The following is a 55897-nucleotide window of genomic DNA, read 5'->3' on the forward strand; positions in this document are numbered from 1 at the left end:
CGCCAAAATCTCCATGCCTTGCGACATCGATGGCGTGAACCACCACGAAAGCGCAAATTTCAGTCCATGCCGAAGCTCTTAGCGCATATGCCTCAAGGGGGAGATTGGCAGTTACACTGGCAGCGCCTTCCTTATCAGCGTTGGCGATTGGCGAAAGCAAAGGGACAGCCAATTTCCCCCAAGTGGGGGAGATGTCCGGCAGGACAGAGGCGGCGCTGTCCGGGGCGCTGTCCCGCCGACATCTCGAAAATGACGCTTCGATTTGACCACCCCCGCCCTCGCCTGTAGCAGTCGAGACGATCCGACAACGGCGAGGAATCGAGTCCCAAAATGTCGAGCGGTTTTTCCGACTTCTTCTACGCCTCGCCGGACGGGCTTGAACTCCACGCCCGCATCTATGGCGAAGCGAATTCCGGCCACTGGCCGGTCGTCTGCCTGCCTGGCCTGACCCGCAATTGCCGCGATTTTCATGAGCTGGCGCTGCATCTGTCGCGGCGGGCGCAAACGCCGCGAAAAATCGTCGCTTTCGACTATCGCGGCCGCGGGCAATCCGCCTACGACCCCGATATCGGCCACTACAATATCGGCGTCGAAGCCGGTGACATCCTCGCCGGGTTGGCGGCGCTGGGCATCGACGAGGCTGGTTTCATCGGCACGTCACGCGGCGGGCTGATCATCCATGTGCTCGGCGTGATGCGGCCGGCAGTCCTGCGGGCTATCGTGCTCAACGATATCGGCCCGGTGCTCGAGGCCGGCGGTCTCGCCCATATCCGCTCATATCTCGAGCGCGCGCCGAAGCCGAAAACCTACGCCGAGGCCGTCGGCGCCCAGCGCGGCGCGCACGGCAGCGACTTTCCTGCCCTGACCGAGGCGGATTGGGAGCGGATGGTAGCGGCGCTCTACCGAGATACGGGTGGAGGATTATTGCCGGATTTCGACCCGAAGCTGGTCGAGACGCTGGCCGGACTGGACCTGACCCAGAAGCTGCCAGACATGTGGCCGCAGTTCGAGGCGCTGGCGGCAATACCCTTGCTCGCCATCCGCGGCGACAATTCGAAGCTGCTGTCCGCCGACACCTTCGAACAGATGCGAAACCGTCATCCTTGTGTCGAGACGATCACGGTCGAAGGCCAGGGCCATGCGCCTTTCCTCGAGACCGGCGGCCTGCCCGGCGCCATCGCCGCTTTTCTGGACAGGACCGAGCAACGCTTCGCCGGGAGCCGGTTTTTTCAACGATAATGGGTCAGGCTTGTTGATTGTGCCGGCGCTTTTCTTTATCCACCAGCGCAACGGAGAGGTGGCCGAGTGGTCGAAGGCGCTCCCCTGCTAAGGGAGTAGAGGTCAAAAGCTTCTCGTGGGTTCGAATCCCATCCTCTCCGCCATACGCCTTTGTTTTTCTTGGATAATCTGTCTTTTTACTAGTTCTGCGTACAATACTGCGCACAGCTCGGGGAGGGGTAAATTGATCGATTGGGATAACATCCGGAAATTTCGCTATACGGAAGATGCCCCACCGCCAGAATGGCCTGAAGGTGTCCAGGCCATAAGCTTGCAAGGCACCACGCTCTTAGGCATCAACCCCAAGACCAACAAACTCTATTGGGACGGCCAAGAGCTTGCGACAGAGAAGCGCCTCGCCAATTTCGAGCGAGGCATGGCGCTGATGGTGACGATCGCCACCGTTGTTCTCGCCTGTATTGAGGTCGGACGCGCAGCCGAGTGGATCGCCCACTGAAAAGCCCCGCCACCAGAGGCAGCGGGCTGGACGAGGAACATTCCGGCTTAACATTTGCTATACGGGCTATGGCAAAGCTGCCCCCGCTCCCGTCACCCTCGTTTCGCATCCTGATTCTCGCGCTGTGCCTTGAGCTTGCCTTGCGCAAGCAGCAACAGGCCATCAAGCTAACGAGCCCGCCACCGTGAGGCAGCGGGCTTGCTGGTGTGCGGATTAGTGCTTGTCACTTCCGTCGCGATCATTCCAAAGACGTTCTGCTTCAGCCCATGTGTCGGCAGGCGGCCCCTGTGCGCCGCAGCGCTTGCACTTGACGTGATAGTCGTCGCCGTTGAAATGAAGCCGTGATCGTGGATGATCTGGAGGCCAAGGGCTTCCTGCCGAAAGGCGCGGCAGAGTGTCCGTTTCACCCCCATTGCGGTTATTTGGTACCGACGCCCAAACCGTAGACAATGAATGCCTCGGCCTACTGAAGTTCAACTGACCGCAGGACGGTTAGCACCCGCCTTCTTCCGCATCGAACAAAAACCGGGACTGACACTTGGTGCCCTCGTTCGACGGCGGCGATGACGGTCGGGCGATTATATATTTGACAAACCCGGCTCATGAAACAAGTCGGTAAGCCCGAGCGGTTATTGTCGCTTATCGCGGTCCTTCTTGTCTCTTTTGGCCCGCTCTTCGTGGACGCGGCGCTTTCCGTCGATAGCCAACGTGCGGTAGAAGGGCTTGTCCTTCTCGGCCTGCTCCCGTTTGGCTTCCGTGCGGGTTTGGCTTTTCTGCCCGAACGTCGCCTTGAACCACGCCACGATGTCATTCAGCATTGCAACCTCCACAAGCGGCCCAGCATACTAGTGGTTGAAGTCTAACGCTCGGCACCGGCTGGCCGCGCGTGTCCTTGAACTTATGTGGACGTCAGGCCTTCTTTAGCAGGACTTGGCTCCGGTCTGGGAAGGGCGGTATAGACCAGAGTAATGAAGCGGTGGAATTGCATCATGTAGTCGCGCAGGAACTCCTCAGTCGAGGGGTCGGTGACCTCGCCGTCGTCGGTGATCAGGCCGGGTTTGAACTGGATGTAGGCCTCGATCGCGTTCATCAGCGGGGAGTTGCAGAAGGCAAGAACGCCGCGAAGGCTTTGTTGCGCCAGCGCAGTCCCGAGCATACCCGGCGAGGCGCCGATGATCGCCGACGGTTTTCGGGTGAACGAATTCTGGCCGTAGGGTCGGCTCGCCCAGTCGATCGCGTTTTTGAGCCCGCCTGGGATCGAGCGGTTGTACTCCGGCGTGACGAACAACACGGCTTCGACTGCGGCGAGCGCATTCTTGAAGGCCCTTGCCTGCGGAGGGAAATCCGCGTCGTAGTCGTAGCTGTAGAGCGGCAGGTCCTTGAACGGGATTTCGGCCATCGAGAGCTCGGCTGGCGCTAGGTTCACGAGCGCCTTGGCCAGCTTCCGGTTGAGTGAGCCCTTGGCGAGGCTGCCAATGAGATAACCGACTTTGTACGCGGTCATGGGAATACCTCCTCGGGAGAACGCCAGTGTGCGGCTGGCGGCGCAGTCGCGAAGGGTACACCCATAGGCAGATTAGTGCACGTGTCTCTGCGGGCCGTCCGGCCGGCTGCAGTTTCTGCCGACCCGCCCTTGGACACGGACTTCCACAAAGAGGTCAAAATTTGCACAAGCGATTACAGCTCGGGAAAGTCTGCAACGGGTCGGCAGCGGTATTCCGTTTCGGGTACCAAGCGTCAGATTTTGACCACTAACTCTCATCCCAGAAATCCTGCAGTGAGGCGTGCCTTAGGTCTTCCTCGCCTCTCAGGTGCTTCACGCGGGCCATGATGCCCGGCTTGACCCACTTTGTTGCCGGCCGCTTTGGCATGTCCTTGGGCGTCTCGCCGGCATGTTCCTGGACGCGCTTACACAGCCGCTCCCGCATCTCGCGGTTGACGCTGGCGCACCTTCAAATCCAGCCATGCCTTTTCGGGGCGAAGCTTGCGCGCAGCTACCTGTTAAAGGTGACTATCTGGGATAGCTCGGCGATGTCGCCATAGACCATCGAACCTTTGACGAGAAAACACTTGTCACCGAGGACTTCGAAGAGTGAGCTTGACGCGGTGCAAACCGGCAGGTTCTTCGAATTGGCGTACGTACCGAGCGTCGCGGTTTCGACCTTACGGTCCGCAGCTTCGGCATAGCTGACGCTGATCGCGAGCATAGCGATAGCAAGGTGGCTCGGGGGCAAGTAAGGTTGCGACATACATCCAAATAGCACCGGCCATTGATGGGCTTCGTCCATCGTTTAGATGAAGCGGCCACCTATATTAGCAATCTCTTGACTAAGACGCCGCCCGCTCCAGACTCATGGAATGGCGCGGGGAATTGGGATTGGAGATCTGGTGGCGATCACGGCCACCGTCCGGAGGCGGGTCACTGAGGACCGCGTCAGCGTCTCCATCCCGAGCTATGGCTTCCCGCATTCGATCATTGATCATACCAAGGTGAAGCAGGGGCAGCAGATCGAGCTCACCGGAGAGATCACGCGCATAAACGAGGAAGGCGGCAGGGTGACCATCGACCTGGGACCGCTGGCTGACGGTCGAAATTGACAAGGTCAGACTGGTCGAGAAATACCGACCGCCGAAGCGCCACTGCGTGACATGGTGGATTAACCACGATTAGAACTTCCGTGATCGCGTATCTCCGCCCGCCCCCAACCTCTGTTAGCTTATTCGTGCGGCGGACCCCAATCCGCCAGGCCGGCGTCCTACGCGCAATTCTACCCCAACACCCCGCTCAAGCGGCGCCGGCCACTTTCAGCCCTCTCGTTCGAATGTTGGCTTCCAGTCTCGATTGCGTGCCCGCTGCTGGCCTTCGTAGTCAGGAATGCATGTGAAGAACACCGACCGTCGGTCACGGCCGGCAGCCTTGCAATTTGAGCAGACAAAGAGCCCGACCAGGTCGTCATGCATCGAGCCGTGGTCACGGACGAGCCTGTCAATCAGCGCCTGGATGTCGAGTTTCGTCGATTTGCAGCACATCGGGTGTCCGCAATTGACATAGATGGTTTCGCGGGCGGCCAGGGTGTCGGCGAGGGTCTTTTGGGGCATGGCGATCTCCGTGAAAGGGGTTCGCCGCAACGGAGAGGATTATATTCCTGAGGTCTATGGGAAACGCAATTGGGCCTCCCGATCAGAGTGTTGACGCAACCGCCTCATCTAATAGCCCGGAACCTGCCACGCCCAGGAGCAACAGCACGGAAAGCGCCAAAACAGCCAATAGCATGATGGGTGTTGCGTCTGGGAAGATGACGGTGATCGCGCGCGTCGACAGAGCCCCCAAAATCTCACCGCCGCCCTCGATCGACGCTTCTTTCCGCTGGCTTCTCCTCATCCCACGGGACGGGACCCCAACATTGTTCATGTTCAAAATTCTGGCCGAGATGTCTCTGGCAATTACCGGATCATCGGACAGATGGCCTGTAATCCATTCAGGGAGGTATTCCTCACCGCGCTCGCTCATGGCACCTAGTAACCCGCGTCACATTTACTCAACTTTTAGACTTAATCATATCAGTTACTACCATCGGTTGCGACAGGCAAGTCTTAAAGCGCGTCGCGTCTGACCGACCTCATGCGACGCGCTTTATCCTGGCGCGCGGCCGGTATGTAGTAGACCCGCCGCTTCATTTGCGAAGCGACGGGCCTCCAACCCGTTCCCCATCCTTGACCATGCAATTGCGGTGCCAGACGTATTGACTCATTGCGGGGCACCTTATGGCTTTACACAGCGGACTACCGCCAGTCAGCTTTGACGACACGACGCCGTACAGCGAAAAGCCCGCTGGCGGGAGGGGCCGGCAGCGGGCTTTCACTTGGGGAGTGTCTTAGCGGCTACATCCTGAAGGAATCGACCGCTGCAGTTGTAATGCGTGATTTCTGCAACGGTTCCGAAGTTTTTTGAGGCAGGGACCACGACCAACCAATCAAGCCCGAGGCGGAGCATTTCGAACATTGTCCAGTGTGCGGGCAGCATTTCGACATGCGCGATCTCGGCCAGGTGCTTCACCATGCGAAGCCGGAGCATCAACCCCTGCAGCCTGTGAATTGAAAAGCCCGCGCTCCACAGAGGAGAATGAACCCTACGGCGGGGTGGCGCCTGCCTTGTCGGCTAGACGCTCTAGCTGCTCCGGGTGAAGCTGCGGAACCACTGGCGAAGGTGCGCGTTAGGCACGACCCTGGTGAGGATGCAGCATGACAGCTCGCCCAATCGACAGCCGCGGCGATCCTGTTCGCCGCCACAAGCATGGCTTACGCCCGGCCGGATGCGGGCACCATGACTTGCGAACAGACGCAGCAGCTGATCCAGAGCCGGCGCGCGGTCGTCCTGACCACGGGCCGCAACACCTATGATCGATATGTCCGCCAATTTGGCAATGAGTGCGACCGCCCCGCCGTGCCCGTCGCCTCCTATGTCCAGACGCTTGACGGTCAATGTCGGGTCCATCGATGCGTGGAATGGCAGCATTTCGATTTCCCGTGAGCCGGATTTTGATCCAATGTCTGTTCGCGCGACGTCTCTGCCCCGCTGAGAAAAGCGAGAGAAGCCCGCGCCTCTGGCGGAGAGCGCGGGCTCGATCGGGTTTGTTGCCGACCCGATCTACAGCGGGCAGCGGAGGTGCGTGCCCGCTGGTCACAGACAATTTTTAGAAATCGCTAAAGTTCCATCCTGTCTTGCCGTGTGTTCGCTCGACAGCGATCACCCTGCCAGCTTGCGGAAGATGGCAGCGACAGGACCGGCATTGAGGGTATCGAACCATGTCCAGAAGTCGTCCGCTTCGTCCTCGCTCATGTTGGCTGTCATGCGTGCCGCACGGCTGCGCAGCATCGCCACCCGCTCGGCCGCGACGCTTCCCCATTCCTCCATCAGCGTGCGACCGGCCGGCGTGGATGCGAAGAGCTTCACCTCTGCCGAACTCGCCGGAGCCACATAGAGCCCCCTGCCTGCCGCGATCTCGTCATAGACGGCGTAGCGCGCCGGCTCCGGTATATCTCTGTCGAATTTCGCCATGAACACGCGCTGTTCGCGCACGCTGCCGAGCGATCGGACGATTTCGCCGACATCGTTCTGGACATGGGTCAAATGCACCTTGAAGCCGCCGGCCTGCTCCCAATCCTTGACGAGGCGGCGGCCGGTTTCCGAACTGCACATCTCGTTGCGCGACACATCGGCCGCGAGCGGACGTGTCGCCGGCATCGAATCCGGGTCAAGTTCGAACTGTTCCGCCTCGAGCAGGGCGAGATATTCCTTGTTCAGGCCGGATCGCTCGTAGAGGTCGAAATCCTCGTTCATGATCCGCTCGATTTTTGCCTTGCGGGTGGGGTTGACAGACAAGGAGGCAAAACCCGCCTGCCCACCGTCACCCGCAAGGCCATCTGTCGCAGGGCCAGTCGCAGCGGCCGCGCCAGAATTCTCGGAAACAGTAATTTCATTGCTCATCAGCTTGCCCTCGCCGGGTAAAGCTGGACCAGAAGCCGCGTCGCGAGTTCGGGGTTCGCCGTGGCCTGGGTCATCGCGTGGCCATCGGACTTGCGTTCCACCACGTAGCCGAAGCCGTTCCATGCCACTCGATAGAGCTCATCCTGAAACAAGGCGTCATAGCGCGCCGGCATGGTCGTCACGCGGGGCTTTGCCAGCACTGCGCCCTTGGAATCGGCACTGGCGACGATCGCCTCCGCAACCCAGGATTCATCGTAACTGACCACGAAAACACGGTCGAATTTCTTCAGCGCATTCCGGGACGCCTGCACCTTGCGCCATGCCGAAGGGCTCTTGAGGTCGTCGGCGACCAAATCAGCCGGGACGCGGGCCATGTACTCCCGCCAAATCTGACCGGAGTGCTGCGGCGTCACGCGGGCCGGGTCGATTTCCGGAACGGCCCGTTCCGATGATGCGGGAATGTCGAGTGCAGCGGTCTTTGCCATCAGAATGATCCTTTCAAGGCGCGGGAAATGTCGGGGGTGGCGAGTGCCTGCTCTTCGGCCCGCCATGGCTTGTCGTAGGGGCTACGGCCCTCGGGGAACGTGATCTGCCCGAACCGCCGGCCAAGGCCGACCAGGGGCTTGATTGCTGCCGCCAAACGCAAGCTCATGCGGAACTCGGATTCGTAAGTGTCCAGCAGCACGGCAGGATGAACACCAAGGGCGCGCAAGAGCCGGGTGGCGTCGGCGCTGCGGGCGCGGACTTCCTTCAGGGCATCGCAGAGGTCGCGGGCTGCCTTCTCGGCACGGTCGACGGCCTCAAGGCGGTTTTCTTCCACGATGGCCAGGGTCTCGCGAAGATTTGCGAGGCGTTGCAGCTCGGCTGCCGCTGCCTGCTCACGCTGCCGGCGGACTGCCTCGCCTTCAGCAGCATCAAGGGCGGCAAGTTCTTTCTCTACCTCGTTCAACGGGCTGTGGTCGAAGTCCTGATCGTCCAGCAGGGCAACGCCCTGCATCTGCCGGAGCGTGGCCAGCCGCGTCTCTGCCTCTGTGCGGCGGGTCGAAATGTCAGTCATTTAGTTGGTCCTTTCATCGCGCCAGGGCGGCGGGCCGTAGCCAGGCCTTGAGCTGTTTGACGTGGGCCGCGCGGGCTGGTCACGCCGGGCTTTCATGTTGGCGTGCCCCAGATGGACGACAGGGGTGCGGAAACTCTGAGAAACGGCATCGGCGCGTCGTGTGGATGGGACGTGAACCAGTGCCCCGAGCGCGGCGTTAGCAACGTCATCCGAGGCACCGGACATATGGTCGACCTGATCCCGGCCCGAGCGTGTGGTGCGGCGTTCAAGCTGCGCAACTTGCCCGACCAGGCGCGTGCTATCGAGCAGCGCCGCCGAGCCCGACATCAGCAGCGGCAGCGCGTCGAGGTAAATTTCGCTGCGGGAACGCTCCGAAGCGATGTAGCGGATGCCCTCCTTACGGAACGCGTCGGAAACCCAGGCGCCCGCATACCGATCGCCGGTGACGCTCGTAATCCGATAGACATCGAGGACACGGCGGAATTCACTGACGACAGATCCGGGGTCAAAGGGCGCGCGAACCTCGCGAATGCAGTCAAGCACCGCAATATCGCCCTCACGGTGCGAGACGCCGAGCGTCATGCTGTCATGGGCGCCGCCGGATGGGTCGCAAAAGGCGGTATATTTCCATTTCCGGTCATAAGGCCGCTCATGAATGCCGACATCGACAAGGCGCTCCACAATGCCACGATCGATGAAGGTGGAGAGATCGGACCTGAAATGCCCATCCCACTCCGCCAGGGCCGCCTCGGGGTCTTCCTCGTGAGCCTTGGCGATGATCGCGGCGTCAATTGTCGGGTTGAAGGTCGCTGTCCCGGCCTGCACGACCAGCACCGAGCCATCATCTCGGCCAAATGAAGCCGCGTGCTTGTTGTAGAGCAATCCTTTTTGGCCGTATGGCGAGCTGATGCCGACCAGCATCCCGTTCGTGGTGGCCAGGGAAGGCAACACAGCCCGATAAACCTCGACATCCGGACTGCTCGATTCCTCTGAACGCCAGAATGCGCTTTCATCGAAAATGGCGGCAATGACGGTGCGTCCGCGGATGGTGCGGTGGTTGGCGGTGTGAATGCAGATTGCCGTCCGATTGGATAGCCTGATCTCATCAGCCGTTATGCTGTCGATCATTCCCGCCAGGATCGGAGAGGCTTCGAGGAACCCGCGCACATAGTTGAACACGTTCTGGGCCTGCGTCTTCGAGGCAGCCAGCACAAGCACGTTTCCAACCTCGCCCGCAGCGAGCCTCGACATATCAGCAGTGACGGCTTCGTAGACGGCCACAGCGCCCGCCATACGGCTTTTGCCGCTGCGTCGGCCTACGATGGCCCAGGTCTCACGAACGCGATTCAGCGGTGGTTCCCTGCCACCAGAAACGGAGGCAAAGACGGCGCGCTCGGCATCGGTCAACGGCAGCGCACGGGCAGCCTTCAAGATGGAGATCCAAACGCCCCAAGTCTCCGCAGGCCCAAGGCCAGCACCGAGCAAGTTCGGGTCGCGCAGAGCCCGATCGATGGTGACGTTGGCAAGAGCAACGGTCATGCGGCCGGCTCGCTGTAATTGTCAGCGAGGTATTGCGACAAGGTCGGGGTGATGTCTCTCGCCTCAGGACTGCCGAGCGTTTCGCCTTCACGACGGCGTGCATTGGCAATGGTCGTGAACTCCGACCAGTCCACACAGCCGCCGTTGAGCCACTGCACTTGCATTCCGCGAAGCTGCGTCGTCAGCACTGCCCAGGTCTCGGCACTGGCAGCCCGAACCACGTCAACCTGATCCCTGCCGCCGCGCTCGCCAATCACCCGGTCAATCAAATCCATGGCGTCCCGATAGGCGGCCGTGCGCCGGTCAAGGTTGTCCAGGCTTGGGAGACGCAGCTTGCCGTTACGCGTCACGCCACGTTCCCTGCGGGTTGCCTGCTTCGTCTCTGCTGCGTCTAGGGCCAATTCTGGGTCTCCAAATCAGTGCTGAATGTACGCGCATTTGTACGTAGCGCAAGAACAAAACGCGAAACGCCTTGTAAATCAACAGGTATAGGCGGAAATACCCTCCGCCGGAGTGGACCAAGTGGCAACTTTGGAGCGTCTTGGAGCGCCTGTCGCCTTCAGAGAAAAACATGCCCGGAACACTGGCTCTGGTCCGTTCGTTCTCTTCCTCCCAAGCCATGCGAACGTTGACGATGCTTTTGCCTTCCGCGATTTTCGCCGGTCTCAGGTCTGGGTATAGGTATAGGTCTTGGTCTTGGTGTGTGGACAGGCTGTCAGAGAGACACCACAGGCTCACCACAGGGTGTGGACAGGCTGTCAGCCATTGCCCTGCATCAATCGAGTGCTCATGAGCCTGGAGGTATTGCCGATGGTTTCCGAGATGGATTTGGCCGTTCCTGATGCTCGGGCTGCTTTCGCGGCTCTGGCGGCGGCCTCTCGCTGGATGCGCACCTCGTTCTCCTCTTCGAAGGAAGCCATGGCTTTCTCCCGCAGGTGGTCGCTGCTGATGGCTTCGATCCTGCGGCGCGTACCAAGGGCATGGTCATCGTTCGTCGGCGGATTGTGGCGGAACCAGCGTTCTATCAGGATGACCTCGGTGTCCGGGTCGTGATCGATCAATCCGGCCTCCAAAAGCTCCTTCAGCACACTGTCGTATCCAGCCTCAGCCCAGCCGAGATCAGAACATGCGTACCCGCGCGGGAGTTCGTAGATCCCCGCGCTGGTGACATGGGCATTGGTGAGGAGATAGAGGTATCCGACCTTGGCTTCTTCAGGCAGTTTGATGAAGCGCGTGGATCTCCACACCATAGGCGATACCTTGGTAAAGGTGCGGGCGCTCATCCTGACACCTCGCATTTCAGCCGGCGATGTTCCTGCTTGTGATGCCGCCGGCAAAACCAGCGAACATCCATCGGGCGATCGTAGTCAGGGTGGTGCGCCTCGGCCACAAGGGCGCCGCAAACCTCGCACGGCTCCTGGATGACCAGACCACGGTTCAGAGCGCTGCGGAGGGCTTGGTGAGCCCATACGGCCTGGGGATTGGCTTCCTTCCACCGAGCTTGCGACGTCATGCCATTGCGGTGCCGCTTCGGTTCCGGTAGGGTTGTCGGGCTGCTGTACTTTGAATTGCCGCTCTCGGATGCCAGTCCGGGGGCGGTTTCAATTTCAAGGCTTGTCATTGGCAAGCCCTCTCATCCGAGCGCTTTCACGCATGGCCTCAACGGCTTCATGGGGGGAAAGGCCAAACCGCTTGCGCAGGAATGGCACCAACGGACGCTCGGCTTTCCACCAATTGGCAGCGAGCCAGACGGCAGCCTCGTCGGACTTATCAGACAGTTCGTGATCGACGCCGGAGTTGGTCATGCGGCAACTCCGTCGCGGGCGTCGATGCGGGTCTTCTGCCAAGCCGCAATATCGCTCTCCAGCCAGCCGACGGCGCGGGCGGAAAGTTGAATTGGCTTGGGAAAGTTGCCGGCGGCAATCTTGGCGTAGATGGTGGAGCGAGGAAGGCCGGTAGCGCGCTCTACCTCGTCGCGGCGAAGGATTGTCTGGACCATGTTTTTTGCTCTCCTAAATAGAGCCAGCGGGAACTTGCTGGCCCACGTAAGAAAGCAGGGGTGCGGGAGTAACTCATTATGAGGGTTACTCCATTTTCAGGCGTCGGCTTTGAACCCTCTCGTCGCGAACATGTGGTTGACAAAATCCTTGGCCGGAATGCCACGACGCTGCAGTTCATCCATCCAATAGCGGTAGGCTGCCACAGCTTCCTCGGACGCCTTGGGTGGTCCCTTTTTAGTTTTCGGTGCCCTGAGGTTCTTTCGTATCTGGCGGAGCGTTTCCTTTTTGTAGCCAAGAGCCCTGGCAACCGTGGTCAACGCTTCGTCCGCCTTACAATGCGTGTTGAGGATATCGACGGCTGCCGCTGCCATGCCGTCGTCGGCGCGGTCCATCACCAATTTGTTCGGCGTCCCCGGAGGCATTGGGACGGGTTTGGTAATTGGATTGAATCGCCCGTACTTCGCGTCGTCCAGGGCAGCCGAAAGCTGTAGAAGGGGCTCGCGCCAAGCCGGCTCGGTGCCTACGTCGCGCAAAAAGGAGATCACCGCATTGAGAGCGGCGGAGGCCTTTTCGCGCCCGAGTTCTTCCTTGTGGCCGGGGACCGCGCACAATCCCTGGAGCCCTATCAGATCGTTGCATAGCTCCACGACGCGCTCATGCATCTGCCTTAAGAGCGACTCATCCATTTGCGCCAGCCCTGATCGGGGTGACGTTCGATGCGGTGGCAGATTTTGCCGTTGCACAGAAATCGGCCCAATCCTGCATCAGCCTACGGCGCTTTTCCATAAGGTCGCCGCGGCGATAGGCGGCTTCCGTCTTGTCGCTGACAGTGTGTGCCAGCGCCATTTCAAGCATTTCGTTCGGGTATGCCGTCTGCTCTGCCGCCCAATCGCGGAACGTACTGCGGAAGCCATGAACCACGGGCTGGCGCCCCGGCGTGTCAGATGGCAGGTCGAAGCCCTTTAGCAGTTCCGCCATTGCGGCGGTGCTCAGTCCGTTGCCGGGCTTGCCGCCAGTGAACAGGTGCGGGTTGTCCTTCTCGCGTGGTGTCGTGCGCAATATCTCAATCGCCCGGTCGCAGAGCGGAACGCGATGCTCGCGATTGTCGTCGTTGAGCTTCGTTCCTTGGCGTGAGCCGGGAACGGTCCAGAGCTTTGCCTCAAAGTCGATCTCCTCCAGCGTCGCGCCAGTGATGGCTTGAGTGCGAGCGGCGGTCAGGATCGTGAACTCCAAAGCCCTGGCCGATATGCTGCTCATGCCGCGAAGCTTCTCCATGAACCCGGGAAGCGCGGTGTAGGGCAACGCGGGCTGGGGCCTGACCTTCTTCACCTTTGACGGCTTCGGCAGCAGCTTGTCTAGATGGCCCTTCCACCGCGCGGGATTGTCGCTGTGCTTCGGGCGGAAGCCCTTCACGCGCGCCCAATCGAGAATGCTTTCGATCCTACCCCGGAGACGGCTGGCGGTCTCGTTTTTCGTGGCCCAGATAGGGTCAAGTATCTGGCTTATGTGGGCGTCCTCAACTTTCGCAACATGCAGCGCGCCGATGACAGGCCACGCGTAGGTTTCGAGTGTGCTCTTCCACTGGTCGCCGTGCTTGGCATTCTTCCAGCCGGCGGCATGGGCCTTGATGTAGCGCTCCGAGGCTTCCTTGAAGGTCAGGACGGTTGAGGATGCCGCCAGCTTCTCCAGCCGTTCGGCCTTGCGTAGGTCGATCGGGTCGTCTGCATCGAGGAGCTTTAGGCGCTGTTCCGCCGCGCGTTCCCGTGCCAGCTTCAGCGGCATTGTATGCACCGAACCCAAGCCCATCTTGCGCGGCTTGCCGGCAAGCATGTAGCGGAAGATCCAGGATTTCGAACCGCCCTTGGCAACCTGGAGATAAAGTCCGAGCCCATCGGCATACAGTCCCGGCTTGTTCTGGGCATTGACGCCGGCCACAGTCAGGCGGTTGATTTGCATTCGAACTCTCCCCTTGCTTGCGAACCCATTGCGAACAAGTCTACGTACAACTTGCGCCGGGACTTGGCAAGACCCCCTTGGACGCTATCGGAACTCAATTCCTTATGATGCAAGGGTTTCAGCCGATATTCTAGACGCTCTCGGAACCCCTTGGATTAGGCGGAGACGGACATCCTCTCCGCCATCCCGCTTCGCGCTTCGCGCTTCGCGCTCGCCGCTTTTCGCCATGCGGCGATTCTGCGGCAATGCCTTGGCCGGCGACGTACAGACATCGCCGCAATTGCGGCAGGCAATTGCCGGAATCGGCCGGATTGCAAGGGCTGGCCCAATGGGTCTCCAACCTGTCTCCGGCAGCCCAATGGTTAACGGGAGCTTTCCGAGTGAGGCCAAATCGTGTCATTTGTGCAACAAGGCAGGGTGATAGCGCCTGCACAGACCTTTCGCCGATGCGATGGTTGTTGAACGCCGCCGCCTCATGGGTAATGTCGGGTTCGAAGGAGCGGCGCGGTGCGCATCTTTTTCGGTAGTGGGGATGGGGCAGGGAACGCTGTCCTTCAGCAAAGAATACCCAGACCCGTTTTTTAACTTTTGACTGGAGGTCAGAAAATGAACATCAAGAGCCTTCTTCTTGGCTCCGCTGCGGCTCTGGTCGCAGTTTCCGGTGCGCGCGCCGCCGACGCCGTCGTCGTCGCCGAGCCGGAACCCGCTGAATACGTCCGCATCTGCGACGTCTACGGCGCTGGCTACTTCTACATCCCCGGCACCGAGACCTGCCTGCGCATCGGCGGCTATGTCCGCTACGACATCGGCGTCGGCGACGTCGGCTCGTTCGACGGTGCTGAGAACTTCGACGTCGAGGACGGCGACATTCAGGACACCTACTACAAGCAGGCCCGCTTTAACCTGAAGACCTGGACCGGCCAGGAAACCGAGCTCGGCACCTTGAAGACCTACACCGAGACCCGCTTCAACTTCGGCAACCGGAACCGGCACGTCAGCAGCACATACGTCCCCGGTCCCGATCCGGACGGCGACGGTCCGCTGGAGCCGCTGCCAGGTGAGACTATCATTGTCGCTAACCCTGCCGAGAACAAAGGCATTTCGCTGAACTTCGCCTGGATCCAGCTCGGTGGCCTGCGCGTCGGTAAAGACGAATCGGCCTACGATACGTTCATCGGCTACGCCGGCAACGTCATCCAGGATACGCTTGTTCCTTACGGCGGTTTCGACACCAACGTCGTCCAGTACTATTTCGACGCCGGCAACGGCTTCTCGGCCGTGGTCTCGCTCGAACAAGGTTATGGCGACTTCACGATCGACAGCTATGTTCCGCATGTCGTCGGCGGCCTGAAGTGGACGCAGGGCTGGGGCGCCATCACCGGCGTCATTGCCTACGACGCCAACTACGAAGAAGTGGCCGGCAAGGTTCGCCTCGACATCACCCCGATGGAGAACCTGTCGCTGTTCATCATGGCCGGCTACGGCACTGACGACAACTACGAGGATCCCGGCTTCGCAACACCCGTCGCCGGCGGCCGCGGCATGTACAAGCTGTGGAGCGGCAACTGGGCGGTCTGGGGCGGTGGCACCTACACCATCAACGAGAAGACCTCGTTCAACACCCAGATCTCGTATGACGAAGGCGAAAACCTCGGCATCGCTGCCAACATCGCCTATGACATCGTTCCGGGCCTGACGATCACGGCCGAAGTCGATTACCTGCACGCCGGCGACTTCGGCGAGGACGACTTCTCCAACTGGACCGCTGCGGACGACGAAGACAGCCTCGGCGGCATGCTCCGCTTCCAGCGCTCGTTCTAATCAGCAGCGTCTGACTGAACTCGAACCCGGCGGGCAACCGCCGGGTTTTTTGTATCGGCGTGGCTGTCAAGGGCGGAATGTTTTCAGCCGAATAATGCAGCTGCACAGAATGAAAGCAGCGGCGATCCTTCTCGTCCCCCTCTGTCCTGCCGGACAGGGCTCTTCTTTCTCCCTCTGTGGGAGAAGGTGGATTGGCGCGCAGCGCCAAGACGGTTGAGGGGTGTTGGACGGAGTGCGGTTGGTGCCAAGCTGGAACACCCTCATCCGACCGAGCTTCGCTCGGCCACCTTCTCCCACAAGGGGAGAAGGAGAGAGCCCCGGTCAAATCTCTGCGAGATCGCCCAGCGACTGTATCAGTGGCTGAATTTCGTTTTCATAATTCTTCCAGCGCTTGACCGACGATTTGTATATCGGTTGGCGAACCTGCCAGCGGCTGGGCGTGTTGACCGAACCATCCCTGTCGAAAAAGCGCAGGCAGGCGTCATCCCAAGGCAGCCCGAGATAATCTATCAGGCGGCGTGACTGCGCTTCCTGGTCGTCGACCAGCGTTTCGTAGCGATTTTCGAAGATAAGGCCTGGAAAGACCTCGTTCCAGTGCCGCATCAGGCGGTCATACTCGCGATAATACAGGCCTAGTGTATTCAGGTCGGTGTTGTAGCTGTGTGCCTCGCTGAATTTGAGGACGAAGCAGGAGACGCAATTGTCGATGGCATCACGGCGGCAATGAATGATGCGCGCGTTGGGGAAGAGAAGCCCGATAAGGCCGATCAGTTCAAAATTGTGCGGTGTCTTATCCACGACGCGAAGTGCGGCAGGCGCCCGCGCCCGCAAATAGGACAGATGCTCTTCGGCCAGCGTTCTGGACAGGTCTTCCGTGATCGAGGTGATCGGCTGGTTCAAATCACCAGCCGATGATGTCTTGAGGCCGATCGCATTAGCAACCCGACTCAGTTTGCTAAGCTCCCCTGCGCCATGAATGTCGGGATGGCTGGCGCAGATCTGCTCGGTGAGCGTCGTCCCCGAGCGGGGCATGCCAACCACGAACACAGGCGCTTCGGAAGGATTTCCATAGCCGGCCCTGGCAGCCAGAAAGTCCGGCGTGAAGGTTTCAATCATCGAATCGACCCACCGACGATACAGATCGATATCGAACCTTTGGCCGGAGGCCTGTTTCGCCTTGTTGAAATGGTCGAATGCCTCGTCATAGCGCTTGAGGTCGTTCAGCACCTTGCCGGCGGCGTGATGGAGTTGCTGCGCGCCTTCCGAACCAAGTTTCGGATTACCGAGCTCACGAAGGATGGATTGGAGCTCCTCGGGCTCCTCGGTGAAGTTTCGCGTCTGTACAAGGTCGTTGTAGGCAGCCGGCACGCCAATACGACGTGCGATCGCTTGCTTCAGATAGGCGGCGGCTTCATCCATACGCCCCAGGCCGCTGAGCGCGCTGGCCAGCCCGGCTCGCACCTTGGGATGATCGCGGTTGATTTTCAGCGCCTTCTCGTAAAGCGGCAGAGCCATGTCGGGCTTGTCAAACGCCGTGTAAGTGCGCCCCAATGCACAAAGTGCTTCGATAAGGCCGGGCTGCAGTTCCAGGGCGTACTGCATATGCTTGATTGCTGGCGCATACTCGCTGACCTTCACATAGGCCTCGCCCAGGCTGAGGTGGTAGTAGGGGTTTTTAGGTTCCTCGCCGACCGCCCGTGCAAAATATCGCAAGGCCCGCTCATCGTCGTAACCCAGATATATGGTCCCCAGGATGTACAAGGCGAGCGGATGGTTTGGCGTGCGCTCCAGAACCCGAAGGCATAGGTCCTGAGCCTCGTCGAGCCGCTTGGCCTGCTGAAAGGCATATGCCTGCTTCAGCAATGCGTCGTCGGCCTGTGCACGCGATTGGGCGCTTGCTTTCTGCGGGCTCACCAAAGGCTTCACTATCGGCGCCTTCGCTTTTGGCGCGGGTCCGGGCTTGATGTGCTTTGACCAGGCAGGCGGGAGTCGATTGTTCATGATATCTCGCTAGCAAAAAGAAATATCTCGCTAGCAAAAAGTGCGGGGGGAATCCAGCATGCTGGCTGCAGCCAAGGCGGGAGCTTGCGCGGCCAACTGTGCCGCGCTAGCAAGAAGGCCCTTTTCGAGCGAGCCCCTTTTTTAGCGAGACTTGCCATGCGCCAGCGCCCTCCCCTCACGCCGATCGTCAGCGTGCTTGCTTCGACGGTGCCGTTTGTCGGCCCGGAGGCGCAGGAGCGGGATCGCGGCCGCGCCTTTCGCGCCCGCATCGGCGCCAATGAGAGCAGTTTTGGCCCCTCGCCGCGCGTCATTGCCCGCATGGCCGGCATCGCCCGCGACATGTGGATGTATTGTGATCCAGACAATCACGATTTGAAGGTGACTGTTGCCGCGCATCTTGGCATTGGCGTCGAAAACGTGGTGGTCGGCGAAGGCATAGACGGGTTGCTCAGCCTGGTGGCGCGCATGTATGTGGCATCAGGCGACGCGGTGGTCACCTCGCTCGGCGCCTATCCGACCTTCAATTTCCATATTGCCGGCGTCGGCGGCCGGCTGGTCGCGGTCCCCTACGAGAACGACCGGGAAAGCCTGGACGGCCTGTTGGCTGCGGTCACCAGGGACAAAGCGCCGCTGGTCTACCTGTCCAACCCGGACAATCCGATGGGAAGCTGGTGGGAGGCGGCGGAGCTCATCCGCTTCATCGAAGCCCTGCCGGAGACCACCATGCTGGTGCTCGACGAGGCCTATGGCGAATTGGGCCCTGCCTCGGCGCTGCCGCCGATCGACGTGTCGCGGCCGAACGTCATCCGCTTGCGCACCTTCTCGAAGGCCTACGGGCTGGCCGGCATACGCTGCGGCTATGCGGTAGCCGACGCTCAGGTGATCCGCGATTTCGAGAAGATCCGCAACCACTACGGCGTCAGCCGCATGGCGCAGATCGCCGGCGTCGAGGCGCTGGCCGATCAGGACTATCTGCAAAGTGTGGTGGCGCGGGTCGCTTCCGGCCGCCGGCGCATCGCGGAGATCGCCGAGGCCCATGGGCTGAAGCCGCTGCCCTCGGCTACCAATTTCGTCACCATGGACTGCGGCGGCGACGGCGCCTTCGCGCTGAAGGTGCTGCAGGCGCTTTTGTCGCGCGATGTGTTCATCCGCAAGCCGATGGTGCCGGTGCTCGGCCGCTGCATCAGGGTCAGCGTCGGCCTCGACCACGAGCTCGACATTTTTGCCGAGGAATTGCCGGGTGCGCTGGCGGCGGCACGGGGAAGCTGAGAGGCCGAACAGGCGCCGCACTTCCTTCTCCCCTTGTTGTGGGAGAAGGTGGCCTCGCGAAGCGAGGTCGGATGAGGGGTGTTCTAGCTTGGCACCGACGGCGCTCCGTCCAACACCCCTCATCCGGCTCGGCGCTACGCGCCGATCCACCTTCTCCCACAAGGGGAGAAGGGAAGGCCGCGCTCTTGAATTAATTGAACGTTCGTTTTATTCTTGCTCTCTCAACGAGGCTTGCATGGCGCGCACGACCGGTTCCGACGGCGAAAAGACCGAAGCAGCGGTCCGCGAGGCGGCGGTCGGCCTGATCGCGCGTCTCGGCTATGAGGCGATGTCGATGCGCCAGCTGGCCGCCGAGGTCGGCGTCCAGGCGGCGGCGCTCTACCGTTATTTTCCGACCAAGCAAGACCTGTTGTTCACGCTGATGCGCGAGCACATGCAAGGGCTGATCGAGGCGTGGGACGCGGCCCGCCCGGCCGCGGCCGATCCGGCGACCCGGCTCGCCGCCTATGTCGAAAACCACATCGCCTTCCAAGTCGAGCGCCGCCATTCCACCCATGTCTCGAACATGGAATTGCGCAGCCTGTCGCATGATCGCCTGACGCGGATCCTGCGTATGCGCACCGCCTATGAGAAGGAGCTGCGCGTTATCTTGCGCGACGGCGCGGAAGCCGGCGTCTTCAGCGTCGAAGACACAGGGCTGACAGCCATGGCGCTGATCCAGATGATGACCGGCGTCATCGTCTGGTTCCGGCCGGGCGAGCGGCTATCGATCTCGGAGGTGACCGCCACATATCTTTCAATGACGATGCGCCTGGTTGGAGCAAAGGCCATGGCGCGACAACGACCTGCAGCGCCGGCGGCCGGCGAGCAAAGGACGCTGTAGCACTTTGATTTTGCGCCCTTCCCGAAATCGAATTCGGGGCCGTGCGCCGGGAGGAACGGCATGTACACGCACACACTCAACTTCGGGCTTGACGAAGACATCGAGGCGCTGCGCGACCTGGTGCGGCGCTTCGCCCAGGACAAGATCGGCCCGATCGCCGCCGAGATCGACCGCTCGAATGAATTTCCGGCGCATCTGTGGGCCGAGCTCGGTGGGCTCGGCCTGCTCGGCATCACCGCCGATCCGGAATTCGGCGGCACCGGCATGGGTTATCTCGCCCATGTCGTGGCGATGGAGGAGATTTCGCGCGCCTCGGCCTCGGTCGGCCTCTCCTACGGCGCCCATTCCAACCTCTGCGTCAACCAGATCAATCGCTGGGCGACACCGGCGCAGAAGGAAAAATATCTGCCTGCGCTGTGCAGCGGCGAAAAGGTCGGCGCGCTGGCAATGTCGGAATCCGGCGCCGGCTCCGACGTCGTGTCGCTCAAACTGCGCGCGGAAAAGCGCAATGATTGCTATGTGCTGAACGGCACCAAGATGTGGATCACCAACGGCCCGGATGCCGAGACGCTGGTCGTCTACGCCAAGACCGATCCGGAACTCCAGTCGCGCGGCATCACCGCCTTTATCGTCGAAAAGGATTTCGCCGGATTTTCCGTCGCGCAAAAGCTCGACAAGCTCGGCATGCGCGGCTCCAACACCGGCGAGCTGGTTTTTTCGGATGTCGAAGTGCCGTTCGACAACGTGCTGCATGAGGAAGGGCGCGGCGTCGAGGTGCTGATGTCGGGTCTCGACTACGAGCGCACGGTGCTCGCCGGCGGTCCGCTCGGGCTGATGGCGGCGGGCCTCGATGTGGCGGTCCCCTATGTGCACGAACGCAAGCAGTTCGGTCAGCCGATCGGCGAGTTCCAGCTGGTGCAGGGCAAGCTCGCAGACATGTATACGACGATGAACGCCGCGCGCGCCTATGTCTATGCCGTCGCCGCTGCCTGCGACCGCGGCCAGACGAGCCGCAAGGACGCCGCCGCTTGCGTGCTGTTCGCTGCCGAGAAGGCGACGCAGATGGCGCTCGACGCCATCCAGCTGCTGGGCGGCAATGGCTACATCAACGACTATCCGACCGGCCGGCTTTTGCGCGACGCCAAGCTCTACGAGATCGGCGCCGGCACCAGCGAGATCCGCCGCTGGCTGATCGGGCGGGAAATCATGGCGGAAGGAGTCTGATGGCACTATTTCCTGAATTGCCATGCTGGACAATTTGCCCCATATTTCTGCTGAGATGTCATATTTCCGGACCGAGGCAGAACATGGCGAACGGAACCGAAAAGGTTGGGTTTGACGAGAACCCGCCGACACAATTCGACGCAGGAGCTCAAAAAACTCCGCTCCGGATGCCAGCGAAACGCGAGCGCGTCAGGCTTGGCGAGGGCGGACGCTTCGTGATCCCGGCTGCGATGCGCGAGGAAATGGGCGTGAAGCCTGGTGAAGACTTGATCCTTCATGTCGAGAACGGCGAGTTGCGGGTAAGGTCGTGGCTTCGGAACCTGCGGCGCGTCCAGGCCGAATTGTCGGCGTTGAAAAAGCCCGGCGAAAGTGTCGTCGACGAATTCCTGAAGGAGCGGCGGGAAGAACAGCGTCGAAGCGATAGACGTTTGGACCGGCTTCATGCCGAAGGAACGGCGGGGAAGGGAGCGAAGTGAAAGCTTACGTCATGGACAGCTCGGCGGCGCTTGCGATCCTGCTTAACGAGAAAGGCACCGATGTTGCCTTGGGTTTCGCGCCGGATGCGCAATTCAGCTCCGTCAATGCGGCCGAAATTATCGCCAAGCTGATCGACAAGGGACGCAGCATGGAAGAGGCCGCGGACGACCTCGCCAGTCTCGGATTGCGGGTCGGTGTTTTCGACTATATTATGGGATTCGCGGCGGGTCAGCTTCGCGTGCTGACGCGGCAGCGCGGCTTGTCGTTGGGCGATCGGGCCTGCCTCGCCCTGGCAATTCGCGAGAACGCCATTGCCGTCACCGCCGACCGCGACTGGGGCGACCTGGATATCGGCTGCAAGATCGAACTGATCCGGTAACGCCAATGGCCCCCCTCACCTCGCAGATCTCGCCAGCTTCCGACACATTCCGCGCCAACGCCGAGCGCATGCGGGCGCTGGTCGCCGACATTACGCAAAAGGCGGCAACCGTCGAGCGTGGCGGCTCGGAGGAAGCGCGTGAGCGCCACCAGAGCCGCGGCAAGCTTTTGCCGCGCGAGCGCCTCGCGCAATTGCTCGACACCGGCTCGCCATTCCTCGAGATCGGCCAGTTCGCCGCGTGGTCGATGTATGGCGAGGACATCGCATCGGCCGGCATCATTACCGGCATCGGCCGCGTCGAAGGTAGCGAAGTGATGGTCGTCGTCAACGACGCCACGGTGAAGGGCGGCACCTATTATCCGCTGACGGTGAAGAAGCATCTGCGCGCCCAGGAGATCGCGCTGCAGAACCGACTGCCTTGCGTCTATCTGGTCGACAGCGGCGGCGCCAACCTGCCCAACCAGGACGAGGTGTTTCCCGACCGCGACCATTTCGGCCGCATCTTCTACAATCAGGCCAACATGTCGGCTGCTGGCATTCCGCAAATCGCCTGCGTCATGGGTTCGTGCACGGCGGGCGGCGCCTATGTGCCGGCGATGTCGGACGAGACGATCATGGTGCGCAACCAGGCGACCATCTTCCTCGGCGGTCCGCCGCTGGTGAAGGCCGCCACCGGCGAGGACGTCAGCGCCGAGGAACTGGGCGGCGCCGAGGTCCACACGCGGCTTTCCGGCGTTGCCGATCATTTTGCGCTGGACGACGAGCATGCGCTGGCGATCGCGCGCCGCATCGTCAAGAACCTCAATCGAAAGAAGCAGATCGGGCTGGCGCTGCGAGATCCGATTGCGCCGCTTCATGCGGCCGAAGAACTCTACGGCATCGTGCCGACCGATCTGCGCCAGCCCTATGACGTGCGTGAAGTGATCGCCCGCATCGTCGACGGCTCCGAATTCGACGAGTTCAAGCAGAATTATGGCACCACGCTGGTCACCGGCTTTGCCCATCTCAACGGCATGCCGGTCGGCATCATCGCCAACAACGGCGTGCTGTTTTCCGAAAGCGCGCTGAAGGGCGCGCATTTCATCGAGCTGTGCTGCCAGCGCAAGATCCCGCTGATCTTCCTGCAGAACATCACCGGCTTCATGGTCGGGCGAAAATACGAGGCCGGCGGCATCGCCAAGGACGGCGCCAAGCTGGTGATGGCGGTCGCCACGGCCCGCGTGCCGAAGGTCACCATGATCATCGGCGGCTCGTTCGGCGCCGGCAATTACGGCATGTGCGGACGCGCCTATTCGCCACGTTTCCTGTGGATGTGGCCGAATGCCCGCATTTCGGTGATGGGCGGCGAGCAGGCGGCCACCGTGCTGGCCGTCGTCAAGCGCGAGGGGATCGAGCGCAAGGGCGGGGAATGGAGCGCAGAGGAGGAGGCAAAATTCAAGAAGCCGATCCTGATGAAATACGAGCATGAAGGCCACCCGCTGTATTCCTCCGCCCGGCTCTGGGACGACGGCATCATCGATCCGGCCAAGACGCGCGAGGTGCTGGCGCTCAGCCTGTCCGCCGCGCTGAACGCCGGGATCGAGGAGACGAGCTTCGGCGTGTTCAGGATGTGACGATGAGCGAGCCCAGGATTCGCGTTCATGTCGGCGACATCACCAGGCTGGCGGTCGATGCCATCGTCAACGCCGCCAACACCTCACTTCTGGGTGGCGGTGGCGTCGACGGCGCCGTCCACCGGGCGGCCGGCCCCGAGCTTCTGGCCGAATGCCGGACGCTGAATGGCTGCAAGGTCGGCGACGCAAAACTCACCAAGGGCTACAGGCTGCCGGCACGCTATGTCGTCCACACGGTCGGACCGGTCTGGCAAGGCGGCGGCAAGGGCGAAGCCGAGTTGTTGACCTCCTGCTACCGCCGGTCGCTCGAACTCGCCACCGACAAGGATTGCCGGACCGTGGCATTTCCGGCGATCTCGACCGGTGTATACCGGTATCCAAAGGACCAGGCGACGCAGATCGCCGTTGGCACCGTGAGCGCCTTCATCAGCCACAACGCGGGTCCGGAAACCGTCATCTTCTGCTGCTTCGACCAACAGACGGCGGACCTGTACCAACAGGCGTTGCTGCGCATGGCGGAGCGCGACCGGCTCAGGTAAGAAAATCCATCCATAGTTTTCAGACTTATTTTCATTCCCCGATCTGGTCAGACGAAAGAATCGAGGCTATTGCTCACTGCAAATACCAATGGGGATTGGGCGAAGATGAGACAGCAGCTTTTTCAGAAAACAACTGTATCTGTACTTGCGGGATTGCTTATATTAGCGGCACCCGGCATCGGAGCGGCGGAATCGATGGCGGGAAGCAAGGGCGACAGACGTTTCGCCGTCCATTTTCCGGCAGGTTCGACCGGAGACTGCCCGAAGGCCTACAAGGCCTATGTCGCGGCGAGCGGCCATTCGGCCTATGCGACGACGTTCCAATCGCGCGTGACCGACCTCTACATCATCTGCGGCTCCAAACTCAATGCACCCTCGCAACAGGCCGCGGAAGAGAGTGCGTTGCGCAATTGCCAGGCCGGCTTGACGAGATGGAAGGTCAAGACCGCGGCCGGCGGCTGCGGGATCGCCGCGTCCAAATAGGTCACGACCGGAGGAGCTTGCGAGATCGCCGCCTCCGAGTAGGCAGGCTGGCTTACCGATCCTTTTGACAATGGCCGGACTGCAAAGCAGGGTGTTGCCACAGCTCGCGTGAAGGAGCATTCGCGCCGTTGGCGGCAAGCTCTGGCTTTGGAGGTCCCATGTTCGCGAAAATCCTGATCGCCAACCGCGGCGAGATCGCTTGCCGGGTGATCCGCACCGCGCGCAGGATGGGCGTGCGCACGGTCGCTGTCTATTCCGACGCCGACGCCGGTGCCTTGCATGTCGGGATGGCCGACGAGGCGGTGCATATCGGACCCTCGCCGGTCGGCGAAAGTTATCTGCGCGGCGACAAGATCGTCGCGGCGGCTTTGGCCACCGGCGCCGAAGCCATCCATCCCGGCTACGGTTTTCTGTCGGAAAACCCTGATTTCGTCGATCAGGTGACAGCCGCCGGGCTTGTCTTCATCGGCCCGTCGGCCGCCTCGATCCGCGCCATGGGGCTGAAGGACGCGGCCAAGCGGCTGATGGAGAAGGCCGGCGTGCCGGTTGTGCCGGGCTATCACGGCGAGGCGCAGGAGATCGTGCTGCTCGCCTCCAAGGCACGCGAGATCGGCTATCCCGTGCTGATCAAGGCGCGCGCCGGCGGCGGCGGCAAGGGCATGCGGCGCGTCGAACATCCCGACGACTTTTCCGAGGCGCTGTCGGGTGCGCGGCGCGAGGCCAAGGCCGCTTTCGGCGACGACCGCGTGCTGGTCGAGAAATATGTCGACAAGCCGCGCCACATCGAGGTTCAGGTTTTCGGCGATAGCTTCGGCAATGTCGTGCATCTCTACGAGCGCGACTGCTCGGCGCAGCGGCGCCACCAGAAGGTGATCGAGGAGGCCCCCGCCCCCGGGATGACGCCGGCATTGCGCAAGGCGATGACGGAGGCGGCGGTGAAGGCCGCCAAGGCAATCGACTATTCCGGCGCCGGCACGATCGAGTTCATCGTCGACGCCTCGCAAGGGCTGAAGGCCGACCGCTTCTGGTTCATGGAAATGAACACCCGTCTGCAGGTCGAGCACCCCGTCACCGAAATGGTCACCGGCACCGACCTGGTCGAGTGGCAGTTGCGGGTGGCGTCGGGCGAAAAGCTGCCGAAGGCGCAGAGCGAGATTGCGCTCTCCGGACACGCCTTCGAGGCGCGCATCTATGCCGAGGACGCGGCAAAGGGCTTTTTGCCGGCGACGGGCACGCTGCATCACCTGAAATTTCCGGATACAGTGCCGGAGGGCGCCAGCATGCGGATCGAGACCGGCGTGCGGACCGGCGATGCCATCTCGCCGTTCTACGACCCGATGATCGCCAAGCTCGTCGTCCACGGCAAGAACAGGCAGGCGGCGCTCGAGGCACTGGGCATTTCCCTTTCGCAAACCGAGATTGCCGGCTCGACCGTCAACACCGCCTTTCTCGCGGCTCTCGCCGCTGACGCGGATTTTTCGGCAGGTGACGTCGACACCGGGCTGATCGGCAGGCACCAGCAAGCGCTGACCGCAGTGCCGCCGCCGAGCAGCGAGATCGTCGCCGCGGCCGCACTTGCGGCGTCCGGCGCCGGGGCTCAGGCGCCGACCCGCGACCCGTGGTCGTCGCTTGCCGGCTATGCGCATTTCCACGCGATGGCGCGGCGCACGCGGCTTCGCTACGGCGAGGACGATATCCTGGCGCTTGTATCGATGCGGCCGGACGGGCGCTGCCAGGTGGCACTGGACGCACCTTATGACAGCGCGCTTGATCTTCGCGCTGCCCCTCGCCTCGCCCGCTGGCCAGGCCATGTCACTGTCTTTTCAGGCGCCGTCGGCTACAGCTTCGCGGTGCCAGACCCGTTGGCAAGGGCCGACGAAATCGCCGCCGGTGCCGACAGCCTGCGCGCGCCGATGCCGGGGCTGGTCAAGCTGGTGCGCGCGGCAAAAGGCGAAGCCGTCATCAAGGGCCAGCCGCTGTTGATCCTGGAAGCGATGAAGATGGAGCACACGATTTCCGCCACGCATGACGGGACGATCGCCGAGATCGCAACAGAGGGCGCGCAGGTCACCGATGGAACGGTGCTGGTCCGTTTTGCCGAGGAAGCCCACGGCTGACGCTGTTCATCCAAGGAGAGGCGACGACGGAAGACGCGCGCCACAAACGCATCACCATATGAAAATGGCCGGATCTGCCCCGGCCATCTCCGATTGTCGCCAGGCGCTAAAGCGCGTCGCACGCGACGCGCTTTAATTCTTGTTTTTGTGCATGTCGTTTTCGCAAAACCGCTGCGCACTTTTGCGCGACATGCAAACGGCGATCAAGGCTGGATCGGCGCGTATTTGCCGTCGTGCCACTGGTTGATGTCGTAGCTGACGTTCTTGAGGTCGCCCTTTTCATCGAAAGTGACAGGGCCGACGACGGTGCTGATCGACTCACCGTTCTTCAGCGCTTCGGCAACCTTGGCAGGGTCGTCGCTGCCGGCGCGCTTGATGCCCTCGGCAAAGGCCTGGATCACGGCATAGGAGAACAGCGTAAAGCCCTCGGGCACGAAGCCGCCCGCCTTGATCTTTTCGATGGCCTGCTTGGCTTCGGGCTTCGCCTGCGGATCCGACGGGAAGACGAACATGGTGCCTTCGCCGGCCGGGCCGGCAACCTGCCAGAATTCCGGCGTGGCAATCGAGTCCGGCATGATCAGCTGGAACTTGAAGTCCTGTTCCGCCGACTGGCGCAGGATGAGGCCGGCCTCTGGGTGGTAGCCGCCGAAATAGACCACATCAGCCTTCAGCTCCTTGAGCTTGGTGACAAGCGCCGAATAGTCCTTTTCGCCGGCGTTGATGCCCTCGTAGAGGATCTCGTTGAGGCCGTTCTGGTTCATCGTCGCCTTGACGGCATCGGCCACGCCCTGCCCATAGGCGCTCTTGTCATGCATGATGACGACCTTCTTGCCGGCGTATTTCTTGGCGATCCATGGACCGATGAAGGCGCCCTGCGCATCGTCGCGCGTATAAAGGCGCATGATCGTCGGCCAGCCGGATTTCGCCGCCGCGTCCGTCAGCTCCGGGTTCGACGAAGCCGGACTCATCATCATCGCACCGGCTTCGGCATAGACGGCCGAGGCCGGGATGCTCGAGCCCGAGCAGGCATGGCCATCGATGAACTTGACGCCGTTGGCGACGATGCGGTTGGCGACCGAAACCGCCTGCTTCGGATCGCACTGGTCATCCTGGACGTCGAGCTTGATCTGGCGGCCGTCGACGCCGCCGGCGGCGTTGATCGCGTCGGCCGCGGCTTGCGCGCCCTGCTTGAACTGGTCGCCGATGGTGGCAAGCTGTCCGGTCATCGGTCCGACCACCGAAAAGGTGATGTCTTCGGCGAAGGCAACCGGCGCACTCATCACCAGGCCGACAATGGCCGCGCTCAAAATACCCAACTTTTTCATGGCGATACAACTCCTCCGCTCGCGCGCGGCCGCTCCGGCCGCGCCTCTTCCAGAATAGGTGGGAGAATTTCACCCTTCGCCAAGCCTGTCTTGGCGCATCGGCAGCACTCGATTGGGCCTGCCGCCTTTCTGTTGACCATGATCTTTTTGTAAAAACCGGCTTCCACTTTTTGGGATCATGGTCCGAAAACGCGAAAAGCCGCGCCTGCCTTGTTCCGGCCGGTCGCGGCTTTGTCGATCGAACAATCCCGAACGCTCCCACGCGCGCCCCGAAACCGCTCGCCTTCCCTGTCGTCGCGCAGCTGGGCGTTATCCGGCCTGCCACGTTCTTGTCATTTGTTGGTCCGGCCGTCTTCCCGCGGCCTTGTTCTTGCCGGTCCGGCCGTCTTCGCGCGGCCTTGAAGCATCCCTGTCGGTGATCTCAGTGTCTGATGAACTCCGGGCCTGATGAGCTCAGGCCTAGACTTAGTGCATCGTCATCCATTCGCGGGCTTCGCGCAGCGCCCTGGCGATCTCGACCTTCGACATGGCGGCCGACAGTTCCGAGCGCAGTTCCGCGGCCCGGACCGAGCCCTTGATCGCAGCGATGTTGAACCATTTGTGGGCGGCGACGACATCGGTCTCGCAATCGCGGCCGATCGCATACATCATGCCCAGTTCGAAAAGAATGTCGGCTTGGGCAGTTGCCCCCATGGCGCCGAAGCCGGCTTCAGGCATTTCAAAACGTGCCATTTCAATCCCCTGTTCTAGCCCCTGTCAGGCTCCCGAGAGCTGCCTCGTTCTGTCCCTTGGAAACCCTTGGGGCGGCTGCTCTTTCGATGCTTTCGAGAATGAACCGAAGGCTTGAATCCGTCGTTAAACGGCGTGCTTAATTTGAGGAAAACAAAGCTAAAACAAGAGGTAAACGCCGAAATTCATTAACGATGCAAAGCCAGCAATTGCGCCGGTTTGCGCCAAAATTGATGAAAATTTGCGAGGCGCAAAGCAAGACTCCGCTAACCACGGAAGACAAAGCCAGCATGCCCGGCATTTCTTTTCTCGCCGACCAGACCGCTTCGGGCGGCTGGAAAAATCCTGAAGTCTTCCGCAGCGGCACCGCTTTTGTTTCGTCGGGAGGTGGATTAGCTTACGTTTGCGTAAGAGGCAGACCGGCGGGGGCGCAACAACGCCCGGCCGGATGCCCACAGGGAGGAGAAACATGTTTCGCAAAATCAGCATGGCCCTCGCGGCCACATTGATCATGGCCGGCACGGCTTGGGCCGACCCGATCGAAGGCAACTGGAAAACGCAAGCCGGTTCGACTGCCGCCATCACGGGCGGTGGCGACGCATTTTCCATCACGCTCAAATCTGGCAAGTTTGCCGGCAAGCGCCTCGGTTCGTTCAAGGTGTCCGGCGCCAACAAATATACGGGGACGATAACCGACCCGGAGACCGACAAGACCTATTCCGGCAAGGCCTCGGTCTCAGGCGCTTCGCTCAAGATGAGCGGCTGCGTGCTCGGCGGGCTGATCTGCCGGAGCCAGACCTGGCACAAGCTCTGATCGTTTCGACTGCACCACAATGAAAACGGGGCCGCTAAGGCCCCGTTTTTGTTCGCGCCTCTGTGTTTGCGAACTCCGATCGATCGCGCAGGCTGCGCCTTCCGCGCCCTAACAGTCCAAATTTGAACCGCAGATGAACGCCGGCATCAGAACCGGTTCAGTTGCATCAGGGCATTCTCATGCGTGTCGAAGGAGACACCACGCCATGTTCGCCCGCCGCTTCACCATCGTCTGCCTGCTGATGAGCCTGTTCGGCATGTCGTTCGCCATCCTGGTTGCCGAGGGGCGCTCGGCCCGCAACTGGGACCAGGCCAATTCCTGCCGGTTCGGTTGCCCGAGCCACCTTCGCCATTGACGCCGACAAAAACCCCCAGAGAGAAGCAACAAGCCATGGACCACATCGTCGCCAACGCCCTCAAGACCCTTCGGCTTGTGCCGCGGGCGACGCTCATCCTGATGGTTCTTGCAGCGCCGGTTCTGGCCGTGCCCACGATGCGCGCCGATGTCGGGTCGATGATCGAAGCGCCGGCGCTGAGGAAGACCGGCGTCGGCTTTGTGCTGTTGGTCAGCCTGCGGCGCGGCTAGGCCAATCGGCCTTCATCAAAACCATGCAAAATAAAAAACGACCCTTCGGCCCCCTCCCAACCGCATGGCCAAGCCTCTATATTGGGTCATGGAAAAGCGAATCTACCCCCAAGCCATAGACTCAGTCGTGATGCCGGAGCCGTTTGGCCGGCAGATCTTCAATGATGCAGCAAAGGCCGTCGCGGCCTTGCAGGCCCTCTACGACCGCAACACCAAATTCCTGCGCGATTCGTTTACGGCGCTCGCCGCAGGCGGCGACAACAACAAGCGCTACCGGGCGTTTTATCCGGAGGTCGGCGTCACCACGACTTCGTTCACCCAGATCGACTCGCGGCAGGCTTACGGCCATATGCCGACGCCCGGGCATTTCTCGACCACCATAACCCAGCCCGCCCTTTTCGAACGCTATCTCATCGAACAGCTTCGCCTGATCATGCGCAATCACGGCGTTCCGGTCACAGTTTCGGAATCGACGACGCCCATCCCGCTGCATTTCGCGTTCCTGGAAGGCTCGCATGTCGACGGCGCGGCAGCCGAGCGCATCAGGCGGCCGATCCGTGACCTGTTCGACGTGCCGGATCTCGACGGCACCGACGACCAGATCGCCAACGGCACGTTCGAAGTGGCGTTAGGCGAAGCCAGGCCATTGGCGGCGTTCACAGCGCAACGCATCGACTACTCGCTGCACCGGATGTCGCACTACACGGCGACCAGTCCCCAGCATTTCCAGAATTTCGTGCTGTTCACCAACTACCAGTTCTACATCGACGAATTCGTCGCCCGTGCGCACGATCTGATGGCGAAAGGCGGCGGCGGATACGTCGAATTCGTCGAGCCGGGAAACGTCGTCACCAAGGCTGGACAAAACGCGCCCAGCCATGGCGTGGCGCCGCCACGCCTGCCGCAGATGCCGGCCTATCATCTGAAAAAGCCGAACCATGGCGGCATCACCATGGTCAATATCGGCGTCGGGCCCTCCAACGCCAAGACGATCACCGACCACATAGCGGTGCTCAGGCCGCATGCCTGGGTGATGCTCGGCCATTGCGCCGGCCTGCGCAACACCCAGGCGCTGGGCGACTATGTGCTGGCGCATGCCTATGTGCGGGAAGATCATGTTCTGGACGACGATCTTCCGGTCTGGGTGCCGATCCCGCCGCTGGCCGAAATCCAGGTGGCGCTGCAGGAGGCGGTCGCCGAAGTCACCGGCCTTTCCGGCTATGACCTCAAGCGTATCATGCGCACCGGCACAGTCGCTACCATCGACAACCGCAACTGGGAGTTGCGCGACCAGCGTGGGCCGGTTCAACGGCTGTCGCAATCACGGGCGATCGCGCTCGACATGGAGTCGGCGACGATCGCGGCCAATGGCTTCCGCTTCCGCGTACCCTACGGTACGCTGCTTTGCGTCTCCGACAAGCCCCTGCATGGCGAATTGAAGCTGCCCGGCATGGCGACCGAATTCTACAAGCGGCAAGTGGCACAGCATTTGACCATCGGCATCAGGGCGATGGAAAAGCTGGCCGAGATGCCAATGGAACGGTTGCATTCGCGCAAGCTCAGAAGCTTTTCGGAGACGGCGTTCCAGTAGCACCGCTCGGCCTGCGACCTTGGTAACGGCGCGGCAGGGCATTTCGTAATCTTGCTTTGGGCTGCATTTCTGCCGATAAGCAAAGTAGATGGCACCCGTTCGAGACATGATGGCTTCGATGGCATTCGTCGCAATGCTCGTCTTCTCGGTCGCGCTGGTGGCCGGGTTTTTCGGAACGCTGCATCCGGCCTTCGATTCCTTCGCTCATTTCCGCGTTCATCTTGCCGTGCTGATGGCGCTTTGCGCGCTGCCGCTGCTGGCGACCTCGTTTCGCCTGCAGGCGGCCACAGCACTGCTCTTTGCGGTGGCTGCCTTTGCCACCACCTCGAACGTCCTGGTGCCCCGCCTGTGGCCGGTCCAGGCAGCCTACGAAGCCGAGGCCGGCGATCAGGCGGTCTACCCCGGTGACCAGATGGTCTACCGCCTGCTGCAGATGAACTTGCGGTTCAACAATCCGACACCGAAGAAAGTACTGTCGCTGATCGGCCGGACCAATCCGGACGTGATCACTCTCGATGAAGTGTCGGAGATGTGGACGACCGAGCTTGGCTATATTGCCAGCGCCTATCCCTACCGGATCATCTGCCCCTACCCCAATGGCGTGTTCGGCGTTGCGCTGCTGTCCAGGCGGCCGTTTGCCGCCGGAACGCAACCGCGCTGCGACAGGCGCGGTGCGATGGCCATCGCGACGGTCGATTTCGGCGGAACCGACGTCGACGTCGCCGCCATGCACCTCACCTGGCCATGGCCGCGCAACCAGTCACGGCAGATCGGCGGATTGTCCGGGGAGTTCGCCTCGCTCGGCGAGACATCGATCATGGCATGCGACTGCAATGCAGTGCCGTGGAGCGCCGCCGTCCGGCGCGTGGCAGGTCTTGGCAAGCTGACCGTGGCGCCTTCGCCGGGGCCGACCTGGCTCCCTATCAAGCTGCCGGAATTCCTGCGCTTCGCCGGACTGCCGATCGACCTTGTTTTCAGCAAGGGCGCGGTTCTCATCCATTCGGTGTCGAGGCTAGAAAACACCGGCTCCGACCATCTTCCGCTGATGGTGGAGTTCTCGCTCAGGCAGGAACAGAAGAAGCCGGTCGACGAACAAGAAACCGCGACGGCATCGGTGAGACAGAACGGCAGGACCCGAGGCTGAGCTACTGCTTGCGCAACAGCGCCCTGATGAGGTGCTCGACATGGCCGCCGTCGCGATGCTCGCGCGCGTCGAAGGCGTTCTGTTTCGCCTCGTATTCGGCATAGACGGCCTTGATCCGGCGCCTCGCCTCGCGGTGGGTCTTGCTGCAAAACAAGTTGTCGGCGAACTCCAGTCCAGTGATCGATTTCTCGGTCGCCCGCATCATTGTCCTGGCGATGCGGCCATGGTTATGCTCGTGAGCACGAACGCCCGCGAAAAACCGCTTCCAGCGCTTCTGCAGCGCCGGTGTCGCGGCTGAGGCCAAACGCGGCAAGGTGTAGGTGAGATCGAGCGTGCCATTGGCTTGGCGCAGACGGCAGACACCACCCTCCCTTGTGACGTCAAGGTCCCAATCCACGGTATAGGCGGCCAGCGCGATGGCGTGCGTCATGAAGCCGTGCCGCTTCGGACCGTTGCGGTCCATGGCCTCGATCAGGGCGGCGCCCGTGGTTCCAGTGATGTCGTAGGTCTGGGTCTTGACCAGCACCTTCGTGTCAGCCAATGCCGGCGGTGCGAAGCCGCACAAGCCGCCAATCGCCACAAGGCACGTCAGAACCGCCAGGCGCATGGTCATCTCCCGGGTCAGAAAGAATGGAACCACAGGCGCCGCCCCGCTTCAACTTCTTTTAGACGCCGCACATATAATAGGCCTTCACGCGCTTTCATTTTGGTCAACAGTCGAGACAGCTGCCGGGCAGATCTGGCTTGCTGGGCTACATGTTCTGGTAGACTGGGCCTTCACCACCTTGTGGCGGCACCCAGGTAATGTTTCGGTTCGGGTCCTTGATGTCGCAGGTCTTGCAGTGGACGCAGTTCTGCGCGTTGATGACGAAGCGCACGTCCTTCGCCGCGGGATCGGCGGCGGCGTTGCCATCCTTGTCGACCCATTCGTAGACGCCGGCCGGGCAGTAGCGTGTCGAGGGCCCGGCATAGACATCGTGTTCGGAGCGCTGCTGCAGGTCCATATCCGCGACCAGCAGGTGGACAGGCTCGTTTTCCTCGTGGTTGGTATTGGACAGGAACACCGAGGACAGGCGGTCGAAGGTGAGCACGCCATCCGGCTTCGGATAGGCGATCTTCTTATGCCTGGCGGCCGGTTCAAGCGTCGCATAATCGGCCTTGCCGTGCTTCAGCGTGCCGAAAGGCGAGAACCCGAACAGCGAATTCAGCCACATGTCGAGGCCGCCGATGCCGACGCCGACGACGGTGCCGAAGCGCGACCACAACGGCTTGACGTTGCGCACCTTCTTCAAATCCTTGCCGATGTCGGTCGCCCGCCATGCCGCCTCGTAGGAAGCCAGTTCGTCATTGGCGCGGCCGGCGCCGATCGCCTCGGTGACATGCTCGGCCGCCAGCATTCCGGAGAGCACGGCATTGTGCGAGCCCTTGATGCGCGGCACGTTGACGAAGCCGGCAGCACAACCGATCAGCGCGCCGCCAGGGAAGGACAGTTTCGGCACCGACTGCCAGCCGCCCTCTGTGATGGCACGGGCGCCATAGCCGAGCCGCTTGCCGCCCTCGAATGTGCCCCTGATCGCCGGGTGGGTCTTGAAGCGCTGGAACTCGTCGAACGGAGACAGATAGGGGTTCTTGTAGTTGAGGTGGACGACGAAGCCGACCGCCACCTGGTTGTCCTCCAGATGGTAGAGGAAGGAGCCGCCGCCGGTCTTCATGTCGAGCGGCCAGCCGAAGGAGTGCTGGACAAGGCCCGGCCGATGGTTCTCCGGCTTGACCTGCCAGAGCTCCTTGAGACCGATGCCGTATTTGCCGGGCTCGCGGCCGTCGGAAAGATGGTATCTGGCGATCAACTGCTTGGCCAGCGAGCCGCGCGCGCCCTCGCCGATCAGCACATATTTGCCCATCAGCGCCATGCCCGGCGCGAAGCCCGGGCCATGCGTGCCATCCTTCTCGACGCCCATGTCGCCGGTGACAACGCCGGCGACCGCGTCCTCGCCACTGTAAATGAGGTCCACGGCGGCAAAGCCCGGATAGATCTCGACGCCCAGCGCCTCGGCCTTGGTCGCCAGCCAGCGGCAGACATTGCCGAGCGAAACGATGTAGTTGCCGTGGTTGTTCATCAGCGGCGGCATCAGGATATTGGGCAGACGGAACGAACCGGCGGGGCCGAGGACCAGGAAATGGTCTGCGGTGACCGGCGTCTTGAACGGATGTCCCTCCTCGTCACGCCAGCCCGGCAGCAGCCGGTCGATGCCGATCGGATCGACGACGGCGCCGGACAGGATGTGGGCGCCGACTTCGCCGCCCTTTTCCAGGACGACAACGGAAAGCTCGGGATTGACCTGCTTGAGACGGATAGCGGCAGCGAGGCCGGCCGGACCGGCGCCGACGATGACCACGTCGAATTCCATGCTTTCGCGTTCGATCTCGCTCATCAACCCCTCACTGGCTGCCGCATTTGCGCATCTTGCTGGCTTATCCGCTGCATAGCGCATCAATTCGCGACGCGAAACCGGCGCTGACGTGACAATGCCGATTTCGTCAAAAAGGCCGCGCATCGTACTACAAAATCGCGATTTGCGGGTCCACCAACATCGATCCGGGTCCGAAGAGAGCCGTTGCCCTGATTTTTTTTAATTGTTCGACGGCTTGCTTATCGGCCATACTTCGCACCATGCGCACATACGGGCCATCCGGCTTTTCATCGACGCGCTTTTTTTCGTCGCCCGGACGGATTTGCCGGGCGCTCGTTTTGGCCCTTTTGCCGCTGGCGTCGGTTGCCGCCCACGCCGAGCCGCAAAGGGTCTGGGTGGCCGGAGCCTACTCCTTTTCCGACGAACTGGGCGGCTTCCGCATCACCAGCGCCTCGGGCATCGGGACAAAGGAGGACCCGCTTGTCATCACCGAAGAGCTGAATTCGGCGACACCAGTGACACTGACGATCCGCACGACAAAGCCGATCCAGCCCTTCGGCACTGCGGGCCAATTTGCCAACGGCCTCATGTATATGCGCGTCGACGTGCTCAACAACAGCGGCCAGGCCTGGGTCGAGTTCCAGTTCGAGCTCCAGGAGATACTCCACCGGCCAAGCGTATTCGGCGACGGCCTGTCGTTCGACCAGCGCAACAAAACGCCTGACAACATCTGGTCGAGCAGCTTTGCCGATTTCGATCGCGACTTCGAACCCTATGACCGGCTGCTGTTCAAGAGCGGCAAGATCGACCCGTTGAAGACAGCAAAATTCGATTACCTGATCACCGACTACACACCACGCTGGACGTTCTATCTGGTGCAGGATCCGCGTATTCCGTCGAGCTGAGCTACTTCGTCATTGCAGGGCGCAGCAGGAGCGAAGCGACGATCGCGAAGACCTTGGATGACGAAATCATGAAGCATCGCGCCAATCACGATGTTGCAAATTCCTGCCGCGCGGCTGAATGTGAAAGCATGACTGCCGTTTCCCGAGACAACCGATCTGATATTGCGGACCTGCTGGCCTTCTACGCCAGCGCCGGCGTCGATGAAGCGCTCGAAGAGGAGCCGCTGAACAGGTTTGCCGAGGCTGCGCCAAAGCCGCCTGAGCGGGGGCCAGCGACAGTTACGCCGCCAACCGGTGAGAACGCAGCGCTGCCACGCTCGACAAGCCTGTCACGCGCCGGAATGGGCGAAAGGCAAGCTGCGGCACCGGCGGCGCGCGCGCCGACCGGTACTGCGACAGTGCCCGACGAGCAGCAAGCGGCATTGGCGCGACACCTGGCGACGACGGCGGCGACCCTGGACGAGCTTCGCCAGCACATGGCGGCTTTCGAAGGCTGCAACCTCAAATTCACCGCCAAGAACCTGGTGTTCGCCGATGGCAATCCGAATGCCGCGGTGATGCTGGTCGGCGAGGCACCCGGGCGCGACGAGGACATCGAGGGATTGCCGTTCGTCGGCCGCTCGGGCCGGCTGCTCGACCGGATGCTGGCCGCGATCGGCCTCGACCGGACCTCGGCCTACATCGCCAATGTCATTCCCTGGCGGCCGCCGGGCAACCGCACGCCGACGCCGCACGAGACCGAGATTTGCCGGCCGTTCATCGAACGGCAGATCGAGCTGGTCAATCCGAAGGTGCTGGTCAATTTGGGCGGCCCCTCGGCAAGCACCCTCCTCAACACCACAGAGGGCATCCTGCGGCTGCGCGGCAACTGGCGCGTCCACACGACCGCCGCCGGCATTGCCATCCCCGCCATGCCAACGCTTCATCCGGCGTATCTCTTGCGAACCCCCGCGCACAAGAAGCTGGCGTGGCGGGATTTCCTTGAAGTGAAGGCGAAGCTTCGGGCGCTGGGTTGAGGGTTCGAGATTAGCCAGTCTCCCCCCTCGTGGGGGAGATGGCCGGCAGGCCAGAGGGGGGCGCGAAGGATGGCCCACTTTCGTGGCATCCCGATAGGTCGGCTGGACAGCGCCCCCCTCTGCCTTGCCAGGCATCTCTCCCACAAGGGGGGAGATCGGCTGTCATCACCGCTTTCGCAAATCTCCGACGTAGATGCTGTACCTATAACCTCCCCGGTAATTGAAATGCATCTGCGGCCGGCCTAGTCATGCGCCCATGACCGTAACCCAGACTTCCGCCGGCAGCCTCATTCGCGAATGGCGCACGCGCCGGCGCATGAGCCAGCTCGATCTCGCCATGGAAGCCGAAATCTCGCAGCGGCATCTGAGTTTCGTGGAAAGCGGCCGCGCGGCACCCTCGCGCGACATGGTGCTGCATCTGGCCGAGCAGCTGTCGATCCCGTTGAGGCAGCGCAACCAGCTCCTGCTGGCCGCGGGCTTTGCCCCCAGCTTCAGCGAGCGTCCGCTCACCGATGCCTCGCTGGCGCCGGCGATGGCGGCGGTCGAGATCGTGCTCAAGGGGCACGAACCCTTCCCGGCGCTGGCTGTCGACCGGCACTGGAACCTGGTGTCGGCAAACGCTGCCATCGGCCCATTCCTCGCCAACGTCGCCGAGCCTTCCTTGCTGAAGCCGCCGGTCAACGTGCTGCGGCTCAGCCTGCACCCGGGTGGCGTCGCGCCGCGCATCGTCAACCTGGCCGAATGGCGCGCGCATCTTCTCGACCGGCTGAAACACCAGAACGACGCCACTGGCGACCCGGTTCTGGTCGAACTGGAGCGCGAGCTTCGGACCTATCCGTCCGGCCTGAACGGCGCACGGCCGGTGCCGGTCGAGCCGAACGCGATCGTGCACCCGCTGCGGCTTGCGCATGGCGATGCCGTGCTGTCGTTCATCAGCACCATCACCGTGTTCGGCACGCCGCTCGACGTGACGCTGTCGGAACTGGCGATCGAATCGTTTTTCCCCGCCGATGAGCAGACAAGGACCGTGCTGGTGCGATTGGCGAACGAGCGGGCCGAGCCGTCCTGATCATCCTTGCGGCGGGGTCGCCTGGCGGGTGCGGGCACGTTCAAGGCCCAGTTGCCGCTCGCGCCAGATGATGAAGATGCCCGCGGCAACGACGATCACGCCGCCGATAAGCATATGAACCGTCGGGACGTCGCCGAAGGCGAGATAGCCGACAACGATGCCAAGCAGCATCGACGTGTATTCGAAAGGCGCCACGACCGAGGCCTCGGCATGGCGATAGGCGGCGGTCATCAGAATCTGAGCGAGCCCGCCGCAAAAGCCTGCAGCAATGAGCAGGCTCGCCTGCGCCGGTGTCAGCGCCTGCCAGCCGAACGGCAGCGACAGCAACGCCAGGAGGCTCGCCGTCACCGAAAACCACAGCACGATGGTTGCCGTCGGCTCGCTCCGGACGAGGTTGCGCACCAGCAGCATGGCGACGGCCGAGATCGCTGCCGCGACCAGTGCGGCGATGACGCCGAGCACCTCTTGATCGCCGAGTGCTGCGCCCGAACCCAGCAGCGTCAGTTCCGGCCATGAGATGACCAGCACCCCGACCAGTCCGACCGCAACCGCGCTCCAGCGATAGACGCGGATCGCTTCGCCGAGGAAGATCGAACTGAACACCACCACCAGCAGCGGCTGTGCGTAGTTCAGCGCGATCGCTTCCGGCAGCGGCAGCCGTATCAGCGCGAAGAAGCCGAGCCCCATGGCGCAGACGCCGACAACGCCGCGCGCAATGTGGTTGAGCGGGCGCTTGGTCGAAAACGCGGTGCCAAGCTTTCCCTGGAAGGCCAGGAAGACGACGATCGGAAAGATGGCAAAGAACGAGCGGAAGAAGACGATCTGGCCGGCCGGCACCGTGCCCGCCGCCTTGATGCAGGACGACATGGCGACAAAGACCGCCACCGAGACGATCTTGAGCATGATCCCGGTCAGCGTGTTGTGCCCGCCGGGATGGTCCGTCGGGTTCACTTGGCAGCTGCTTCCTGGATCGCCGCCCAGATGCGCGCCGGCGTTGCCGGCATGTCGATGTGCCTGATGCCGTAGGCGCGATAGAGCGCATCCGTCACCGCGTTGAGCGCGGCCGGCGTCGCTCCGATCGTGCCCGCCTCGCCTGCCCCCTTGATGCCGAGTGCATTGGTGGTCGAGGGCACGTTGCGGGTCTCGAAATGGAAGAACGGCAAATCGTCGGCGCGCGGCATGGCATAGTCCATGAAGCTTGCCGTCAACAGCTGCCCGTCCTCGTCATAGACCGTGTTCTCGGTCAGCGCCTGGCCGATGCCCTGGACGACGCCGCCATGCACCTGGCCGGCCAGCAGGACAGGGTTCACGGTGACGCCGAAATCGTCGACGATCGTATAGCGGACAATTTCCGTCACGCCGGTGTCGGGATCGATCTCGACCTCGCAGATGTGGGTGCCGTTCGGATAGGTGCATTCGTCCTGCACGAACTCGCCAAAGCCCTTGAGATCGTCCGGGTTCCTGGCGGCCTTGGCGATGCTCGAAAAATCGATCGTGCGATCGGTGCCGACGATGCGGGCAACGCCGTTGAACAATTCGACGTCGTCGGCCGAGGCTTCCAGCTCATCGGCGGCGATGCGCCTGATCTTGATGGCCAGATCCTCGCCGGCGCGAGAAGCTGATACACCGCCAAGCGGAATGGAGCGCGAGCCGCCGGTGCCGCCGCCGGCCTTCAGCTCGTCGGTGTCGCCCTGGCGAACATGAATCTTGTCGATGTCGAGATGAAGCTTTTCCGAGAGGAACTGCGCATAGGCGGTCGCATGCCCCTGCCCGTTGGTCTGGGTGCCGATCTTCAGCGTCACCGTGCCGTCGCCGTTCAATTCGACAAAGGCCGGTTCGGAGCCGGGAAAGGCACAGGCCTCGATATAAGTCGCCATGCCGATGCCGCGGATTTTGCCTTCCGCCTTCGACTGCGCCAGTCGCTCCGGAAACGCCTGCCACTCCGCTTGTTCGATGGCGCGGTCCATATGGCCTGCGAATTCGCCGGTATCATAGAGGCGGTCGGTCTGCGTGCGGTAAGGGAACTGCTCGGGCCTGATGAAATTGCGCCGGCGGATCTCTTCGACTGGCAAGCCCAGGTCGTGGGCGCAGGCGTCGACGAGCTTTTCCAGCAGGAATGCCGCTTCCGGACGGCCGGCGCCGCGGTAGGCATCGACCGGGCAAGTGTTGGTGTAGAGGCCGGTCACCGAAACGTCGAGCGCCTGGATGTCATAGACGCCGGTCGACATGGTGACGCCGATATAGGGGATGAACGGGCCATATTGCGAGATATAGGCACCGATATTGGCGAGGAGATCGACCTTCATGCCGAGAAAGCGGCCGTCCTTGTCCATCGCCATCTCGGCGGTCACGACATTGTCGCGACCTTGCGCATCGGTGAGGAAATGCTCGGTGCGGTCGCCGGCCCATTTCACCGGGCGGCCAAGGCGCCTGGCGGCCTCCAGCACCAGCGGATGCTCGCGATAGACGAAGCTTTTCGGCCCGAAGCCGCCGCCGACATCCGGCGTGATGACGCGCAGCTGGTTCTTCTTGATCTTGAATATGTCGGCCAGGATGTACTGCATGGAATGCACGCCCTGCGAGCCTGTGGTCAGCACGAAGCGGTTCTCCTGCGTGTTCCACTCGCCGATCGCCGAACGCGGCTCCATGTAGTTGCAGACCAGCCGGTTGTTGATGAATTCGATGCGGGTTACATGCGTCGCCCTGGCGAATGCCGCCGCGGTCTTCGCCTTGTCGCCGATGTGGTAGCTGAAGGCGCGGTTGGAGCCGAGTTCCGGCCAGACCAGCGGCGTGCCTTCGTCAAGCGCCGTGGCGGTGCCGGACGCGGCATCCTCGCCCTCATAATCGACCTCGATCAGTTCGGCCGCGTCCTGCGCCAGCGCGCGGCTGTCGGCGACGACGAAGGCGACGGCGTCGCCGACATAATTGACCCGGTCGCGGCAAAGGACCGGAATGTCGCGGGTCGGCGCCTTGGTGCCGTCCGGCTGCCTCTGCATGACGCCGGATTTCAGCTTGCCGAGATGAGCAAGATCCGCACCGGTCAGCACCAGATGGACGCCAGATGCCGCCTTGGCCGCCTCGGTCGAACCGACGGTGAAGCTTGCCTTGGCCACCGGCGAGCGCAGGACGTAGCCGTGCAAGAGGCCGGCCAGTTGGATGTCGTCCGTATAGCGACCGAGACCCGTGATGAAGGCCTGGTCCTCGCGACGCAGCACAGAGGCGCCCATGCCGAATTTCGGTGTGACGACGGTCATGGATACCTCGCGACGATGATTGGAAAACGAGTGCCTGAAATAGGCGCTGCGCCAGTTTTGTCGAGTGACGGTTTCGTGTAAAGAGCGCGTGCTTCACATTTCTTCGACCAGCGGATCCACCTGCCGCTGCGGAAATCGACAGGAAAACCAACGGAATGCGCACGGACACCGGCCAGGTCTTCAAGCTCGAAGACTATCGCCCCACCGACTATCTCATTCCGGAAACCGGCCTGACTTTCCGCCTGTCGCCAGAAGCCACGCGCGTCATCGCGGTGCTGACGGTCGAGCGCCGCGACGGCGTCGCGGCGTCAGTGCCGCTGGTGCTGGACGGCGATGGCCTGACGCTCGGCCGCATCGCAATCGACGGCCAGACACTCGCGCCCACCGATTTTTTCGCCACGCCCGATCAGTTGAAGATCACCACGCCGCCCGCAGCAGCCCGCTTCCAACTGCTGATCGAAACCGAGCTGGCGCCGGCGCACAACGAAACCCTGATGGGCCTCTATCGCTCGAGCAACGTCTATTGCACGCAATGCGAGGCCGAGGGCTTTCGGCGCATCACCTATTTTCTCGATCGTCCGGATATCCTGTCGGTCTATACGGTGCGCATCGAGGCGCCGCACCACGAGGCGCCACTGCTTCTTTCCAACGGCAACCCGGCTGGCAGCGGCGAACTTGCCGACGGCTGGCACTATGCAGTCTGGCACGACCCCTTCCCCAAGCCGTCCTATCTGTTCGCCCTTGTGGCGGGGGCTCTCGGCAAGGTCGCGGACAGCTTCGTCACATTGTCCGGCCGCCAGGTCGAGCTCGGCATCTTTGTCGAGCCGGGCAAGGAGCGGCTCGCCGGCTACGCCATGGACGCCCTGAAACGGTCGATGAAATGGGACGAGGAAGCGTTCGGCCGCGAATACGACCTCGACGTCTTCAACATCGTCGCCGTGTCAGACTTCAACATGGGCGCGATGGAGAACAAGGGCCTCAACATCTTCAACGACAAGTATGTGCTGGCCGACCAGGAGACCGCAACGGACGCCGATTTCGCGAATATCGAGGCGATCATCGCGCATGAGTATTTCCACAATTGGACCGGCAACAGAATCACTTGCCGCGACTGGTTCCAGCTTTGCCTGAAGGAAGGGCTGACGGTTTTCCGTGATCACGAATTCTCCGCCGACCAACGCTCGCGAGCGGTGAAACGCATCGCCGAAGTGCGCACGCTCAAGGCACATCAGTTTCCCGAAGACCAGGGACCGCTGGCGCATCCGGTGCGACCGCGCCGCTACCGCGAGATCAATAATTTCTACACGGCGACAGTCTACGAAAAGGGCTCGGAAGTGGTGCGCATGATCCGCACGATTCTCGGCGCCGAGACGTTCCGGGCCGGCATGGATCTCTATTTCGAGCGCCATGACGGCGAGGCTGCAACCATCGAGGACTTCATCAAGGTGTTCGAGGATGTGTCCGGGCGCGACCTCGCGCAATTTTCGCTGTGGTACCATCAGGCCGGCACGCCCAATCTGACCATCAGTTCGACGCACAATGCGGCGGCCCAGGAATTCACGCTCGAGATCGAACAGTCGGTGCCGCCAACGCCGTCCGAAAGCCGCAAACGGCTGATGCATATTCCGCTGGCCTTCAGCCTGGTCGGCACCGACGGCAAAGCGATAGAATATGGCGGCGTCGAGGGCGCCAGCGTCGAGGACGGCGTCATCCATATCCGCAAGCGCCGGCACATGGTGCGCTTCTCGGGCGTCACTGAGCGCCCGGCGATGTCGCTCAACCGCGGCTTCTCGGCGCCGGTGACGCTTTCCGTCGAACAGAGGGCCGACGATCAGTTCTTCCTTGCTGGCCATGACAACGATACCTTCTCGCGCTGGCAGGCGTTCAACACGCTTTTGACCGAGGCTCTGATATCCACCTTCCGCCAGGTCCTTGACGGCAAGCAGCCCGGTTTCGCATCGCGGTTGATCGAGCTTGCCGGCAAAATAGCCGGCGACGAGACACTCGAACCGGCCTATCGGGCGCTGGCTCTGGCGCTTCCGAGCGAAGCCGATATCGCCCGTGACATCGGCAAGAACATCGACCCCGATGCCATTTTCTCGGCCCGCGAGGCGCTGACGGTCGCGATCGCCGAGGCGAATCGCGAGATATTCTCCGACCTCTACGATCGACTGACCGACAAGGACGCTTTCAGTCCTGATGCGGCAAGCGCCGGTCGCCGGGCGCTGCGCAACATCTTGCTCGACTATCTTTCGCTGCTGCATGGAGGTGCGACGCTTGCGGCCCGGCATTTCCAGTCCGCTACCAACATGACCGACCGGGCCGCCGCATTGAGCGTGCTTGCGCTGCGCCATAACGGTTCGCCCGAGACGGTCAAGGCGCTGGCGGAGTTCGAAGCGAAATATGCGACCGATCCGCTGGTGATGGACAAATGGTTCCATATCCAGGCCAGCGTGCCGGGCCCGCAAACCATTCATGCAGTGCGCGCCCTGACCGGCCACCCGGCCTTCTCGATGGCCAACCCGAACCGGGTGCGCTCGCTCGTCGGCACGTTTTCCAGCGCCAACCAGACCGGCTTCCATCGCGCCGACGGCGAAGGCTACCGGTTTTTCGTCGAAACGGTCCTGCAGGTCGAAAAGCGCAACCCGCAATTGGCCGCCAGGCTGGCGACGGCACTCAGATCATGGCGCTCGCTGGAACCTGCCCGGCAGGGCAAGGCAAGGGAAGCGCTGCTTTCGATTGCCAATACCGAGAACCTGTCGGCCGATTTGCGCGACATCATTGAGCGCACGCTGGCGTAAGGTATGTTGATATTCAGGTGATGCCGGCCTGCGAACGGCGGCTTCCTGCGTTTCCGGTGCTCACGTACCAAAAAGTACGCTCCGCTCCGGTTCTCGGAATCCACCGTTCTCGGCACGGCCTGACCTGAATCTCAACACACCTTAGAAGGTTGCCGCCCGGCACCATCGGGCGGAAAAGCCATTATTTTAGTCGATTTTTAATCTTTTTTCGCTGCGCCTATGGACAAGCCGAATCACCTTTGATTCTTTAGCTGAAGATTCGGAAGTGCGGCGTCGCCGGATCGTCAAGCAGATTTAAGATCGGGGAGAGCCATTTATGGCGAAGGCGGACGCGTGGGGCGCGCCCGGAGGGACGGGTTTTGAGCAGCGTGAGGCGGGAAGCGACGGTCTCGCCGGCAATGCGCGGCTGATCGCCGAACCCGCCTACCGACGGCTTCTGGCAGCCGAGCCATTGCTGCGCCGATCGATACCGGCCCTCATCATCATTTTCCTGATTGTCATCGCGGCACTGCGGTTCCTGTCGCTGATGCACGAGCGCGACGACGTGGAACGCGACGCCAAGGCGATCCTCTCGCTCGCGGCGGGCCAACTGGCCAGTTCGATCAGCGTCGATGCGAACATGGCCTCGACGCCTGGCGCGACGCAGGACTTGTTGGAGGGCATCAGCCGTCAGGGCGCCATGGGCCGAAGCCACGTGCTTGCGGTCACCGACAGCGCGTTCAAGATCGTTGCCGTGACACCGCAATCGACGGGCTGGGAAGGGCGGTCGCTTGACGCCATCGCCCAGGGCGGTCAACCGCTGTTCATGTTCGGTGACCGCGCCGGGGTGATGGAGGTCAGCATCGGCGGCCAGGACTGGTATGCCGCGGTGAGCCTGGCAAATGGCAGGAATGGTGCTGCCGCAGCGCTCGTTCCGCAGGATGCGGTCTTCGACACGTGGCGCAAGACCGTTTCGCTCAACGTCACGCTGTTCGTGCTGACGGCCGGCGTGCTGATCATCGTCCTCTATGCCTATTTCGGCCAGGCGGCGCGCGCCCAGACCGCCGACCGCATCTATCTCGAAGCGCACCAGCGCATCGACATGGCGCTGGTGCGCGGCCGCTGCGGCCTGTGGGACTGGGACATGGTGCGCGGCAAGATGTACTGGTCGCGTTCGATGTACGACATGCTGGGCTATGAGCCCTGCGACACGATGCTGTCGTTCGGCGAGGTCGACGGGATCATCCATCCCGAGGACGGCGACCTATTCCAACTCGCCAACAGGATCGTCGCACGTGAGATCGACCACATCGACCAAGTGTTCCGGATGCGCCACGCCGACGGACAATGGGTGTGGATGCGCGCAAGAGCGCAGGTGATCGACCCGGAAGCGCCGGAGATCCAGTTGATCGGCATCGCCGTCGACGTCACCGAGCAGCGGCATTTGGCGCTGCGCTCCGAGGCCGCGGATCTTCGCCTGCGAACGGCCATCGAAAACATCAACGAATCCTTCGTGCTCTGGGATTCGGCCCAGCGCCTGATCATGTGCAATTCCAAGTACCAGCAGGACAACGGCCTGTCGGATCGCGACGTGATGCCGGGCGCCTCGCGCGCCGTTCTCGAAGACCGCATGCTTGCCTTCGCCTCGGAGCGCCGGCTTGCCAACACCAACGGGCAGCAAGGCGGCGTGACCTTCGAGCGGCAGCTTGCCGATGGCCGCTGGCTGCAGGTGAACGAATTGCGGACCAGGGACGGCGGCACCGTCTCGGTCGGCTCCGACATCACCCAGATCAAGCTGCACCAGGAGAAGCTGGTCGACAGCGAGCGCCGACTGATGGCGACGATCCACGATCTCAGCCTTGCCCGCCGGGCAGAGGAAGAGCGGTCGCGCGAACTGGTCGAGCTCAATCACAAATACATGAAGGAAACCGAGCGCGCCGAGGCCGCGAACCGGGCCAAATCCGAGTTCCTGGCCAACATGTCGCATGAATTGCGCACGCCGCTCAACGCGATCATCGGCTTCTCCGAACTGATGGAACAGGCGCTGTTCGGGCCCCTGGGTTCGCCGCGCTACGAGGAATACGCCACCGACATCAACGGCAGCGGCAAATATCTTCTGGGCGTCATCAACGACATCCTCGACATGTCGAAGATCGAGGCCGGCCAGTTCTCGATGGATCAGGAGGAAATCGACCTCTGCCCGCTGATGCGGGAAACGGTGCGCGTCATCTCGCTGCAGGCGGCGGAAAAGTCGATCACCGTCGAAACACGCATCCCCGATTCGCTGACGCTGTTCGCCGACCGCCGGGCGATCAAGCAGATCATCATCAACCTGCTGTCGAATGCGGTGAAGTTCACCGGCCAGGGCGGTCGCATTGCGGTAAGGGCCCGCAACACCTCCAGCGCTCTGGTGCTGACGATCGAAGACAATGGCTGCGGCATCCCGAAGGAGGCGCTGAGCAAGCTCGGGCGGCCGTTCGAGCAGGTGCAGAACCAGTTTTCCAAGAGCCATGCCGGTTCCGGCCTTGGCCTTGCCATCTCACGCTCGTTGGCCGAGCTTCAGGGCGGCGCCTTGAAAATCCGCTCCACCGAAGGCACCGGCACGATCGTGTCGGTGCGCATTCCGACCAGGAAGCCGACGCAGCCGGTCAGGGCCGCCGCCTGACTAGTGAATAGTGAAATAGTCAGTAGTGAATATCTAATTCCATTCACCATTCACTACTCACTACTCATTCACACGAAGCAAAAAGCCAAAATCCTTCCTGACATTTTGCGACGTCTCCTTGAGGTGCGCTTCCAGCACGCCGAAATCCGGCAGGTCGGTGACCGCCAATAGCAGATCCGAAAGCCCCGGCGGAACGTCGTCGCGTTCGAATACGCCGGTGAGGCAGAGCCGCGTCATCTGGGTCAGCGCCAGATAGAGCGCATAGGCATCGCAAAGCTCCTGCCTGATCTGCGCCTCGGCGAAATCCGGCGCCAGCCTCGACAGCACGTCCGCCGTCCCGGTGACCCGGCGGCCGGCTTCGACCTTTCCCGTGATCACCGCCACCTGCGCGATGAATTCAAGATCGATGAGACCACCCGGGATCAGCTTGATGTCCCAGAGATCGCGCGGCGGTTTTTCCTTCTCGATCATCGCGCGCATCTCGGCCGCCTCGGCCATCACCTTTGCGCTGTCGCGCGACAGGGCAAGTACCTGTGCCACTTCGGTCTCGACCTCGGCGCACAGCGCTTGATCGCCGCCGATCGCGCGGGCCCTTGACAGCGCCATATGCTCCCAGGTCCAGGCGTCCTTACGCTGGTACTTCTTGAAGGCATCGACATGGGTCGCCACCGGCCCCTTGTTGCCGGACGGCCGCAAGCGAAGGTCGAGTTCGTAGAGAACGCCCTCGGCGGTCGGCGCGGACACCGCAGCGATCAGCCGCTGCGTCATCCTGGCGTAATAGTGCGACGGGGCGAGCGGCTTGTCGCCATCGGATTCTTCGGCATCGGCGTCGTGATCATAAAGCAGGATGAGGTCGACGTCTGAGCCGGCCGTCAATTCGCGGCTGCCGAGCTTGCCCATGCCGAGCAGCGCAACCGTGCCGCCGGCGATGCGACCGTGGCGTAGCGCGAACTCGGCGATGACCGCCTGCAGCGCCGCGTCGATGGTGAGATCGGCCAGATCGGAAAAGGCACGGCCGGCGCGCGCCGGATCGATCGAGCCGGCAAGCAGCCTGACGCCGATCAGGAATTTTTGCTCGGACGCAAAGATGCGCAAGCGGTCGAGCACGTCCTCATAGGCCCTGTCGCCTTCGAGGAACGCGGCGAGACGGCCGGACAGATAGGCGCGGTCCGGCAGTTCGGTCAAAAGCGCCGGATCAAGCAGGCCGTCAAACACGTGCGGCCGGCGTGTGATGATGGCGGCCAGCCGGGGCGCCGCGCCCATGATGGTCGCCAGCAGCTTCAGCAGAGCCGGATTGGAGTGGAGCAGCGAGAACAGCTGAATGCCGGCGGGCAGACCGGCAAGGAATTCGTCGAAGCGTATCAACGCCTCGTCCGCGCGGCGCGTCTGGCCGAAGGATTGCAGCAGCGCCGGCGTCAGTTCGGTCAACCGCTCGCGCGCCTCGGCTGACTGGGTGACGCGATAGCGGCCGAAATGCCAGCCGCGGATGACGCGGCAGATGTCGCTCGCCCGCTGGAATCCCAATCTCTGCAGGGTCCGCAACGTATCGGGGTCGTCGACATCGCCGGTAAAGACCAGATTGCCGATGCCCGCCGAAAGCTCGGGCGCGGTCTCGAAAAGCGCTGCGTAGTGGCGTTCGACCTGATGGAGTGCGGCGCGGAACGCCTCGGCAAAGGTCGCCGCATCGGCAAAACCGAGCAGGCGGGCAATGCGTTCGAGCCCTTCGTCATCGTCCGGCAGTATGTGGATCTGCTCGTCGGCGACCATCTGAACGGCGTGCTCGACGCGGCGCAGGAGCCAGTACTGCCTTGTGAGCGTATCGCGCGCATCGGCAGTGATCCAGCCGCGTGCCGCAAGCTGGCCAAGCATCGGCACCGTCTCGCGGCCGCGCAGTTCGGGAAAGCGGCCGCCGGCGATGAGCTGCTGGGTCTGGACGAAGAACTCGATCTCGCGGATGCCGCCGCGGCCGAGCTTGACGTTGTGGCCCTTCACCGCGATCTCGCCAAGACCCTTGTGGGCATGGATCTGGCGCTTGATCGAATGGACGTCGGCGATCGCCGCATAGTCCATGTATTTGCGCCAGATGTAGGGCTGGAGCTCCTTCAGGAACGCAGTGCCGGCGGCGACATCGCCGGCCACCGGACGCGCCTTGATCATCGCGGCCCTCTCCCAGTTCTGGCCCCGCGCCTCGTAGTAGCGCAGCGCCGCCTCGACCGGGATCGCCAGCGGCGTCGAACCGGGGTCGGGACGAAGCCTGAGGTCGGTGCGGAAAACATAGCCGTGTTCGGTGCGGTCCTGGAGCATGCGGACCAGCCGGCGGGTCAGGCGCGAAAACAGCTCCGTCGCATCGAGCGGATCGAGGACTGCTGGCGCTTGCGGGTCGAAGAAAACGACAAGGTCGATGTCGGAGGAGAAGTTCAGCTCATGCGCGCCAAGCTTGCCCATGCCGAGCAGGATCCAGCCCGACCGGCGCGCCGGATCCTCGAGATCCGGCAGTTTGAGCTTGCCTTGTCGGTGCGCGTCGCGAAGCAGGAAGTCGACGGCAGCGCGGGTGCAGGCGTCGGCAAGATCGCTCAGCCGCCGTACTGTGATTGCAGTTTCGGCCTCGCCTGCAAGATCGGCCAGCGCGATCAGAACATGCGCTTCCGCTTTCCATTGCCGCAGCTCCATCATCAGACCGTTCTCAGAGATGGCTTCCGCCCGCGCGGCCTTGCCGATGGCGGCGCCGATCGACGCCAGCCGCGCCTCGACGGTCTCATCGAAAAGCGCATCCAGGATCTGCGGGCGGCGGCGCACCGTGTCGCGCAGGAACGGCGACAGGTCGAAGACTGCCGCGAGAAACTCCTGGACGGCGCCCTCGCCGGCCAGGATTTTCGCCAGCCCGGCAAGCCCCTCTTCCTGCGCTGCGGAAGCGATCTCCGACAATTCCCGCCGGGCTCGGTTCCGATCCAGAGGCACGAGCCTTGCTGCCGGCTTCAGAAGCCAGTTGGTGTGTTCCGCAGCCGCCTTCACCGCCATCAGCGATCCTCCCGTTCGGGAAAACTCATGACGACGGATAATCCAGGATTGGCGGGCAGGAGATCAAGCCGCCCTTTGTGGAATGTCATGATCGCCTTGGCGAGGCTGAGGCCGAGACCGGAACCCGGCTGCGAGCGGCTCTTCTCCAGCCGCACGAAACGCTCGGTCGCCCTGGCGCGATCGGCATCGTCGGGAATGCCCTGGCCGTTGTCGGTGACGGAAAGTCTGATTTCGCTGCCGACGCGATCGAGCGCCACGCGAACGGTCGGCTTGGCTGTCGAGTCGGTCGAATATTTGATCGCGTTGTCGACGATGTTCGATAGCGCCTGGCCGATCAGCTCGCGATTGCCTTCAACGGCGAAGCCGTCCTGCACAGAGGTCTCGAGTGTCACTCCCGCCTCCTCCGCCACCGGCTCGTAGAGCTCGACGACATCGCGCACGGAAGCAGCCAGATCGACCTGGCTGGTGCTTTCTGAGGAATAGCCCGCCTCCAGCCTTGAGATCATCAGGATGGCGTTGAAGGTCTTTATCAGATGGTCGGACTCGGCGATGGTCGCTTCCAGCGCCTGCCGGTAGGCGGCGGATTTGTGCTTGCCGGAGAGCGTCGCCTCGGCGCGGTTGCGCAGCCTGGTCAGCGGTGTCTTCAGATCGTGGGCGATGTTGTCGGAGACCTGCTTCAGCCCTTCATTCAGCGTGGCGATCCTGGCCAGCATGGAATTGAGATTTTCGGAGAGCCGATCGAACTCGTCGCCGGCGCCGGTGACCGGCAGCCGGCCGGAAAGGTCGCCGCCCATGATGCGGCGACTGGCCTGCGACACCGAGTCGATGCGCTTCAGCGCCGCGCGGCCGACGAAGAACCAGATCAAAATTCCGCCAAGCGCCATCATGCCGAGGGCCAACGTCAAGGCGCGGCGGATGACGGCGCGGAACCGCTCAGGCTCGCCGAGATCGCGGCCGACCAGCATGATCATCTGGTTCGGCAGGCGCAGCACCAAGGCAATGGCGTTGTGGCCCTTCTCGCCTTCGACCTGGACTTCGCTCTGGCTGGGTTCATTCGGGTCGGCGATCGGGTTGCGTTGCCGCTCGAGTTCGCCCTCGCCAAAGCGCCGGTAGGAAAACGGCTCCGTCGTCCAGCCCTCGGCCACGAGAACGCCGGGTTCCAGGCTCTGCACGTTGCCGGTCAGGATCTGGCCGTTGGCATCGGCGATCAAATAGAGATTGGCGCCGGGTTGGCGGGAGCGCTGCTCGACCACCCGGACCAGCAGCGGCAAGCCGCCGCGCTGATAGACCCGGGCGAGGCCGAGCACCTCGTCGTTGATGGTCTCCTGCGTCTGGCCGGTCAGCATGCGCGCCGACAGCGAGGTCATGTAGAAGACGAGCAGCACCGCACAGATGGCGAACAGCAGGAGATAGAGCGCCGAAAGCCGCGCTGCCGTCGTCTTCATGATGGCCGGCATTGAAAGGGCCATGCTAACCGCTCTTGAGCATATAGCCGGCGCCACGAACCGTGTGCAGGATGGGCTTGTCGAAGCCCTTCTCGATCTTGCCGCGAAGCCGCGAGACGTGAACGTCGATGACGTTGGTCTGCGGATCGAAATGATAGTCCCAGACATTTTCCAGCAGCATGGTGCGCGTCACCACCTGGCCGGCATGGCGCATCAGATATTCCAGCAGGCGGAATTCGCGCGGCTGCAGCGTAATCTCCCGGCCCGCGCGCCGCACCGAATGCGACAGCCTGTCAAGTTCGAGATCGCCGACCCGGTAGACGGTTTCGGCCTCCCTGGCGCTGGCGCGGCGGTTCAGCACCTCGACTCGGGCCAGAAGCTCGGAAAAGGCATAGGGCTTGGTCAGATAGTCGTCGCCGCCGGCGCGCAAGCCGGTGACCCGGTCGTCGACTTCGCCGAGCGCCGACAGGATCAGCACCGGCGTAGTCTTGCCTCGGGATCTAAGACCGGCGATGACCGACAGGCCGTCGCGGCGCGGCAGCATGCGGTCGACGACCATCACGTCATAGTCGCCGGAGTCAGCGAGCGCGAAGCCGGTTTCGCCGTCGCCGGCGACATGGGCGGTATGTCCGGCCTCGGTAAAGGCTTTCTGGAGGTAATCGGCCGCTTCGCGATCGTCTTCTATGACGAGAATCTTCATGGGACCGTTATACGCGATTTCGCTGGAAGATTGAGTGGCCGGCATAGGCATCATGGCCTCAAGGTGGATCGCGAACAAAATGATTCAAGAACGAGCAGTAAGTCTTTGTTTTACAACGTTATTGGCGTCGAGCCGCCGCATCCTCGGATTTGGGCGACATGCTTTGTTGTTTGAGCATGTCGTCATCCCAAAACCGCTTCACACTTTGGGCGACTGCTCTGTGGTTCGAGCGGCAGCGGGCGATGGGCGCCCGCTGCCGCTGGGGCGGAACACGATGACTGACTAACGTATTCAAGCCCCGTGCTTTCCCATGCGACGGCTCCGGGTATTTGAAACCGCCGCATCGGAAAAGTCTGGAACGTCAGCCCTTGGCGACAGGCAGCGCGACGAAGCGGTTGCTGTCGTCGCGGGTGATCTGCATCAGCACCGCCTTGCGGCCCGACTTCACCGCGTCGGCCATGGCCTTGGCGACATCCTCGGTGCCGTTGACCTCCGTCGAATTGACCGAGGTGATGACGTCGCCGGGCTGGATGCCGCGATCGGCAGCATCGCTGTCGGGATCGACATCGGTCACCACAAGCCCTTTGCCATCGTCGGACCTGGTGACGGTGAGACCGAGATCGGCCAGTGTATCGGCCTTTGGTGGAGCCGAAGGCTGCTGGTCGGCCGAAGCCTGCTTGTCAGTCGAAGGCAGCGTGCCGAGGTCGACCTTGACCGTTTCACTCTTGCCGTCACGCCACAGCGTGACGTCGACCGGCTTGCCGGGCGGGTAGGCGCCGATCAGACGGGCGAGTTCCTTCGGCGAAGCGACGTCCTTGCCGTCCACCTGAGTGATGACGTCACCAGCCGATATGCCGGCCTCCTTGCCGGGACCATCGTTCTGGGCGCTGGAAACGAGCGCGCCCTTATCGGACTTCAGCCCGAGCGATTCGGCGATTTCGGAGGTGACCGGCTGGATCTCGACGCCAAGCCAGCCGCGCTGGACGGTGCCGTCCTTCATCAGATCCTGCACGACCTGTTTGGCGGTCGAGGCGGGAATGTCGAAGGCAATGCCGACGCTGCCGCCGGACGGCGAGAAGATCGCGGTGTTGATGCCGACGACCTGGCCGTTGAGGTTGAAGGTCGGGCCACCCGAATTGCCGCGGTTCACCGAGGCATCGATCTGGATGAAATCATCATAAGGACCGGCGCCGATGTCGCGACCACGGGCCGAGACAATGCCGGCAGTGACTGTGCCGCCGAGGCCGAACGGATTGCCGACGGCCACCACCCAGTCGCCGACGCGAACCTTTGAATCATCGGAGAAGTCGACATAGGTGAACTTGCCGTCGCCTTCGACCTTGAGCACTGCGAGATCGGTGCGCGGATCTGTGCCGACCAACTTGGCGTCGAGTTCCTTGCCGTCATGCATCACCACCGTGAAGGACGAGCCCTCTCCGACGACATGATTGTTGGTGACGAGGTAGCCATCCTCGGAGATGAAGAAGCCGGACCCTTGAGCGACCGGCCGTGGCTGGCGGTCAGCGCGTCCGAAACGTCGCATTCCATCCCGGCCATCCTGATCGCCAAAGCCACGGAACTCCCTGAAGAAGCGGCGCAATTGCGGATCGTCGGGGAGATTGCCGAAGGCGTCGGGAAGGTCGGAGCCGTCGTCAGCGGTCGATTCTATCTTGGATTTGACGCGGACACTGACGACCGCCGGCGAAACGCGCTCGACCACGTCGGCGAAGCTCGGGACCTGAGGCGCCTCGACACGCACGGCCTCGGCCAGGACGGGGGCTGTCCCGGTGGCAACCGCGCCGAAGCCGATCGCGCCGGCAATGGCCACTGATGCGGCGGCAGCCATCAGGCGTTTGCGGGTGCGGGAATGTGAATTGGGGGCAATATTCATGGGTCTCGTATCCTCTTTCAAGGGATGCGCTTCGGTCGGCATCCTCGGCAAGAGAAATAGAGGCGCGCACATTACGGCGCCATTTCCAGTGCATGAAACTTTGGTAATGTTTGCAGGCACCAACCCTTTGGTTGCGCCCGCCCGAGGCCCTATGTTGTACACAGTTCAGCACAAGGCTTTCACCATGACCGCAAGCGCCACCATGACGATTCGGGTTTCGTCCGAAACCAAGCTGAAGCTGGAGCGGATCGCCGCCGACACGCGGCGCAGCAAATCCTTCCTCGCGGCCGAGGCGATATCGGCCTATGTCGATCGCGAGCTTGAGATCATCGAAGGCATCAAACGCGGCATGGCCGATGCGGCAGCTGGCCGTGTCGTGCCGCACGAAGAAGCCATGGCGGAAATCGACCCCATCATCGAAGCGTCGGAAGCCAGGCGCGCAGACAAGGCTTGAAGCGGTTCGTCACCTGGTCTCGAGACATCGTGACACGGCCGCGGTCTTGGCGACGGGGCGGCCGGGCCGAATTAGTTACCCAGCATCTTGTCCAACGTTGCCTTCTCCTCGGCGGTGAGCATGGCCGCAGGCGTCGAACGGCGCGACCGGGCGGTCAGCACGATGAAAATCCCGCCGGCAAGCAACAGAAGGACCGGCGTGCCCCACAACAGCGCATTGCGCAGGCTGAAGCGCGGCTTCAACAGCACGAACTCGCCATAGCGGGAAACGATGTAGTCGATCACCTGCCGGTCGGTATCGCCGGCGACCAGGCGCTGGCGCACCAGCACGCGCAGGTCGCGGGCAAGCTCGGCATCGGATTCGTCGATCGACTGGTTCTGGCAAACCATGCAGCGCAGTTCTTCTGAAAGGGTCCGCGCCCGCGCCTCGAGCGCCGGGTCGGCCAGAACCTCGTCCGGCTTCACCGCAAGTGCGGCGCCGGCAAACAACAGCGTCAGCAGCAGGATCAGGGAGGCCAGGGAAGTTTTTCTTGCGGTCATGGCAGGCTCGCGAAAGGCACGGCGCCCGCCGACTTGCGGCGGCGCGACGGTGCGCCGACGCGCAGCCGCCGGTCCATCAGCGACATCGCAGCGCCTGCCATCATGACAAGGGCGCCGCCCCAGATCAGCGTCACCAGCGGCTTCCACCACAGCCGCACCACGACGGAGCCGTCGGTCGCCTCATCGCCAAGCGAGAGGTAGAGCTGGCTGAAACCGATCGTCTTGATACCGGACTCGGTCGTCGTCATCTGCCGGACCGGATAGGAGCGCTTGGACGAGGTGATCACGGCGGTGGTGCTTCCATCAGCGCCGAGCAGGGCGAAGCGGCCGCGATCCTCGCTGTAGTTAGGCCCCTGGGCCGGATAGAGCCCTTCGAAGCGCAGTGTGTGGCCGGACAGCTGCACGGTCTCGCCTGCACGCATCGACAGTATCTTTTCGGTTCCGAAGCAAAGCGTGCCGACGATGCCCAGCGTCGTCAGCCCAAGACCGAGATGGGCGAGCGCGGTGCCGAAGACCGAACGCGGCAGGCCGGCGAAGCGCCTGAGCATGATGCCGGGCGCGACGCTGCCAAAGCCGGACTTGACGGCAATATCGGTGAGCGCGCCGCAGATCAGCCAGAAGGCCAGGCCGACGCCAAGTGCTGCGAACACCGACGCGCCGTCGATGAACAAGGCCGTCACCAGCACGGCCAGAAGCGCGGCGGCGAAGGCCGCCATCAGCCGCTGGGCGACGGCGAAAATGTCGCCGCGCTTCCAGGCCAGCAGCGGCCCGAACGGAACCGCGACCAGGAGCGGCACCATCAGCGGGCCGAACGTCAGGTTGAAGAACGGCGCGCCGACCGAAATCTTGTCGGCCGAAACGGCCTCGACGACCAGCGGATAGAGCGTGCCGATCAGCACGGTGGCGGTGGCCGTGGTCAGGAACAGATTGTTGAGGACCAGCGCCCCTTCGCGCGAGATCGGATGAAACAGGCCGCCGGCC

Annotated in this window: 54 protein-coding genes and 1 tRNA gene (1 of these 55 cut by a window edge); 25 read left to right on the top strand and 30 right to left on the bottom strand. The window is 62.4% G+C overall.

Annotation, left to right across the window (positions count from 1 at the left end):
- The first annotated feature begins 330 nt into the window (after positions 1-330).
- The 3 genes from AC0L15_RS06450 to AC0L15_RS06460 all read left to right on the top strand — a co-directional run bounded on the left by AC0L15_RS06450 (position 331) and on the right by AC0L15_RS06460 (position 1735).
- A complete protein-coding gene (locus tag AC0L15_RS06450) occupies positions 331-1239 on the top strand; it encodes an alpha/beta fold hydrolase (RefSeq protein ID WP_287244187.1) in 909 nt (302 codons plus the stop codon).
- A gap of 52 nt (positions 1240-1291) precedes the next feature.
- Positions 1292-1382, top strand: a tRNA-Ser gene (locus tag AC0L15_RS06455).
- 80 nt (positions 1383-1462) lie between these two features.
- Positions 1463-1735, top strand: coding sequence for a hypothetical protein (locus AC0L15_RS06460; protein WP_287244191.1), 273 nt, complete (start codon positions 1463-1465; stop codon positions 1733-1735).
- 629 nt (positions 1736-2364) lie between these two features.
- Here the strand turns inward: AC0L15_RS06460 and AC0L15_RS06465 are convergent.
- The 3 genes from AC0L15_RS06465 to AC0L15_RS06475 form a co-directional block, all read right to left on the bottom strand.
- Positions 2365-2553, bottom strand: a complete 189-nt coding sequence (locus AC0L15_RS06465; RefSeq protein ID WP_287244193.1) for a hypothetical protein — start codon at positions 2551-2553, stop codon at positions 2365-2367.
- Between the two features lie 80 nt (positions 2554-2633).
- Positions 2634-3239, bottom strand: coding sequence for an NADPH-dependent FMN reductase (locus AC0L15_RS06470; protein ID WP_287244195.1), 606 nt, complete (start codon positions 3237-3239; stop codon positions 2634-2636).
- 490 nt (positions 3240-3729) lie between these two features.
- On the bottom strand, positions 3730-3942 hold the full coding sequence (locus AC0L15_RS06475) for a hypothetical protein (protein WP_287244197.1): 213 nt from the start codon (positions 3940-3942) through the stop codon (positions 3730-3732).
- A gap of 181 nt (positions 3943-4123) precedes the next feature.
- On the opposite strand from AC0L15_RS06475, the gene AC0L15_RS06480 reads away from it, so the two are divergent.
- Positions 4124-4333, top strand: coding sequence for a hypothetical protein (locus AC0L15_RS06480; RefSeq protein WP_353812977.1), 210 nt, complete (start codon positions 4124-4126; stop codon positions 4331-4333).
- A 207-nt stretch (positions 4334-4540) separates the two neighbouring features.
- On the opposite strand, the gene AC0L15_RS06485 is transcribed toward AC0L15_RS06480, so the two are convergent.
- The 14 genes from AC0L15_RS06485 to AC0L15_RS06550 form a co-directional block, all read right to left on the bottom strand.
- Positions 4541-4834 carry a hypothetical protein gene (locus AC0L15_RS06485; protein WP_287244200.1) on the bottom strand — a complete coding sequence of 98 codons (294 nt, stop codon included), beginning with the start codon at positions 4832-4834 and terminating at the stop codon, positions 4541-4543.
- Positions 4835-4916: 82 nt separating this feature from the next.
- Entirely contained in the window at positions 4917-5246 is a 330-nt protein-coding gene (locus AC0L15_RS06490) for a hypothetical protein (RefSeq protein WP_128248488.1), read from the bottom strand.
- Positions 5247-5903: 657 nt separating this feature from the next.
- Entirely contained in the window at positions 5904-6251 is a 348-nt protein-coding gene (locus tag AC0L15_RS06495; RefSeq protein WP_473496029.1) for a hypothetical protein, read from the bottom strand.
- Between the two features lie 231 nt (positions 6252-6482).
- Positions 6483-7223 carry a hypothetical protein gene (locus AC0L15_RS06500; protein ID WP_473496030.1) on the bottom strand — a complete coding sequence of 247 codons (741 nt, stop codon included), beginning with the start codon at positions 7221-7223 and terminating at the stop codon, positions 6483-6485.
- Positions 7223-7708: a hypothetical protein gene (locus AC0L15_RS06505; RefSeq protein WP_287244204.1), complete on the bottom strand. Its 486-nt coding sequence runs from the start codon at positions 7706-7708 to the stop codon at positions 7223-7225. Before AC0L15_RS06505 ends, AC0L15_RS06500 begins: the two co-directional genes overlap by 1 nt.
- Positions 7708-8280: a hypothetical protein gene (locus tag AC0L15_RS06510; RefSeq protein WP_287244206.1), complete on the bottom strand. Its 573-nt coding sequence runs from the start codon at positions 8278-8280 to the stop codon at positions 7708-7710. The genes AC0L15_RS06505 and AC0L15_RS06510 overlap by 1 nt, the downstream gene beginning before the upstream one ends.
- Positions 8281-9711, bottom strand: coding sequence for a terminase large subunit domain-containing protein (locus AC0L15_RS06515; RefSeq protein WP_473496031.1), 1431 nt, complete (start codon positions 9709-9711; stop codon positions 8281-8283).
- A gap of 104 nt (positions 9712-9815) precedes the next feature.
- Complete coding sequence (locus tag AC0L15_RS06520; protein ID WP_287244210.1) at positions 9816-10169, bottom strand: hypothetical protein; 354 nt, start codon at positions 10167-10169, stop codon at positions 9816-9818.
- Positions 10170-10577: 408 nt separating this feature from the next.
- Entirely contained in the window at positions 10578-11102 is a 525-nt protein-coding gene (locus AC0L15_RS06525) for a hypothetical protein (protein ID WP_287244213.1), read from the bottom strand.
- The gene (locus AC0L15_RS06530) at positions 11099-11440 is read right to left on the bottom strand and encodes a hypothetical protein (protein ID WP_287244215.1); all 342 of its coding nucleotides are present in this window, start codon (positions 11438-11440) and stop codon (positions 11099-11101) included. The genes AC0L15_RS06525 and AC0L15_RS06530 overlap by 4 nt, the downstream gene beginning before the upstream one ends.
- On the bottom strand, positions 11427-11624 hold the full coding sequence (locus tag AC0L15_RS06535) for a hypothetical protein (protein WP_287122097.1): 198 nt from the start codon (positions 11622-11624) through the stop codon (positions 11427-11429). The genes AC0L15_RS06530 and AC0L15_RS06535 overlap by 14 nt, the downstream gene beginning before the upstream one ends.
- Positions 11621-11818, bottom strand: coding sequence for a helix-turn-helix transcriptional regulator (locus AC0L15_RS06540; protein ID WP_287244218.1), 198 nt, complete (start codon positions 11816-11818; stop codon positions 11621-11623). Before AC0L15_RS06540 ends, AC0L15_RS06535 begins: the two co-directional genes overlap by 4 nt.
- A 96-nt stretch (positions 11819-11914) precedes the next feature.
- Positions 11915-12505 carry a hypothetical protein gene (locus AC0L15_RS06545; RefSeq protein WP_473496032.1) on the bottom strand — a complete coding sequence of 197 codons (591 nt, stop codon included), beginning with the start codon at positions 12503-12505 and terminating at the stop codon, positions 11915-11917.
- The gene (locus tag AC0L15_RS06550) at positions 12498-13775 is read right to left on the bottom strand and encodes a tyrosine-type recombinase/integrase (protein ID WP_473496033.1); all 1278 of its coding nucleotides are present in this window, start codon (positions 13773-13775) and stop codon (positions 12498-12500) included. The genes AC0L15_RS06545 and AC0L15_RS06550 overlap by 8 nt, the downstream gene beginning before the upstream one ends.
- 606 nt (positions 13776-14381) lie before the next feature.
- On the opposite strand from AC0L15_RS06550, the gene AC0L15_RS06555 reads away from it, so the two are divergent.
- The gene (locus tag AC0L15_RS06555; RefSeq protein ID WP_287244224.1) at positions 14382-15596 is read left to right on the top strand and encodes a porin; all 1215 of its coding nucleotides are present in this window, start codon (positions 14382-14384) and stop codon (positions 15594-15596) included.
- A gap of 321 nt (positions 15597-15917) precedes the next feature.
- Here the strand turns inward: AC0L15_RS06555 and AC0L15_RS06560 are convergent, their stop codons facing one another.
- Entirely contained in the window at positions 15918-17597 is a 1680-nt protein-coding gene (locus AC0L15_RS06560) for a tetratricopeptide repeat-containing sulfotransferase family protein (RefSeq protein ID WP_128247430.1), read from the bottom strand.
- A 156-nt stretch (positions 17598-17753) separates the two neighbouring features.
- On the opposite strand from AC0L15_RS06560, the gene AC0L15_RS06565 reads away from it, so the two are divergent.
- The 9 genes from AC0L15_RS06565 (at position 17754) to AC0L15_RS06605 (ending at position 26581) form a co-directional block, all read left to right on the top strand.
- Positions 17754-18866, top strand: coding sequence for a pyridoxal phosphate-dependent aminotransferase (locus tag AC0L15_RS06565; RefSeq protein WP_287244226.1), 1113 nt, complete (start codon positions 17754-17756; stop codon positions 18864-18866).
- A 235-nt stretch (positions 18867-19101) separates the two neighbouring features.
- Positions 19102-19749, top strand: a complete 648-nt coding sequence (locus AC0L15_RS06570) for a TetR/AcrR family transcriptional regulator (protein WP_287244227.1) — start codon at positions 19102-19104, stop codon at positions 19747-19749.
- Between the two features lie 60 nt (positions 19750-19809).
- Positions 19810-20973, top strand: coding sequence for an isovaleryl-CoA dehydrogenase (locus AC0L15_RS06575; protein WP_287244228.1), 1164 nt, complete (start codon positions 19810-19812; stop codon positions 20971-20973).
- An 83-nt stretch (positions 20974-21056) separates the two neighbouring features.
- Positions 21057-21449 (top strand): AbrB/MazE/SpoVT family DNA-binding domain-containing protein, encoded by a 393-nt coding sequence (locus tag AC0L15_RS06580; protein WP_287341837.1) that lies wholly within the window; start codon positions 21057-21059, stop codon positions 21447-21449.
- Positions 21446-21829: a type II toxin-antitoxin system VapC family toxin gene (locus AC0L15_RS06585; protein ID WP_473496034.1), complete on the top strand. Its 384-nt coding sequence runs from the start codon at positions 21446-21448 to the stop codon at positions 21827-21829. The genes AC0L15_RS06580 and AC0L15_RS06585 overlap by 4 nt, the downstream gene beginning before the upstream one ends.
- Before the next feature lie 5 nt (positions 21830-21834).
- On the top strand, positions 21835-23442 hold the full coding sequence (locus AC0L15_RS06590; RefSeq protein WP_287244237.1) for a carboxyl transferase domain-containing protein: 1608 nt from the start codon (positions 21835-21837) through the stop codon (positions 23440-23442).
- A 2-nt stretch (positions 23443-23444) separates the two neighbouring features.
- Entirely contained in the window at positions 23445-23981 is a 537-nt protein-coding gene (locus AC0L15_RS06595) for an O-acetyl-ADP-ribose deacetylase (RefSeq protein WP_287244239.1), read from the top strand.
- Positions 23982-24176: 195 nt separating this feature from the next.
- Positions 24177-24464, top strand: coding sequence for a hypothetical protein (locus AC0L15_RS06600; protein WP_353812978.1), 288 nt, complete (start codon positions 24177-24179; stop codon positions 24462-24464).
- A gap of 158 nt (positions 24465-24622) precedes the next feature.
- Positions 24623-26581 carry an acetyl/propionyl/methylcrotonyl-CoA carboxylase subunit alpha gene (locus AC0L15_RS06605; protein WP_287244242.1) on the top strand — a complete coding sequence of 653 codons (1959 nt, stop codon included), beginning with the start codon at positions 24623-24625 and terminating at the stop codon, positions 26579-26581.
- A 203-nt stretch (positions 26582-26784) separates the two neighbouring features.
- On the opposite strand, the gene AC0L15_RS06610 is transcribed toward AC0L15_RS06605, so the two are convergent.
- Both AC0L15_RS06610 and AC0L15_RS06615 read right to left on the bottom strand, forming a co-directional pair.
- On the bottom strand, positions 26785-27906 hold the full coding sequence (locus AC0L15_RS06610) for a branched-chain amino acid ABC transporter substrate-binding protein (protein WP_473496035.1): 1122 nt from the start codon (positions 27904-27906) through the stop codon (positions 26785-26787).
- Positions 27907-28371: 465 nt separating this feature from the next.
- Entirely contained in the window at positions 28372-28638 is a 267-nt protein-coding gene (locus AC0L15_RS06615) for a sel1 repeat family protein (protein WP_287244246.1), read from the bottom strand.
- 466 nt (positions 28639-29104) lie between these two features.
- On the opposite strand from AC0L15_RS06615, the gene AC0L15_RS06620 reads away from it, so the two are divergent.
- The 5 genes from AC0L15_RS06620 (at position 29105) to AC0L15_RS06640 (ending at position 32769) form a co-directional block, all read left to right on the top strand.
- Positions 29105-29449, top strand: coding sequence for a DUF2147 domain-containing protein (locus tag AC0L15_RS06620; protein ID WP_287244248.1), 345 nt, complete (start codon positions 29105-29107; stop codon positions 29447-29449).
- 205 nt (positions 29450-29654) lie between these two features.
- Positions 29655-29804 carry a hypothetical protein gene (locus AC0L15_RS06625; RefSeq protein ID WP_167366303.1) on the top strand — a complete coding sequence of 50 codons (150 nt, stop codon included), beginning with the start codon at positions 29655-29657 and terminating at the stop codon, positions 29802-29804.
- A gap of 35 nt (positions 29805-29839) precedes the next feature.
- Entirely contained in the window at positions 29840-30034 is a 195-nt protein-coding gene (locus AC0L15_RS06630) for a hypothetical protein (protein ID WP_287244250.1), read from the top strand.
- A gap of 130 nt (positions 30035-30164) precedes the next feature.
- Positions 30165-31625 (top strand): AMP nucleosidase, encoded by a 1461-nt coding sequence (locus AC0L15_RS06635; RefSeq protein WP_245277730.1) that lies wholly within the window; start codon positions 30165-30167, stop codon positions 31623-31625.
- A 118-nt stretch (positions 31626-31743) separates the two neighbouring features.
- Positions 31744-32769, top strand: a complete 1026-nt coding sequence (locus AC0L15_RS06640; protein ID WP_287239287.1) for an endonuclease/exonuclease/phosphatase family protein — start codon at positions 31744-31746, stop codon at positions 32767-32769.
- A gap of 1 nt (position 32770) precedes the next feature.
- On the opposite strand, the gene AC0L15_RS06645 is transcribed toward AC0L15_RS06640, so the two are convergent.
- Together AC0L15_RS06645 and AC0L15_RS06650 are read right to left on the bottom strand one after the other, a co-directional pair.
- Complete coding sequence (locus AC0L15_RS06645) at positions 32771-33376, bottom strand: DUF922 domain-containing protein (RefSeq protein WP_287244252.1); 606 nt, start codon at positions 33374-33376, stop codon at positions 32771-32773.
- Between the two features lie 145 nt (positions 33377-33521).
- Positions 33522-35201: an electron transfer flavoprotein-ubiquinone oxidoreductase gene (locus AC0L15_RS06650; RefSeq protein WP_287244253.1), complete on the bottom strand. Its 1680-nt coding sequence runs from the start codon at positions 35199-35201 to the stop codon at positions 33522-33524.
- Positions 35202-35440: 239 nt separating this feature from the next.
- On the opposite strand from AC0L15_RS06650, the gene AC0L15_RS06655 reads away from it, so the two are divergent.
- The 3 genes from AC0L15_RS06655 to AC0L15_RS06665 all read left to right on the top strand — a co-directional run bounded on the left by AC0L15_RS06655 (position 35441) and on the right by AC0L15_RS06665 (position 38170).
- On the top strand, positions 35441-36085 hold the full coding sequence (locus AC0L15_RS06655; protein ID WP_128184623.1) for a hypothetical protein: 645 nt from the start codon (positions 35441-35443) through the stop codon (positions 36083-36085).
- A gap of 128 nt (positions 36086-36213) precedes the next feature.
- Positions 36214-37101 carry a uracil-DNA glycosylase gene (locus AC0L15_RS06660; RefSeq protein ID WP_473496036.1) on the top strand — a complete coding sequence of 296 codons (888 nt, stop codon included), beginning with the start codon at positions 36214-36216 and terminating at the stop codon, positions 37099-37101.
- A gap of 256 nt (positions 37102-37357) precedes the next feature.
- Positions 37358-38170, top strand: a complete 813-nt coding sequence (locus AC0L15_RS06665; protein ID WP_287140480.1) for a helix-turn-helix domain-containing protein — start codon at positions 37358-37360, stop codon at positions 38168-38170.
- Here the strand turns inward: AC0L15_RS06665 and AC0L15_RS06670 are convergent, their stop codons facing one another.
- Both AC0L15_RS06670 and AC0L15_RS06675 read right to left on the bottom strand, forming a co-directional pair.
- Positions 38171-39073 carry a DMT family transporter gene (locus tag AC0L15_RS06670; RefSeq protein WP_473496076.1) on the bottom strand — a complete coding sequence of 301 codons (903 nt, stop codon included), beginning with the start codon at positions 39071-39073 and terminating at the stop codon, positions 38171-38173. It abuts the gene before it with no gap.
- A gap of 44 nt (positions 39074-39117) precedes the next feature.
- Positions 39118-41424: a xanthine dehydrogenase family protein molybdopterin-binding subunit gene (locus AC0L15_RS06675; RefSeq protein ID WP_287239294.1), complete on the bottom strand. Its 2307-nt coding sequence runs from the start codon at positions 41422-41424 to the stop codon at positions 39118-39120.
- A 155-nt stretch (positions 41425-41579) separates the two neighbouring features.
- On the opposite strand from AC0L15_RS06675, the gene pepN reads away from it, so the two are divergent.
- Both pepN and AC0L15_RS06685 read left to right on the top strand, forming a co-directional pair.
- Entirely contained in the window at positions 41580-44225 is a 2646-nt protein-coding gene (gene pepN, locus AC0L15_RS06680) for an aminopeptidase N (RefSeq protein WP_287244259.1), read from the top strand.
- A gap of 316 nt (positions 44226-44541) precedes the next feature.
- Entirely contained in the window at positions 44542-46869 is a 2328-nt protein-coding gene (locus AC0L15_RS06685; protein ID WP_287052499.1) for a PAS domain-containing sensor histidine kinase, read from the top strand.
- A 60-nt stretch (positions 46870-46929) separates the two neighbouring features.
- Here the strand turns inward: AC0L15_RS06685 and AC0L15_RS06690 are convergent, their stop codons facing one another.
- The 4 genes from AC0L15_RS06690 to AC0L15_RS06705 form a co-directional block, all read right to left on the bottom strand.
- A complete protein-coding gene (locus AC0L15_RS06690) occupies positions 46930-49887 on the bottom strand; it encodes a bifunctional [glutamine synthetase] adenylyltransferase/[glutamine synthetase]-adenylyl-L-tyrosine phosphorylase (RefSeq protein WP_287244262.1) in 2958 nt (985 codons plus the stop codon).
- The gene (locus tag AC0L15_RS06695; protein WP_473496037.1) at positions 49887-51356 is read right to left on the bottom strand and encodes a sensor histidine kinase; all 1470 of its coding nucleotides are present in this window, start codon (positions 51354-51356) and stop codon (positions 49887-49889) included. The genes AC0L15_RS06690 and AC0L15_RS06695 overlap by 1 nt, the downstream gene beginning before the upstream one ends.
- 1 nt (position 51357) lies before the next feature.
- On the bottom strand, positions 51358-52032 hold the full coding sequence (locus AC0L15_RS06700) for a response regulator transcription factor (protein WP_287064265.1): 675 nt from the start codon (positions 52030-52032) through the stop codon (positions 51358-51360).
- Between the two features lie 361 nt (positions 52033-52393).
- A complete protein-coding gene (locus tag AC0L15_RS06705; RefSeq protein ID WP_473496038.1) occupies positions 52394-53923 on the bottom strand; it encodes a Do family serine endopeptidase in 1530 nt (509 codons plus the stop codon).
- 184 nt (positions 53924-54107) lie between these two features.
- Between AC0L15_RS06705 and AC0L15_RS06710 the strand changes: the two genes are divergently transcribed.
- On the top strand, positions 54108-54377 hold the full coding sequence (locus AC0L15_RS06710) for a CopG family ribbon-helix-helix protein (RefSeq protein ID WP_287244271.1): 270 nt from the start codon (positions 54108-54110) through the stop codon (positions 54375-54377).
- A gap of 71 nt (positions 54378-54448) precedes the next feature.
- Here the strand turns inward: AC0L15_RS06710 and AC0L15_RS06715 are convergent, their stop codons facing one another.
- Both AC0L15_RS06715 and AC0L15_RS06720 read right to left on the bottom strand, forming a co-directional pair.
- Positions 54449-54916: a cytochrome c-type biogenesis protein gene (locus AC0L15_RS06715; RefSeq protein WP_287228812.1), complete on the bottom strand. Its 468-nt coding sequence runs from the start codon at positions 54914-54916 to the stop codon at positions 54449-54451.
- Positions 54913-55897, bottom strand: the 3' end of a protein-coding gene (locus AC0L15_RS06720) for a heme lyase CcmF/NrfE family subunit (RefSeq protein WP_473496039.1). Its footprint extends 1007 nt past the window's final position; only the last 985 of its 1992 coding nucleotides appear in the window; its start codon lies beyond the right edge, outside the window; it ends in the stop codon at positions 54913-54915. The genes AC0L15_RS06715 and AC0L15_RS06720 overlap by 4 nt, the downstream gene beginning before the upstream one ends.

The sequence above is a fragment of the Mesorhizobium sp. WSM4846 genome (assembly GCF_055811415.1).

Excerpts from the sequence above, each read along its gene's own strand:
- AC0L15_RS06590 (WP_287244237.1), top strand. The coding sequence starts at position 21,835 with ATGGCCCCCCTCACCTCGCAGATCTCGCCAGCTTCCGACACATTCCGC.
- AC0L15_RS06505 (WP_287244204.1), bottom strand. The coding sequence starts at position 7,708 with ATGGCAAAGACCGCTGCACTCGACATTCCCGCATCATCGGAACGGGCC.
- AC0L15_RS06710 (WP_287244271.1), top strand. The coding sequence starts at position 54,108 with ATGACCGCAAGCGCCACCATGACGATTCGGGTTTCGTCCGAAACCAAG.
- AC0L15_RS06450 (WP_287244187.1), top strand. The coding sequence starts at position 331 with ATGTCGAGCGGTTTTTCCGACTTCTTCTACGCCTCGCCGGACGGGCTT.
- AC0L15_RS06610 (WP_473496035.1), bottom strand. The coding sequence starts at position 27,906 with ATGAAAAAGTTGGGTATTTTGAGCGCGGCCATTGTCGGCCTGGTGATG.
- AC0L15_RS06540 (WP_287244218.1), bottom strand. The coding sequence starts at position 11,818 with ATGGTCCAGACAATCCTTCGCCGCGACGAGGTAGAGCGCGCTACCGGC.
- AC0L15_RS06580 (WP_287341837.1), top strand. The coding sequence starts at position 21,057 with ATGGCGAACGGAACCGAAAAGGTTGGGTTTGACGAGAACCCGCCGACA.
- AC0L15_RS06550 (WP_473496033.1), bottom strand. The coding sequence starts at position 13,775 with ATGCAAATCAACCGCCTGACTGTGGCCGGCGTCAATGCCCAGAACAAG.
- AC0L15_RS06595 (WP_287244239.1), top strand. The coding sequence starts at position 23,445 with ATGAGCGAGCCCAGGATTCGCGTTCATGTCGGCGACATCACCAGGCTG.
- AC0L15_RS06670 (WP_473496076.1), bottom strand. The coding sequence starts at position 39,073 with ATGCTCAAGATCGTCTCGGTGGCGGTCTTTGTCGCCATGTCGTCCTGC.
- AC0L15_RS06555 (WP_287244224.1), top strand. The coding sequence starts at position 14,382 with ATGAACATCAAGAGCCTTCTTCTTGGCTCCGCTGCGGCTCTGGTCGCA.
- AC0L15_RS06510 (WP_287244206.1), bottom strand. The coding sequence starts at position 8,280 with ATGACTGACATTTCGACCCGCCGCACAGAGGCAGAGACGCGGCTGGCC.
- AC0L15_RS06645 (WP_287244252.1), bottom strand. The coding sequence starts at position 33,376 with ATGCGCCTGGCGGTTCTGACGTGCCTTGTGGCGATTGGCGGCTTGTGC.
- AC0L15_RS06630 (WP_287244250.1), top strand. The coding sequence starts at position 29,840 with ATGGACCACATCGTCGCCAACGCCCTCAAGACCCTTCGGCTTGTGCCG.
- AC0L15_RS06575 (WP_287244228.1), top strand. The coding sequence starts at position 19,810 with ATGTACACGCACACACTCAACTTCGGGCTTGACGAAGACATCGAGGCG.
- AC0L15_RS06690 (WP_287244262.1), bottom strand. The coding sequence starts at position 49,887 with ATGGCGGTGAAGGCGGCTGCGGAACACACCAACTGGCTTCTGAAGCCG.
- AC0L15_RS06640 (WP_287239287.1), top strand. The coding sequence starts at position 31,744 with ATGGCATTCGTCGCAATGCTCGTCTTCTCGGTCGCGCTGGTGGCCGGG.
- AC0L15_RS06490 (WP_128248488.1), bottom strand. The coding sequence starts at position 5,246 with ATGAGCGAGCGCGGTGAGGAATACCTCCCTGAATGGATTACAGGCCAT.
- AC0L15_RS06650 (WP_287244253.1), bottom strand. The coding sequence starts at position 35,201 with ATGAGCGAGATCGAACGCGAAAGCATGGAATTCGACGTGGTCATCGTC.
- AC0L15_RS06705 (WP_473496038.1), bottom strand. The coding sequence starts at position 53,923 with ATGAATATTGCCCCCAATTCACATTCCCGCACCCGCAAACGCCTGATG.
- AC0L15_RS06615 (WP_287244246.1), bottom strand. The coding sequence starts at position 28,638 with ATGGCACGTTTTGAAATGCCTGAAGCCGGCTTCGGCGCCATGGGGGCA.
- AC0L15_RS06600 (WP_353812978.1), top strand. The coding sequence starts at position 24,177 with ATGGCGGGAAGCAAGGGCGACAGACGTTTCGCCGTCCATTTTCCGGCA.
- AC0L15_RS06475 (WP_287244197.1), bottom strand. The coding sequence starts at position 3,942 with ATGCTCGCGATCAGCGTCAGCTATGCCGAAGCTGCGGACCGTAAGGTC.
- AC0L15_RS06465 (WP_287244193.1), bottom strand. The coding sequence starts at position 2,553 with ATGCTGAATGACATCGTGGCGTGGTTCAAGGCGACGTTCGGGCAGAAA.
- AC0L15_RS06665 (WP_287140480.1), top strand. The coding sequence starts at position 37,358 with ATGACCGTAACCCAGACTTCCGCCGGCAGCCTCATTCGCGAATGGCGC.
- AC0L15_RS06685 (WP_287052499.1), top strand. The coding sequence starts at position 44,542 with ATGGCGAAGGCGGACGCGTGGGGCGCGCCCGGAGGGACGGGTTTTGAG.
- AC0L15_RS06655 (WP_128184623.1), top strand. The coding sequence starts at position 35,441 with ATGCGCACATACGGGCCATCCGGCTTTTCATCGACGCGCTTTTTTTCG.
- pepN (WP_287244259.1), top strand. The coding sequence starts at position 41,580 with ATGCGCACGGACACCGGCCAGGTCTTCAAGCTCGAAGACTATCGCCCC.
- AC0L15_RS06700 (WP_287064265.1), bottom strand. The coding sequence starts at position 52,032 with ATGAAGATTCTCGTCATAGAAGACGATCGCGAAGCGGCCGATTACCTC.
- AC0L15_RS06485 (WP_287244200.1), bottom strand. The coding sequence starts at position 4,834 with ATGCCCCAAAAGACCCTCGCCGACACCCTGGCCGCCCGCGAAACCATC.
- AC0L15_RS06565 (WP_287244226.1), top strand. The coding sequence starts at position 17,754 with ATGCGCCAGCGCCCTCCCCTCACGCCGATCGTCAGCGTGCTTGCTTCG.
- AC0L15_RS06525 (WP_287244213.1), bottom strand. The coding sequence starts at position 11,102 with ATGAGCGCCCGCACCTTTACCAAGGTATCGCCTATGGTGTGGAGATCC.
- AC0L15_RS06605 (WP_287244242.1), top strand. The coding sequence starts at position 24,623 with ATGTTCGCGAAAATCCTGATCGCCAACCGCGGCGAGATCGCTTGCCGG.
- AC0L15_RS06570 (WP_287244227.1), top strand. The coding sequence starts at position 19,102 with ATGGCGCGCACGACCGGTTCCGACGGCGAAAAGACCGAAGCAGCGGTC.
- AC0L15_RS06530 (WP_287244215.1), bottom strand. The coding sequence starts at position 11,440 with ATGACAAGCCTTGAAATTGAAACCGCCCCCGGACTGGCATCCGAGAGC.
- AC0L15_RS06660 (WP_473496036.1), top strand. The coding sequence starts at position 36,214 with ATGACTGCCGTTTCCCGAGACAACCGATCTGATATTGCGGACCTGCTG.
- AC0L15_RS06545 (WP_473496032.1), bottom strand. The coding sequence starts at position 12,505 with ATGGATGAGTCGCTCTTAAGGCAGATGCATGAGCGCGTCGTGGAGCTA.
- AC0L15_RS06625 (WP_167366303.1), top strand. The coding sequence starts at position 29,655 with ATGTTCGCCCGCCGCTTCACCATCGTCTGCCTGCTGATGAGCCTGTTC.
- AC0L15_RS06695 (WP_473496037.1), bottom strand. The coding sequence starts at position 51,356 with ATGGCCCTTTCAATGCCGGCCATCATGAAGACGACGGCAGCGCGGCTT.
- AC0L15_RS06535 (WP_287122097.1), bottom strand. The coding sequence starts at position 11,624 with ATGACCAACTCCGGCGTCGATCACGAACTGTCTGATAAGTCCGACGAG.
- AC0L15_RS06560 (WP_128247430.1), bottom strand. The coding sequence starts at position 17,597 with ATGAACAATCGACTCCCGCCTGCCTGGTCAAAGCACATCAAGCCCGGA.
- AC0L15_RS06495 (WP_473496029.1), bottom strand. The coding sequence starts at position 6,251 with ATGCTGCCATTCCACGCATCGATGGACCCGACATTGACCGTCAAGCGT.
- AC0L15_RS06675 (WP_287239294.1), bottom strand. The coding sequence starts at position 41,424 with ATGACCGTCGTCACACCGAAATTCGGCATGGGCGCCTCTGTGCTGCGT.
- AC0L15_RS06715 (WP_287228812.1), bottom strand. The coding sequence starts at position 54,916 with ATGACCGCAAGAAAAACTTCCCTGGCCTCCCTGATCCTGCTGCTGACG.
- AC0L15_RS06635 (WP_245277730.1), top strand. The coding sequence starts at position 30,165 with ATGCCGGAGCCGTTTGGCCGGCAGATCTTCAATGATGCAGCAAAGGCC.
- AC0L15_RS06620 (WP_287244248.1), top strand. The coding sequence starts at position 29,105 with ATGTTTCGCAAAATCAGCATGGCCCTCGCGGCCACATTGATCATGGCC.
- AC0L15_RS06500 (WP_473496030.1), bottom strand. The coding sequence starts at position 7,223 with ATGAGCAATGAAATTACTGTTTCCGAGAATTCTGGCGCGGCCGCTGCG.
- AC0L15_RS06470 (WP_287244195.1), bottom strand. The coding sequence starts at position 3,239 with ATGACCGCGTACAAAGTCGGTTATCTCATTGGCAGCCTCGCCAAGGGC.